The 55,165-nt window shown below is 64.3% G+C and carries 53 protein-coding genes and 1 pseudogene (2 of these 54 running past the window's edge); 30 read left to right on the top strand and 24 right to left on the bottom strand.

The features are described 5' to 3' along the window. Together SLT36_RS04065 and SLT36_RS04060 are read right to left on the bottom strand one after the other, a co-directional pair. Positions 1–790: the 5' portion of a serine hydrolase domain-containing protein gene (locus tag SLT36_RS04065; protein WP_432285955.1), read on the bottom strand. 443 nt of this gene lie to the left of the window's left edge; only the first 790 of its 1,233 coding nucleotides appear in the window; it begins with the start codon at positions 788–790; its stop codon lies off the left edge, out of view. 103 nt (positions 791–893) lie between these two features. Continuing rightward, positions 894–2,333 carry an alginate export family protein gene (locus SLT36_RS04060; protein ID WP_432285954.1) on the bottom strand — a complete coding sequence of 480 codons (1,440 nt, stop codon included), beginning with the start codon at positions 2,331–2,333 and terminating at the stop codon, positions 894–896. Positions 2,334–2,662: 329 nt separating this feature from the next. Between SLT36_RS04060 and SLT36_RS04055 the strand changes: the two genes are divergently transcribed. The 3 genes from SLT36_RS04055 to SLT36_RS04045 all read left to right on the top strand — a co-directional run bounded on the left by SLT36_RS04055 (position 2,663) and on the right by SLT36_RS04045 (position 5,143). Next, the gene (locus tag SLT36_RS04055; protein ID WP_432285953.1) at positions 2,663–4,102 is read left to right on the top strand and encodes an FAD-binding oxidoreductase; all 1,440 of its coding nucleotides are present in this window, start codon (positions 2,663–2,665) and stop codon (positions 4,100–4,102) included. Between the two features lie 184 nt (positions 4,103–4,286). Continuing rightward, complete coding sequence (locus tag SLT36_RS04050; protein ID WP_432285952.1) at positions 4,287–4,628, top strand: ArsR/SmtB family transcription factor; 342 nt, start codon at positions 4,287–4,289, stop codon at positions 4,626–4,628. 26 nt (positions 4,629–4,654) lie between these two features. Beyond that, complete coding sequence (locus SLT36_RS04045) at positions 4,655–5,143, top strand: SRPBCC family protein (protein WP_432285951.1); 489 nt, start codon at positions 4,655–4,657, stop codon at positions 5,141–5,143. A gap of 18 nt (positions 5,144–5,161) precedes the next feature. On the opposite strand, the gene SLT36_RS04040 is transcribed toward SLT36_RS04045, so the two are convergent. Together SLT36_RS04040 and SLT36_RS04035 are read right to left on the bottom strand one after the other, a co-directional pair. Then, the gene (locus SLT36_RS04040) at positions 5,162–5,467 is read right to left on the bottom strand and encodes a hypothetical protein (protein WP_432285949.1); all 306 of its coding nucleotides are present in this window, start codon (positions 5,465–5,467) and stop codon (positions 5,162–5,164) included. Positions 5,468–5,545: 78 nt separating this feature from the next. Next, on the bottom strand, positions 5,546–6,448 hold the full coding sequence (locus tag SLT36_RS04035) for a LysR family transcriptional regulator (RefSeq protein WP_432285948.1): 903 nt from the start codon (positions 6,446–6,448) through the stop codon (positions 5,546–5,548). Between the two features lie 136 nt (positions 6,449–6,584). On the opposite strand from SLT36_RS04035, the gene SLT36_RS04030 reads away from it, so the two are divergent. The 7 genes from SLT36_RS04030 (at position 6,585) to SLT36_RS04000 (ending at position 12,968) form a co-directional block, all read left to right on the top strand. After that, positions 6,585–7,766 (top strand): MFS transporter, encoded by a 1,182-nt coding sequence (locus SLT36_RS04030; RefSeq protein WP_432285947.1) that lies wholly within the window; start codon positions 6,585–6,587, stop codon positions 7,764–7,766. 108 nt (positions 7,767–7,874) lie between these two features. Next, a complete protein-coding gene (locus SLT36_RS04025; protein ID WP_432285946.1) occupies positions 7,875–8,708 on the top strand; it encodes an aldo/keto reductase in 834 nt (277 codons plus the stop codon). Between the two features lie 240 nt (positions 8,709–8,948). Further along, a complete protein-coding gene (locus tag SLT36_RS04020) occupies positions 8,949–9,389 on the top strand; it encodes a glyoxalase superfamily protein (protein WP_432285945.1) in 441 nt (146 codons plus the stop codon). Positions 9,390–9,861: 472 nt separating this feature from the next. Continuing rightward, positions 9,862–10,629, top strand: coding sequence for an ABC transporter substrate-binding protein (locus SLT36_RS04015; protein WP_432285944.1), 768 nt, complete (start codon positions 9,862–9,864; stop codon positions 10,627–10,629). A gap of 78 nt (positions 10,630–10,707) precedes the next feature. After that, on the top strand, positions 10,708–11,385 hold the full coding sequence (locus SLT36_RS04010; RefSeq protein ID WP_067955897.1) for an amino acid ABC transporter permease: 678 nt from the start codon (positions 10,708–10,710) through the stop codon (positions 11,383–11,385). A 30-nt stretch (positions 11,386–11,415) separates the two neighbouring features. Then, positions 11,416–12,546: an aminotransferase class V-fold PLP-dependent enzyme gene (locus SLT36_RS04005; RefSeq protein ID WP_432285943.1), complete on the top strand. Its 1,131-nt coding sequence runs from the start codon at positions 11,416–11,418 to the stop codon at positions 12,544–12,546. 65 nt (positions 12,547–12,611) lie between these two features. Then, positions 12,612–12,968, top strand: a complete 357-nt coding sequence (locus tag SLT36_RS04000; RefSeq protein WP_432285942.1) for a potassium channel family protein — start codon at positions 12,612–12,614, stop codon at positions 12,966–12,968. Positions 12,969–12,980: 12 nt separating this feature from the next. Here SLT36_RS04000 and SLT36_RS03995 read toward each other — a convergent pair whose 3' ends face one another. From SLT36_RS03995 to SLT36_RS03975, 5 genes are all read right to left on the bottom strand, one after another. Further along, on the bottom strand, positions 12,981–14,168 hold the full coding sequence (locus tag SLT36_RS03995) for a chloride channel protein (RefSeq protein WP_432285941.1): 1,188 nt from the start codon (positions 14,166–14,168) through the stop codon (positions 12,981–12,983). A 37-nt stretch (positions 14,169–14,205) separates the two neighbouring features. Beyond that, positions 14,206–15,753 carry a phospholipase D family protein gene (locus SLT36_RS03990; RefSeq protein ID WP_432285940.1) on the bottom strand — a complete coding sequence of 516 codons (1,548 nt, stop codon included), beginning with the start codon at positions 15,751–15,753 and terminating at the stop codon, positions 14,206–14,208. A 178-nt stretch (positions 15,754–15,931) separates the two neighbouring features. After that, complete coding sequence (locus tag SLT36_RS03985) at positions 15,932–16,747, bottom strand: ABC transporter ATP-binding protein (RefSeq protein WP_432285939.1); 816 nt, start codon at positions 16,745–16,747, stop codon at positions 15,932–15,934. After that, entirely contained in the window at positions 16,740–17,792 is a 1,053-nt protein-coding gene (locus SLT36_RS03980) for a FecCD family ABC transporter permease (protein ID WP_432285938.1), read from the bottom strand. The genes SLT36_RS03985 and SLT36_RS03980 overlap by 8 nt, the downstream gene beginning before the upstream one ends. Continuing rightward, positions 17,789–18,778, bottom strand: coding sequence for a FecCD family ABC transporter permease (locus SLT36_RS03975; RefSeq protein ID WP_432285936.1), 990 nt, complete (start codon positions 18,776–18,778; stop codon positions 17,789–17,791). Before SLT36_RS03975 ends, SLT36_RS03980 begins: the two co-directional genes overlap by 4 nt. A gap of 122 nt (positions 18,779–18,900) precedes the next feature. On the opposite strand from SLT36_RS03975, the gene SLT36_RS03970 reads away from it, so the two are divergent. Next, on the top strand, positions 18,901–19,815 hold the full coding sequence (locus tag SLT36_RS03970; RefSeq protein ID WP_432285935.1) for an ABC transporter substrate-binding protein: 915 nt from the start codon (positions 18,901–18,903) through the stop codon (positions 19,813–19,815). Here the strand turns inward: SLT36_RS03970 and SLT36_RS03965 are convergent. Beyond that, positions 19,791–19,952 carry a hypothetical protein gene (locus SLT36_RS03965; protein WP_154386260.1) on the bottom strand — a complete coding sequence of 54 codons (162 nt, stop codon included), beginning with the start codon at positions 19,950–19,952 and terminating at the stop codon, positions 19,791–19,793. The genes SLT36_RS03970 and SLT36_RS03965 overlap by 25 nt on opposite strands. Between SLT36_RS03965 and leuD the strand changes: the two genes are divergently transcribed. Further along, a complete protein-coding gene (leuD, locus tag SLT36_RS03960; protein ID WP_154386259.1) occupies positions 19,951–20,556 on the top strand; it encodes a 3-isopropylmalate dehydratase small subunit in 606 nt (201 codons plus the stop codon). The genes SLT36_RS03965 and leuD overlap by 2 nt on opposite strands. A 75-nt stretch (positions 20,557–20,631) precedes the next feature. Here leuD and SLT36_RS03955 read toward each other — a convergent pair whose 3' ends face one another. Beyond that, positions 20,632–21,258, bottom strand: coding sequence for a LysE family translocator (locus tag SLT36_RS03955; RefSeq protein WP_432285934.1), 627 nt, complete (start codon positions 21,256–21,258; stop codon positions 20,632–20,634). 243 nt (positions 21,259–21,501) lie between these two features. Between SLT36_RS03955 and SLT36_RS03950 the strand changes: the two genes are divergently transcribed. From SLT36_RS03950 to leuB, 4 genes are all read left to right on the top strand, one after another. Further along, positions 21,502–22,329, top strand: coding sequence for a hypothetical protein (locus tag SLT36_RS03950; protein ID WP_432285933.1), 828 nt, complete (start codon positions 21,502–21,504; stop codon positions 22,327–22,329). Between the two features lie 13 nt (positions 22,330–22,342). Next, entirely contained in the window at positions 22,343–22,723 is a 381-nt protein-coding gene (locus SLT36_RS03945) for a RidA family protein (protein ID WP_432285932.1), read from the top strand. 16 nt (positions 22,724–22,739) lie between these two features. Next, the gene (locus tag SLT36_RS03940) at positions 22,740–23,543 is read left to right on the top strand and encodes an endonuclease/exonuclease/phosphatase family protein (RefSeq protein ID WP_432285931.1); all 804 of its coding nucleotides are present in this window, start codon (positions 22,740–22,742) and stop codon (positions 23,541–23,543) included. A gap of 149 nt (positions 23,544–23,692) precedes the next feature. Further along, positions 23,693–24,796 (top strand): 3-isopropylmalate dehydrogenase, encoded by a 1,104-nt coding sequence (leuB, locus tag SLT36_RS03935; protein ID WP_432285930.1) that lies wholly within the window; start codon positions 23,693–23,695, stop codon positions 24,794–24,796. Positions 24,797–24,863: 67 nt separating this feature from the next. On the opposite strand, the gene SLT36_RS03930 is transcribed toward leuB, so the two are convergent. Further along, complete coding sequence (locus SLT36_RS03930) at positions 24,864–25,601, bottom strand: DUF805 domain-containing protein (RefSeq protein ID WP_432285929.1); 738 nt, start codon at positions 25,599–25,601, stop codon at positions 24,864–24,866. 302 nt (positions 25,602–25,903) lie between these two features. Between SLT36_RS03930 and SLT36_RS03925 the strand changes: the two genes are divergently transcribed. Continuing rightward, positions 25,904–27,808, top strand: a complete 1,905-nt coding sequence (locus tag SLT36_RS03925) for an ABC transporter ATP-binding protein/permease (protein WP_432285928.1) — start codon at positions 25,904–25,906, stop codon at positions 27,806–27,808. A gap of 10 nt (positions 27,809–27,818) precedes the next feature. Here the strand turns inward: SLT36_RS03925 and SLT36_RS03920 are convergent, their stop codons facing one another. Then, complete coding sequence (locus tag SLT36_RS03920) at positions 27,819–28,277, bottom strand: hypothetical protein (protein ID WP_432285927.1); 459 nt, start codon at positions 28,275–28,277, stop codon at positions 27,819–27,821. 14 nt (positions 28,278–28,291) lie between these two features. Next, on the bottom strand, positions 28,292–28,678 hold the full coding sequence (locus SLT36_RS03915) for a DUF6152 family protein (RefSeq protein ID WP_432285926.1): 387 nt from the start codon (positions 28,676–28,678) through the stop codon (positions 28,292–28,294). Between the two features lie 143 nt (positions 28,679–28,821). On the opposite strand from SLT36_RS03915, the gene SLT36_RS03910 reads away from it, so the two are divergent. The 5 genes from SLT36_RS03910 (at position 28,822) to SLT36_RS03890 (ending at position 32,932) form a co-directional block, all read left to right on the top strand. After that, positions 28,822–28,953 carry a hypothetical protein gene (locus tag SLT36_RS03910; protein WP_256438667.1) on the top strand — a complete coding sequence of 44 codons (132 nt, stop codon included), beginning with the start codon at positions 28,822–28,824 and terminating at the stop codon, positions 28,951–28,953. A 109-nt stretch (positions 28,954–29,062) separates the two neighbouring features. Continuing rightward, positions 29,063–30,097 carry an aspartate-semialdehyde dehydrogenase gene (locus SLT36_RS03905; protein ID WP_432285925.1) on the top strand — a complete coding sequence of 345 codons (1,035 nt, stop codon included), beginning with the start codon at positions 29,063–29,065 and terminating at the stop codon, positions 30,095–30,097. 5 nt (positions 30,098–30,102) lie between these two features. Beyond that, a complete protein-coding gene (locus SLT36_RS03900) occupies positions 30,103–30,579 on the top strand; it encodes a GNAT family N-acetyltransferase (protein WP_432288234.1) in 477 nt (158 codons plus the stop codon). A 141-nt stretch (positions 30,580–30,720) separates the two neighbouring features. Continuing rightward, positions 30,721–31,884 carry a glycosyltransferase gene (locus tag SLT36_RS03895; protein ID WP_432285924.1) on the top strand — a complete coding sequence of 388 codons (1,164 nt, stop codon included), beginning with the start codon at positions 30,721–30,723 and terminating at the stop codon, positions 31,882–31,884. Between the two features lie 142 nt (positions 31,885–32,026). Beyond that, a complete protein-coding gene (locus SLT36_RS03890; protein WP_432285923.1) occupies positions 32,027–32,932 on the top strand; it encodes a bestrophin family protein in 906 nt (301 codons plus the stop codon). Here the strand turns inward: SLT36_RS03890 and SLT36_RS03885 are convergent. Further along, positions 32,923–33,459, bottom strand: coding sequence for a cupin domain-containing protein (locus tag SLT36_RS03885; RefSeq protein ID WP_432285922.1), 537 nt, complete (start codon positions 33,457–33,459; stop codon positions 32,923–32,925). The genes SLT36_RS03890 and SLT36_RS03885 overlap by 10 nt on opposite strands. A 159-nt stretch (positions 33,460–33,618) precedes the next feature. On the opposite strand from SLT36_RS03885, the gene SLT36_RS03880 reads away from it, so the two are divergent. Next, positions 33,619–34,557: an IS481 family transposase gene (locus SLT36_RS03880; protein ID WP_432285367.1), complete on the top strand. Its 939-nt coding sequence runs from the start codon at positions 33,619–33,621 to the stop codon at positions 34,555–34,557. Here the strand turns inward: SLT36_RS03880 and SLT36_RS03875 are convergent. The 4 genes from SLT36_RS03875 to ffh form a co-directional block, all read right to left on the bottom strand. Further along, complete coding sequence (locus tag SLT36_RS03875; protein WP_432285921.1) at positions 34,554–37,073, bottom strand: putative bifunctional diguanylate cyclase/phosphodiesterase; 2,520 nt, start codon at positions 37,071–37,073, stop codon at positions 34,554–34,556. The genes SLT36_RS03880 and SLT36_RS03875 overlap by 4 nt on opposite strands. A 343-nt stretch (positions 37,074–37,416) precedes the next feature. Next, entirely contained in the window at positions 37,417–37,809 is a 393-nt protein-coding gene (rpsP, locus tag SLT36_RS03870) for a 30S ribosomal protein S16 (RefSeq protein ID WP_154386255.1), read from the bottom strand. Between the two features lie 59 nt (positions 37,810–37,868). Further along, on the bottom strand, positions 37,869–38,195 hold the full coding sequence (locus tag SLT36_RS03865; RefSeq protein WP_067955860.1) for a chorismate mutase: 327 nt from the start codon (positions 38,193–38,195) through the stop codon (positions 37,869–37,871). 8 nt (positions 38,196–38,203) lie between these two features. Beyond that, complete coding sequence (ffh, locus tag SLT36_RS03860) at positions 38,204–39,787, bottom strand: signal recognition particle protein (protein WP_432285920.1); 1,584 nt, start codon at positions 39,785–39,787, stop codon at positions 38,204–38,206. 393 nt (positions 39,788–40,180) lie between these two features. Between ffh and SLT36_RS03855 the strand changes: the two genes are divergently transcribed. Continuing rightward, complete coding sequence (locus SLT36_RS03855; protein ID WP_432285919.1) at positions 40,181–41,884, top strand: putative bifunctional diguanylate cyclase/phosphodiesterase; 1,704 nt, start codon at positions 40,181–40,183, stop codon at positions 41,882–41,884. Between the two features lie 42 nt (positions 41,885–41,926). Here SLT36_RS03855 and SLT36_RS03850 read toward each other — a convergent pair. Beyond that, positions 41,927–42,531 (bottom strand): annotated as a pseudogene (locus tag SLT36_RS03850) (DUF1236 domain-containing protein). Between the two features lie 123 nt (positions 42,532–42,654). After that, positions 42,655–43,893 carry a flavin monoamine oxidase family protein gene (locus tag SLT36_RS03845; protein ID WP_432285918.1) on the bottom strand — a complete coding sequence of 413 codons (1,239 nt, stop codon included), beginning with the start codon at positions 43,891–43,893 and terminating at the stop codon, positions 42,655–42,657. Between the two features lie 167 nt (positions 43,894–44,060). On the opposite strand from SLT36_RS03845, the gene SLT36_RS03840 reads away from it, so the two are divergent. Both SLT36_RS03840 and SLT36_RS03835 read left to right on the top strand, forming a co-directional pair. Then, the gene (locus SLT36_RS03840; RefSeq protein WP_432285917.1) at positions 44,061–44,879 is read left to right on the top strand and encodes a lytic murein transglycosylase; all 819 of its coding nucleotides are present in this window, start codon (positions 44,061–44,063) and stop codon (positions 44,877–44,879) included. A 130-nt stretch (positions 44,880–45,009) separates the two neighbouring features. Next, positions 45,010–45,408: a hypothetical protein gene (locus SLT36_RS03835; protein WP_432285916.1), complete on the top strand. Its 399-nt coding sequence runs from the start codon at positions 45,010–45,012 to the stop codon at positions 45,406–45,408. 243 nt (positions 45,409–45,651) lie between these two features. Here the strand turns inward: SLT36_RS03835 and SLT36_RS03830 are convergent, their stop codons facing one another. Together SLT36_RS03830 and SLT36_RS03825 are read right to left on the bottom strand one after the other, a co-directional pair. Then, the gene (locus SLT36_RS03830) at positions 45,652–46,869 is read right to left on the bottom strand and encodes an argininosuccinate synthase (RefSeq protein ID WP_432285915.1); all 1,218 of its coding nucleotides are present in this window, start codon (positions 46,867–46,869) and stop codon (positions 45,652–45,654) included. Positions 46,870–46,994: 125 nt separating this feature from the next. After that, positions 46,995–49,298: a Tex family protein gene (locus tag SLT36_RS03825; protein WP_432285913.1), complete on the bottom strand. Its 2,304-nt coding sequence runs from the start codon at positions 49,296–49,298 to the stop codon at positions 46,995–46,997. A gap of 204 nt (positions 49,299–49,502) precedes the next feature. Here SLT36_RS03825 and SLT36_RS03820 point away from each other — a divergent pair, with 204 nt between their 5' ends. Next, positions 49,503–49,859 (top strand): DUF423 domain-containing protein, encoded by a 357-nt coding sequence (locus tag SLT36_RS03820; RefSeq protein WP_432285912.1) that lies wholly within the window; start codon positions 49,503–49,505, stop codon positions 49,857–49,859. A gap of 3 nt (positions 49,860–49,862) precedes the next feature. On the opposite strand, the gene SLT36_RS03815 is transcribed toward SLT36_RS03820, so the two are convergent. Then, positions 49,863–51,275 (bottom strand): helix-turn-helix domain-containing protein, encoded by a 1,413-nt coding sequence (locus tag SLT36_RS03815; RefSeq protein ID WP_432285911.1) that lies wholly within the window; start codon positions 51,273–51,275, stop codon positions 49,863–49,865. Between the two features lie 166 nt (positions 51,276–51,441). On the opposite strand from SLT36_RS03815, the gene SLT36_RS03810 reads away from it, so the two are divergent. The 3 genes in view from SLT36_RS03810 to SLT36_RS03800 are tightly spaced (at most 11 nt apart) and all read left to right on the top strand, a layout consistent with a single transcriptional unit that may run on beyond the window. Next, positions 51,442–52,023: a biotin transporter BioY gene (locus SLT36_RS03810; RefSeq protein ID WP_432285910.1), complete on the top strand. Its 582-nt coding sequence runs from the start codon at positions 51,442–51,444 to the stop codon at positions 52,021–52,023. Beyond that, positions 52,023–53,555 carry an acyl-CoA carboxylase subunit beta gene (locus tag SLT36_RS03805; protein WP_432285909.1) on the top strand — a complete coding sequence of 511 codons (1,533 nt, stop codon included), beginning with the start codon at positions 52,023–52,025 and terminating at the stop codon, positions 53,553–53,555. The genes SLT36_RS03810 and SLT36_RS03805 overlap by 1 nt, the downstream gene beginning before the upstream one ends. A gap of 11 nt (positions 53,556–53,566) precedes the next feature. Next, positions 53,567–55,165: the 5' portion of an acetyl-CoA carboxylase biotin carboxylase subunit gene (locus SLT36_RS03800; RefSeq protein ID WP_432285908.1), read on the top strand. It continues 405 nt past the right edge of the window; 1,599 of the gene's 2,004 nt are visible here — the first part of the coding sequence; its start codon is at positions 53,567–53,569; its stop codon lies off the right edge, out of view.

Below are 55,165 nucleotides of genomic sequence, written 5' to 3'. Positions count from 1 at the left end.
TCCAGATCCGCTCCGACATGAACTGGGCGACGGATTTGCCGGTGACACGCGCGACGATCCAGCCAAGCGCGTCGGTGTTGATGGTCTTGTATCCGAAGGCCGAGCCGTGCTCGCCTTCCTTGCGCACCGTCTGCAGATATTCGAAGTAGCTGCGCGGCCCGGTATAGCCCTCTGGCTTGGGCAACGGACTGCCGGCCGCCGAATAGGTCCAGACGTCGGCGTCGGGGTCGGCGTAGTCCTCGCTGTAGCGCAGGCCGGTGGTCATCTCCAGCACCTGCTTGACGGTGGCGTCGCCGAATGCGCTGTTGGCGAGCTCGGGCACGACCGATGCCACCTTGGCGTTCTCGTCGAGCTTGCCTTCAGCGACCAGAACCTCGCCGAGCAGGCCGGTAAGCGACTTGGTGACCGACATCGCGCCGTGCTGGCCGGCATCGCCGAGGCAGCCGAAATAGCGCTCGTAGACGATCTTGCCCTCATGCAGGACAACGATGCCGTCGGTGTAGTTGGCGGCGAGCGACTGCTCCCAGGTCATCTCGGGGCCGCCGCCGAGCGGGGTGAACGTCACCGCGTCGATGGTCTCATCCGGCTTGCGTTCAAGCAGAACCGGCGCGCCAAGCCCGCGGCTGACATTGACTGTCGGCATCAGCTGGCGAAAGTTGCAGACGGTCCAGCGCATCTTGGGGAAGCTGAAATAGTCCGGATCGGTGAATCGGATGATCTTGTCGGCCGGTGGCGGCGAACCGACCATCCAGCCGAGCCTGACGGGATCGGACTCGGCGGCTGACGGCACTTTTGCCTCCTGTGCATGGGAGATCGACGGTGTCGCCCCGGCAAGCACTGCCGCAACGAGCGCGACAAACGCGAAGCAGGCCGGTCTTGTACACGTCCCGGGCTCAGAAATTGACGACCACATTGACGAAGCCTCCTGTCCAGACTGGTGCATCGAAACTGACGACGGAGTCGGCTCCGGGACCCGGAAATGAAACGCTGAACCCGGCGGTCAGATAGGTGTTGGGGTTCAGCACGCGGTTGTATTCGAGGAAGATGTCGTCCGAGAGGTGCTTGGCAGAGACGCCCGCAACCGGATTGGGAACGCCGTTGATGATCTCGAGATGCGTGCCCTGACCGAACTGGATCGGGCTGCGCAGCTCGTTGGCGCTGATATGGGCATAGCGCAAGGTCAGCGTGTCGCGCTCGGTCGGCGTGACGCGCAGGCTGAGCTGATGGGCGTTGACGTTCGAATTGATGAACACCATCGACGACTTCGACCCGGTCGACCAGGAACTCGGACTGCCCTCGTAATAGAGCGGGTCGAAGCGTTCGAGCCGCGACGTCGACGGATCATCGCCCGAGAAGGTCTGGTACGAATAGGAGATCGTCGGCGCCCAGGAGTATTCGGCGAAGGTGTAGCCGACCTGGATGCGACCGCCCCACGCCCGCATGTCGATGTCTTCGTTCCATTGATAGGCGAAATCACCGGCGACGAAGAAATTTTCGAAGCTGTCGCCGAACGGAATGGCCCGGCCATAGACATTGACGAAGTTCAGGCCCTCACGACCATTGGCAACAAGCGTCGGTGCGCCAACGCCGCCGGGGGCTGCCTGGGGGTAAGGCGAGTCGGACTTGAGCACATGGCCAAAGGTCAGGCCGGCAAAGCTGTTGTTTTCGCCGTCATAGCGAAAATCACCGCCGGCGATTCTGGTGTGGCTGTCGCTCTCGTTCTGCTCATTGGCATCGAGATAGAAGGCCGTGCCCGTGAAATTATCAAAACCGAAGCGGCCGATCGATGCCATTTCCCAGGCCTTGCGAGGGCCAAGCTTGAGCGCGCCGCGATCAAAACCGCTGGATCCGCCATTGGCGAGCAGCATGCCGGTACCAGCCTTGAACGCGCGCGGCCCGACCGACAGATCGAAGGACGGATCGCTCTTTTCGTCCGACCGCAGGCCGAGATAGCCTTCTTCGAGTGTGATGCGGCCGGTGTTGCCGGTTGCGTAGGCATCGATGCCGAGCGTGCCCGAGGCGACGGCCGAGACCTTGCCATAGGCCACTACCCCACCGAGCTCCTGGGTGAAGCTGAGCCCTGGCAGGATGTAGCCTTCGAGCCAGGTCTTGTTTGAATCGAAACCGGCCGACGGCGCGAATGAATCGGCGTAGTTCCAGAACACATTGTGCTCGGCGACTACGTTCAGACCAGCCTGCAGATGCATGCGAATGGCCAGCCCGTCATGGTCGAGGAGCATCATGCGGTCGTCGGCCGCGAGCGCCTGATGGCAGGTGAGAAGGCTTGCAAGCAGCGGTGTTCCCGCCCCTGCCCAGCCAACAAGCCTGGGCATCCGCAGCCTGGAATTCAGCTTTTGTCTACCAGCACCAACTTGCAGCGCCCTCTTGTCGATGTCGCTGCCCCTGCACCCCATCGTTTGATTGGTCTCCGATTTCGCCGGGTTCGAAGCACTCAGTTAGCTGAGCTGTTTGACACTATGGCGACTGGGATTCGTTACGGCAAGACGCGAAGCCGACCGGCACGGTTCGGGCGGCGACGCCGCATGCCAATCACTTTTCCGCAACAGGCCCGCCCTTGTTCTTGTCCATCGAACGGCTCAGGCGCACAATCGATGGCTTGCGGTGCAAGAGGAGGCCTTTTCTCTGAGCGGAGGAAAGCTCCATGAACGACCTGAACCTCACGACCCTTGACGGCGGGCTGGCGACGGTGAGCGCGCCTGTCCTCGATGCTTTCGCAGCAAGCCTGCGTGGCCAAGTGCTGAATGCCGGCGATGCCGGCTATGACGACGCGCGTACCGTCTGGAACGCCATGATCGACCGTCGCCCCGGCCTTGTGGTGCGCTGTATCGGCGCCAGCGACGTCATCGCCGCGGTCAAGTTTGCGCATGACAACAAGCTGCTGGTCTCGGTGCGCGGCGGCGGCCACAACATCGCCGGCAGTGCCGTGTGCGACGGCGGCCTCATGATCGATCTCTCCCAGATGAAATCGGTACGTGTCGACAGGGTCGCGCGGCGAGCCTGGGTCGAGCCGGGCGCTATCCTCGCCGATGTCGACAAGGAGACGCAGGCATTCGGCCTTATCGTGCCGACCGGCATCAACTCGACGACAGGCATTTCGGGGCTGACGCTGGGCGGCGGCTTCGGCTGGACAACACGCAAGCTCGGCCTGACCATCGACAATCTGCTGTCGGCCGACGTGGTGACGGCGGATGGCGAACTGGTGCGGGCAAGCACGGCCGAGCATCCCGACCTGTTCTGGGCGATACGCGGCGGCGGCGGCAATTTCGGCGTCGTCACCGCCTTCGAGTTCAAGCTGCACAAGCTGGGTCCGCAGGTGCTGTCCGGGTTGGTCGTGCATCCTTTCGAGGAGGCCAAATCGGTGCTTCGGCAATATCGCGAGGCGCTCGAGGACGCGCCCGACGAGCTGACCTGCTGGACCGTCATGCGTCAGGCGCCGCCGCTGCCGTTCCTGCCGGCGCAATGGCACGGCAAGGAGGTGCTGGTGCTGGCGATGTGCTGGTGCGGCGAGCTCGAGGCCGGCGAGAAGGCGACCGCTGCCTTGCGCGGCATCGGCCAGCCAATCGTCGACGTCGTCGGGCCGAACCCGTTCGCCGGATGGCAGATGGCGTTCGATCCGCTGCTTGCGCCCGGCGCGCGCAACTACTGGAAGAGCCACGACTTCATCGATCTGGAAGATACCACCATCGACATGCTCGACAGCGCGATCCGTGCCTTGCCGGGGCCGGAATGCGAAATTTTCGTCGGCCATGTCGGCGGCGCTGCCGGGCGGGTGGCGACCGATGCGACGGCTTTTCCGCAGCGCAATTCGCACTTCGTCATGAACGTGCATGCGCGCTGGCGCGAAGCGTCGATGGACAAGGCCTGCATCGGCTGGGCCCGCAACATCTATGAAGCGACGCGGCCGCAGGCTGTCGGCACCGCCTACATCAACTTCATGCCGGCTGATGAGGCCGATCGTGTCGAGGCGGCTTATGGCGCCAACTACAGCAGGCTGCTCGAAGTGAAGCGCAAATACGACCCCGACAACATGTTCCGCATGAACCAGAACGTTCACGCCAAGAAGACGCGCAAGGCGGCGTGACGCGTTTCTGCCGCCTGTGCTGAGAGCCCACGGGCACGGACGTGCTCGACGAGGCTCCCACCCTGGATCCTTCCCCAAAAAAGGGGAGGGATAGGTCGGCGTTGCGCCTGCCTTTTCTCGGCCAAGCTTGACGGGCTCTCTCATTCTATATAACCTTTTAGTTATAGAATGAGAGAGCAGCACCATGACCCCGTCCGAACGCCTTGACGCGACCTTTACCGCACTGGCCGATCCGACACGGCGGGCGATCCTGGCGCGACTGATGACCGGCGAGGTTTCGGTGATGGAGCTGGCCGAACCCTTTGCCATGAGCCAGCCGGCGATTTCAAAACATCTCAAGGTGCTGGAGCGCGCCGGGCTGATCTCGCGCGGCCGCGACGCCCAGCGCAGGCCTTGCCGCATCAAGGGCGAGGCGCTGGCAGAAGTGACCGGCTGGCTCGACGAGTACCGAAAGGTCTGGGAGGGCAACTACAAGCGTCTCGACGCGCTGCTCGCCGATCTGCAGGCGAACCAGGGCAAAGCCTGAAGCGGAAGCGAGGAGAAGAAACGACGATGAGCCACAGACTGGAAGTGACGACGCCGAGCGACCGTGAGATCGCCATGACGCGTGTGTTCGACGCGCCGCGCGAGCTGGTGTTCGACTGCTGGACAATTCCCGCTTTGCTGAAACGCTGGATGACCGGGCCCGACGGCTGGTCGTTTGCCGTCTGCGAGATCGACCTCAGCGTCGGCGGCAGGTACCGCTTTGTCTGGCGCCACGACGACGGCCGAGACATGGGCATGACCGGAACCTATCGCGAGATCGCCCGGCCGGAAAGGATCGTCAGCGTCGAGCTGTTCGACATGGACTGGACCGACGGTGAGGCGCGCTCGACCCTGGTGCTGACCGAAAGGGACCGCCGCACCATTTCTGTCAACACCGTGCTCTACAGCTCCCGCGAGGCCAGGGACGGCGCGATCGCCATCGGCATGGCCAAGGGCGTCGAGGCCGGATACGACAGGCTCGACGGGGTGCTGGCCGAGCAGGTGGCAGCGCGGTAGCTGACGGGCGACTGTCGCTCAGCGGCAGACGCGGCGATAGATGTTTCCGTAGAGCTCGATCTGGCAGTTCGACTTCATCACCGGAATTTCGGGCCGCTGCATCTGCGGTATCACGATCTGGCGGTCCTGCTCACGCAGCCGCTGCTGCTCGGCCTGGAAATCGGCGCGGCCTTGCCGGCTTTGCAGGATCTGCAGCTCGTTGATGCGGCCTTCGCGGGCAAGCTGGTTTTGGTCGGGCTGGCCGGGCAGGTCGATGGCATGCGCCTGCATTACGCCGGCAAGCAGAATGCCCGCCACCATCAGAGCCCGTTTCGATCTCGCCATCTTCGCCACCAGCACATTTTCCGCGCGAAACAACCGCGCCTCACGAAGGTAGTGCGCCTATCCGCCGAAACAATGGCGTTAGCCTGTGCGCGACTTATCGGCGAGGAAATCGATGAAAGCGCGGATGCGCGCGGCAAGGTGACCATGGCCGGCGAAAACGGCGTGGATCATCTCTATGTCCTCGGGGTTGTAGGCTTCGAGCACCGGCACTAGCGTGCCGGCGTCGATGTCGGCCTGGACCTGGAAGCGGCCGCTGCGGATCAGGCCGACGCCGTCGAGGCAGAGCCGGCGCAGGCTTGGGCCGTTGTTGGCAAGCAGGTTGCCGCCGATGCGCTGTGCGAAGGTCTCACCGGTTGCCGGGTCGCAAAACATCCATTCGTCGCGGTTGCGCAGGAAGTTGAAGCGCAGGCAGTTGTGGCCAACCAGATCGGCCGGTCTTTCCGGCACGCCACGCCTTTCCAGATAGGCAGGCGAGGCAACGACGACGCGGCGGATTTCCAGAATCTTGCGCGCCTTCAGCGATGAATCGCGCAGCTTGCCGGACCGGATGGCGATGTCGGCGCGCTCTTCGTAGAGGTCGATGACGCTGTCGGTCAGCGACAGGTCGAGTTCGACCTCGGGATAAAGCGCCAGAAACTCGGCGATGTGGGGCACGACATGGCTGGCGCCGAAAGCGACCGAGGCGCTGACCCTGAGCAGGCCGCGCGGCACCGCGTTCGCGCCGCCGGCGACGATACGTTCGGCCTCCTCGATCTCGCCGAGGATGCGGGCGGCGCGATCGAGATAGACTTCACCTTCCGGGGTGAGCTGCAGGCTCCGCGTCGAACGCACGACGAGGCGGGTGCCCAGCCTGTCCTCGATGCGCGTGATCAGCTTGCTGACCGCCGACGGCGACAGGCCGAGCTGCCGGCCGGCGGCGGAGAAGCTCTTCAGCGAGACGGCCCGGACGAAGACCTCCATCTCACCGGCGCGATTGTCCATGACTGGCCTCTTATGAATCAAATTCACAAGTATTCGTCCATCATCGCGCATTATTGCGCAAGTGCCCTTGCCCCATATGCAGCCACGGATCAACCGCGGCGCAGGCCGCCCATTCAACTCGGGAACGGTGCACGACATGCCCCTAGCCATCTTCGCGCTCACCATCGCCGCCTATGCGATCGGCACGACCGAATTCGTCATCGTCGGGCTGTTGCCGACGGTGGCCCAGGATCTTCACATCACTCTGCCGCTCGCCGGCCTGATCGTCAGCGTCTACGCGCTGGGCGTCACTTTCGGCGCGCCGGTGCTGACGGCACTTACCGGCCGGATCGAACGCAAGCCGCTGCTGCTCGGGCTGATGGCGCTGTTCGTCGTCGGCAACACGGCGGCAGCGCTGAGCCCCAGCTACGAGCTGCTGCTGGTCGCGCGCGTGCTGTCGGCCTTTGCCCATGGCGTGTTCTTCTCGGTCGGCGCCACCATTGCCGCCGATCTGGTGCCGGAAAACCGCCGCGCCTCGGCGATCGCCATGATGTTCATGGGCCTGACGGTGGCGATCGTCACGGGTGTGCCGCTCGGCACTTTCATCGGCCAGACCTTCGGCTGGCGCGCCACCTTCTGGGGCGTCTCGCTGCTCGGCGTCATCGCCTTCGTCGGTATCGCTGCCCTGCTGCCCTCGACCCTCAACAAGGCCGCACCGTCCAGCCTGCTCGACCAGGTCCGCGTGCTCGGTTCCGGCCGGCTGCTGCTGGTGTTTGCAATGACCGCGCTCGGTTATGGCGGCACCTTCGTCACCTTCACCTATCTCGCCTCGATCCTAGAACAGGTCACCGGCTTCCAGGCTTCGAGCGTCAGCCTGATCCTGGTGCTCTACGGTCTCGCCATCGCCATCGGCAACATTGCCGGTGGACGCATCGCCGACCGCAACCCGGTCAAGGCGCTGATCGTGCTGTTTGCGTTGCAGACCATGGTGCTGGTGCTGTTTTCCTTCACCGCGCTTTCGCCCGTGTGGACGCTGGCAACGCTGGCAGCACTCGGCTTCCTGTCTTTTGCCAATGTGCCGGGCCTGCAGCTCTACGTCGTGCAACTGGCCAAGGAGCATCGCCCGGGCGCCGTCGACGTCGCCTCGGCGCTCAACATCGCCTCTTTCAATCTCGGCATCGCACTGGGCGCCTGGATCGGCGGCTTGGTTGTCGCCTCGCCGCTCGGCCTTGGCGCCACGCCATGGGTGGGTGCTGTGCTGGTGGCCGGTGCCTTCGTGCTGACGGTATGGAGTGGCGCGCTCGACCGGCGCCAGGAACCGCTGTGCCAACCGGCTTAAGTTGATTGACCGGTTTCACTGCCGACCTACCTAAGGGGCGGAGCCATCCGTCCGAATTTCCCACCGCCCCCAATTTCCTCTCCCCTAACGTCCCTCAAGGAGAACATCATGAAATTCGTTACCGCCAATGGCGCGACAATTCCTGCCCTGGGCTTCGGCACCTTCCGCATGCCCGGCGCAGAAGTCCTCGAAGTGGTGCCTGAAGCGATCCGCAAGGGCTTTCGCCACATCGACACCGCCCAGATCTATGGCAACGAGGCCGAAGTCGGCCAGGCTATCGCCGCCTCGGGCGTGGCACGTTCGGACATCTTCCTGACCACCAAGGTCTGGGTCGACAAGTACCAGCGCGATGCCTTCGTGAAGTCGGTCGACGACAGCCTGAAGAAGCTCCGCACCGACAATGTCGACCTGCTGCTGCTGCATTGGCCGAACGACGCGGTGCCGCTGGCCGAGCAGATCGGCGTGCTGAACGAGGTGAAAAAGGCGGGCAAGGTACGCCATATCGGCGTCAGCAACTTCAACACCACACTGATGGCCGAGGCAATGAAGCTGAGTGACGCCAAGCTGGTGACCAACCAGGTCGAATACCACCCCTACCTCGACCAGACCGCGGTGCTCCAAGCCGCGCGCAAGGCCGGCATGTCGGTCACCGCCTACTACGCCATGGCCGACGGCAAGGTGATCTCCGATCCCGTTCTGAAAGCGATCGGCGCCAGCCACGGCAAGACGGCAGCTCAGGTGGTGCTACACTGGCTGGTGCAGCAGGACGGCGTCGTGACACTGACCAAGACGTCGACGCTGTCGCGCCTGCCCGAGAATTTCGCCATCTTCGATTTCGACCTGTCGGCGGACGAGATGGCGGCGATCCATGCCCTGGCCACACCTGGCGGGCGCATCGTCAGTCCCGGCGGGCTGGCCCCGGTGTGGGACAAAGCCGCCTGACCAGGGGCCGCCTGAACAGGGGCCGCCGACCCGGCCTCCAGCGCGCCCTCATTGACGGCGCGCCCTGTACTTCCTATCTGAGGGCGGTCAAGGGCGGGGAGCCCCTGCCGCCCGCAGCCGCAAGGCCCCGGTGAAGCTTCCCTTCGTAAATTTCGTTTCCCTGTCGATGCGACGGCCGAAGCGGCAATGCGGGCTCCCGACTTTCACCACGCCGTTCGCGCATCGCGAAGGAGCGAAACCATGACCACAGGTCACGACTACAAAACCAATGCCCGCAGGCTGCGCGACGCGCTGGCCAGCGAAGGCATCGCCATCAGCCACGCCAAGGCGCTTGAACTCGTCGCCCGTCAGGAAGGCGTGCGCGACTGGAACACGCTGGCCGCGCGTCCCAACGACACCAGGGCCGAAGTGACCACGGGCGGCGTCCCCTTCGCCGTCGGCGAGGCGGTGTCGGGCACCTTTAACGGCAACCCGGCCAAGGGACGCGTCATCGGCCTCGAGGAGACGATCAAGCCGGATCTCTGGCGTGTCACCGTCGCCTTCAATCCGCCGGTGGACGTGTCGACGTCGAAGCTGTTTTCGTCGGAGCGACGCCGCATCCAGATGGTCGTCGGCGCCGACGGTCGTTCGCGTCGGTTGACCGGCACCGAAACAGGCGTGATGGCGCTCAGCCGCGCCTGACCCCATTACCCTCTCCGCATTCAAGCCGCCGTGGATCGTCAACGCGATCCGCGGCCGTTTTCGTTTGCGCCGGCGCGCCGATGGCCGACCAGCGCCAACGCTGGCTCATCGCAGGGTCGCCCGCCAACACCCTCTGGACAAATTTAAATGCAAATGCAAATATCTTGTGGAGGAGGACGGAGGAGGCATCCGGGCAGGATTTGATCGCGCGCTCGCGCATCGGCAACGATTGCGACGCATTGACGCCCGCCAGGGAAGAACAGGTACATCCGGCCACATTCGGCAGCCGCCGACACGGCGAGCCGCATAAGTCGCGGCGGTGGCCGTGACGGACAAGGAGCCGTCGTTAGCCATATGCCTATGCATACTTAAAGGCTTGATGCAGTGGCTTGCGACCGGCAATCGCGTCGCCTGCCGCATCAATCGATCCAAGGGAGGAAGAAAATTGGCATTCTCTAAACTAGCGGCCGGCATGGCCGTTGCATTTGCGCTCGCACTGGCGGCACCGGCCGTCGCCCAGGAAAAGCTCGTCGTCGGCGCCTACCCCGCCAATCCGCCATGGGAGTTCAAGACCGAAAGCGGCAGCTTCGAGGGTTTCGAGATCGATGTCGCGACAGAGGTCGCCAAGCGCCTGGGGCGTCCGGTCGAATTCCAGGACATGGGCTTCCAGGCGCTCTTCGCCGCCTCAAGCTCGGGCCGCATCGACTTCGCCGTGTCGTCGATCTCGGTCAATAACGAGCGCCTGCAGAACCAGTCCTTCACCCAGCCCTATTATGACGGCGACGGCACGGTCATCGGCCGCGAAGCGTCCGACATCACCGGCCTAGACGGGCTGAAGGGCAAGGTCATCGGCGTCGTCGCCGGCACGACGGGCGAAGCCTGGGCCAAGGAAAACACCGAGAAACTCGGCCTCGCCGAAGTACGCAGCTACAACGCCCAGCAGGACCTTCTGCTCGACATCCAGGCCCAGCGCGTCGATGGCGGTGCCGGTGAACTCGCCGGCTTCCAGTATGCCATGACCAAGACGCCGGGCTTCAAGGTGCTGGTGCGCATTCCCACCGGCGAGCGCTTCGCCATGATGGCGCGCAAGGACCATCCTGCCATCGTCGCCGCCAACGACGCCGTCTCGGCGATGAAGGCTGACGGCACGATGGCCGCGATCCACAAGAAGTGGTTCGGCGTCGAACCGGACGCGGGCACCAGCACGACAACCTCGATGCCGCTGCCCAAGGCCGAGTGAGCCAACGGCTCGACCGGCAAACAGTTGAAACGACGCTGCGGCCCCCAAGGCCGCGGCGTCCCGCGCCCGGACCTCGCCATGGACCTGATCACCACCTTCTTCAACTGGGACATACTGGTCCGCAGTTTTCCGATGCTCATGCGGGGTGTCGGCAACACCATTCTTCTCGGCGTCGCCAGCATCGTCTTCGGCGGCGCGGCCGGGCTGCTCGTCTGCCTGATGCGGCTCTACGGGCCGAAGCCGGTGCGCTACGTCGCCATCGCTTATGTCGATTTCCTCAGGGCGATGCCCATCCTGGTGCTGCTGATCCTGATCTATTACGCGCTGCCCTTCGTCGGCATCCGCTTCTCGTCTTTCACCGCAGCGACGCTGGCACTGTCGCTGGTGCTCTCGGCGTTTACCGCGGAGGTCTGCCGCGCCGGCATCGAAAACGTGCCAAAGGGACAGTTCGAGGCGGCCTCTGCGCTGGGCATCGGCTTCTGGACGACGATGCGCACGGTGATCCTGCCACAGGCGCTGCGTGTCATCATCCCGCCGCTGACCAGCAACTGCGTCTCGATCTTCAAGGACACGGCGCTCGCCTCGGTTGTCGCCATGCCCGACCTGTTGAAGCAGGCGACGGACGCACAGGCGCTGATGGCCAACCCGACCCCGCTGATCGGTGCTGCCGCACTCTATCTCGTCTTCCTGCTGCCGCTGGTCAGGCTGGTGAGCTTCCTCGAGGAACGCGGCAAGCGCCAGATGACGGCGCGCTGAGCCCGCGAAAGCAATACGGAAATCCGCACCATGACAACGCCAGACGGCTCCGCCTACTTCCTCTACCATTCGATCGGTATGTATCCCGGCAAGGCCGAAGCCATGACGGCTGGGTTGTCCGAATTCGCCGCCAGCTGGGGCGCCTTCGACGACGGTCAGTGGATGCGGGCGCTCGGCAAGCGCCAGCGCTTCATCGACCTCTGGAGCGATCTGATCGGAGCGCCGAAGGGAACGCTGACCTCGGCTGAGAACGTCACCACCGCGCTCTACAGCCTGATCGGAGCGCTTTCAGCCCATCATCTTGCCGGTCGCCGCGTGCTGGTGACGGCAGACTGCTTTCCGAGCCTGCATTTCTTGCTCGCCGGTCTTGCGCCGCGCTTCGGCTTCACGCTCGACACCGTGCCAATGCGGGACGGCGAAAGCTGGGTGCAGGACGACGACGTCATCGCATCATGGGGCGCGGACGTCGGCCTGGCGCTCCTGACGCAGGTGACCTCGACTTCTTCGCACCGCTGCGACCTCAACCGGTTTGTGGCCCATGGCCGAGAGATGGGCAGCCTCGTCGGCGTCGACATCACCCAGGGCGTCGGGCTGATCCCGTTCAACGTCGACGCACCGGTGGTCGATTTCACCCTGTCGACGAGCCTCAAATGGCTCTGCGGCACGCCGGGCGCCGGCATCATCCATGTCGCAGAGCCCTTGCTCAGGGAATGCCGGCCCGAACTGCGCGGCTGGTTCAGCCAGGACAACATCTTCTCCTGGGATCTCGACGCCTTCGCCTATGCGCCGGATGCCCGCCGCTTCGACCACGGTACGCCGTCGGCACTGGCCTGCATCGGCTCGGTGCCGGCGCTGGAATGGCACGCAGCGCAGGACAAGACAGCACTGCTCGCCCACAACCGCAAGCTCGGCGCCGCGATCATCGCCAGGGCCGACGAGATGGGCCTGGCGCTTGCCAGCCCGCGCGACGAAAAGCGGCGCGGCGGCAGCATCATGCTGCGCCTGCCCGAGCAAACCGACACGGCGACAATCGTCAACGGCCTGCGCGAACATGGTGTTTTCACCGATTGCCGTGGCCGCATCCTGCGCCTGTCGCCCGGCACCGTCACGACGGAAGCTGGTATCGCGCGGCTGTTCGCCGGGCTGGAGGCGCTGTTGTAATCGGCCGCCGCGCTGGACGGGAGCCGACCGGCTTGCTTTGATGCCCGTCTGGGCGGAGGCAAGCGATGGACCGGCATCCCAAGAAGCACCATGCAATATGGCATCTGACCTCGCTTGCACGCGGCATGCGCGATGCGTTCGCCGATCCGCAGGTCCGCATCCTGCTGGTCGTCACCTCGACGCTCGTCGCCGTGGCGTCCGTCTTCTACGTCTGGATTGAAGGCTGGAGCTATCTGGACGCGATCTACTTCTCGGTCATGACCCTCGCCACCGTCGGCTATGGCGATCTTGCGCCGCACACGGCACTCGGCAAGCTCTTCACCATCTTCTTCGCTCTGGTCGGTATCGGCCTGTTTGTCGTGCTGTGCTCATCGGTCGCCAAGCAGATCATCTTTCGCGTCACGGACGACGAAAACGAATAGAACGCGGCAGCGTCAGTGAGTCACCGGTTTCGGCGCCAGCATGCCGCCGGCATAGCCGAACAGCGCGCCGACGCAGAGCGGCCCGAACAGCGCCGGGTCGACGATGAACAGCATGATCAGCACCGCCGCGATCGGTCGGCCGAGGCCCGCTGCGGTGGCGGCTCCCATGCCCGCCGCGATCGCCACCGACACCTCCATGCCGGGTATCACGGCAAGCGCTGCCGCCCCTGCGGCGGCACCGGCGAAAATGAGCGGGAACATCGCTCCGCCGAGCCAGCCGGTGGACAGGCAGATGCTCAGCGCCAGCACTTTGAGCAGGCCAAGCAGGAGCAACACCGCCATGCCGACGCCGCCTGCCCATGCCAGCATCGGCTCGATTTCGTGGTGTCCTGAAAACCTGAGGATAGGAAACGCCATGGCGAGCAGGCCGAACACGGCCCCACCGATGACCGGCTGCCAGAAGGGCCAGGGCGCGCGGGTCTCGATCGCTTGCTTGAGCATCGGATGCAGGAACAGGAAGGCCATGCCAACGGCAGCGCCGAGGATCGCCGGAACGATCGCCATCATCAGGTCGGTCCCGTCGCCTGCAGGCGCATAGGCCGGCAGCGCGAGGCGGTGCAGACCGCCGTCGAACAGCAGCCGGCCGGCAAGCAGGAAGCCGAGCAGGCCGCAAAGGGCGGCGAGCAGGAGCAGGGCGCGCGGTGCCTGTGGCTTGTCGTCGGCGTAGGCAGCCCCGCCGAGAGGCGAGCCGAACAGGCCAGACAGCGCGCCGGAGACACCTGCCTCGCCGATCACACGCCGTTCGGCATGGCTGCGGCCAAGCACGATGGCAATTGCCGAGGTCATTTCGGCAACCACGGCCAGCAGCCCGGCCTCCGGCCCGATGGCGCCACCGAAGCCGACCGCGACGATTGCCGCAAGCGCGATGAACAGTGCCTTGCGCCTGTGCAGATGGACCGGATCCTGCGCTTCGGCGATCTGCTGGTCGAGGTCGGGGCTGGGGCCGTGCAGCCGGGTCAGGCCGATCAGCACACCGCCGGCGACGGTCACCAGCGGAATATACCAGATGGCATCGCTGATCGACCAGACCGCATGACTGACCTGCTGCATCAGCCACAGCGTCAGCGCCGCTGATATGCCGGCAAGAAGCCCGACACCGGCGGCCAGCAGCACCAACCTGATCACCTGCCGATTGCTCATGCCTGGCCCCTCTCCGTCATACGCGGTCCCTAGCTTGCTAAAGAAGCCATTCGATCGGCAGCCAGCCGAACACCGTCACCATAAGCCGTTTGAGCGCCGAGGCGTTCGGTTCGTCGTCGACGGTGACAACGGGCTTGCCGGGTTCGTTCTCCGACCATTGCATGCCGTCATCCGAGCCAAGCGAGACCCTGTAGGATCCCTCGGCGACTTTGGTATCAAAACCTTGCGACATCGCCTTGGCGATGGTCGGGCTGCCGATCAGGAAGCCCATCTCGCAATTGAGCAGGGCTGAGCGCGGATCGAAATTGAACGAGCCGATGAAGACCCGGTCGCCATCGGCGGCGAAGGTCTTGGCGTGCAGGCTGGAGCCGGAGGAACCGGTGAGGTTAAGTTCCTCTTCGCCCCGGACGGCATCGGCCATCGGCTTGAGCTCGAACAGCTCGATGCCATCTTCCAGCATCTCGCGGCGATATTTCGAATAGCCGGCATGGACCATCGCAACATCCGTGGTCTCGAGCGCATTGGTCAGGATCCGCACCTTGGCACCGCCCTTCACCAGATTGGCGAAGTAGTCGACGCCAGGTTTGCCCGGCACGAAATAGGCGGAAACCAAGTCGAGGCCCTGCCGCACCGGCCCGACCACCTGGGCGAGCCGGCTGATCATCAGCTGGTCCTTGCTTGCCTTGCCTTCTCCCTTGATCGGGTCGTCGACCACCAGCTTGACGTCGACCCATTCGAGGCCAAGCCCACCGCTGCGCAACCTGTTGTAGGCCGGCGCATCCGGCCGGACGAAATCGGCTGCGGCAGGGCGCTTCGCAGCCTCGTCGGTGCCCTGCACGAACGCCTCCAGCGTGCCGGCGGACGGATCGATGATCTTGTCGGCGGCAAACACAGACGCGCTGTTCCAGTAGAGGTCGAAAGCCGTCGACGTGTCCTGGACCACGGCACCGGCGCCCAGCACGTCAAGGTCGAGATAGTAGGTGCCGTCGCCGACCTTGAAATACTCGTCGCCGATGTTGCGCCCACCGACGATGGCGGCGAGGCCGTCGACGATGAACGACTTGTTGTGCATGCGCCGGTTCATGCGGAAGAAGTCGAAGGAATAGCCGAGCAGCTTGGGCGAGCGGATCATCGAGGGATTGAACAGGCGGATGTCGAAATTGGGCTGCGCGTCGAGGGCTGCCACTGTCGGGTCGAGGCCAGGAATGCCGTTGTCGTCGAGCAGCAACCTGATGCGGACGCCGCGCTTTGACGCCTCATAGAGCGCCCGGAGCAGCAGCCGGCCGGAGGTGTCGTCGTGCCAGATGTAGTACTGCACGTCGATCGAACGCTGAGCGATGCCGGCGAGGAACAGCCGGCTGGCAATGGCGTCGTGACCGGCGGCGATCGGCACGACGCCGCTCTTGCCGGGATTTTCGGCGCTGCCTTGCGCGACCATCGTGGCTAGTGCGCCCTCGGTGACCGGCGGCAGGGCCGTCTCGACGGGCCTGTCCTTGATCGACGGCAACGGGAAGATCATACGGGCAACAAGGATGGCTACGGCTGCAGCCAGGAGCAGGACAAGGACTGCCTTGATCATTCTCATTCGGCCAGTCCCTCGCCTGGTAGCAGGATCATGCGCGCATCACACAGACATCCCCGCCAGTTAAAGCGCGCGCATGCACCCGATGACAAGCCGCGGTTGCAATGAAGCATGACCGGCCGAGCAAACGGGATTCGTCACAAGGAGGAGATTGTTGCCCGGACATGTGCGGAGTTTCGGCTCAGACTTGCGGAGCCGTCCCGAAGCGCGGCGACGAATTGCGGATCGGGATGCACAGCGGACGCTGATGCACCGGATCCTCGATGACGCGGCAGCTGATACCGAACACGTTCTCGATCAGCGCTTCCTGCATCAACTCTGCCGGCGCGCCATCGGCGACCAGACCGCCTTCTTTCATGAACACCAGACGGTCGGCGTAGCGCGCTGCGAGATTGAGGTCGTGCAGCACCAGGACCACGGTGCGGCCATGCTCGCGGTTGAGGCGGCTGACGAGATCGAGGCAGTCGATCTGATGGGCCATGTCGAGATGGTTGACCGGCTCGTCGAGGCAGATGATGTCGGTTTCCTGCGCCAGCACCATGGCGATCCAGACACGCTGCAACTGACCGCCCGACAGCGAGCCCAGCCGGCGCTCGGCAAGATGCGAAACGCCGGTGCCGAACATCGCCGCCTGGATGGCGTCGGCATCGGCAGCACTCCACGGCTGAAGCATGGTCTGGTGCGGGTAGCGGCCGAGCCGGACGAGTTCCTCGACACTCATGTCGTCGGGGGCCGACGGGCTCTGCGCCAGAAGGCCGATATGGCGCGCAAGCTCCTTTTCCTTGAGGCCTGATATTGGCAGGTCGCCGAGCCGGATCTCACCCGATTTCGGCTGGTGCAGCCGGCGGATGGCGCGCAGCAAGGTCGACTTGCCGCAGCCGTTGGGCCCGGCGAGCACGGTGACCTTGCCCCTGGCAATGTCGAGGTCGACGGCGCTGACCGCCGTTGCCGCCCCATAGGCGATGGTGAGCGCCTGGACGCTGATGGCCTTATCCATTGGTGCTTCCCCTGCGCAGCACGAGGTAGAGGAAATAGGGCGTGCCGATCACCGCCGTCACGGTGCCGGCGGGCACCTCGGTCGGCGCGAACAGCACGCGTACGATGAGATCGGCGCCGATCAGCATGATGGCGCCCAACAGGAAGCTGGCAGCGATGCCGGCAAGCACCGGGCGGCCGACGATCAGCCGCGCCAGGTGCGGCGCCATCAGGCCGATGAAGCCGACGCCGCCGGCGAAGGCGACGGCAAGCGCAGTCAAGGCGGAGGCCAGTGCGAAGACCAGGATACGGAACACCGGCAGGTTGAGGCCGAGTCCGCGCGCCGAGACCTCGTCGAGATCGGTCGGCGGCAGGCGACGCGCCACCGCCATGACGCCGACCGTGGCGACGGCGAGACCGATGGCCACGACCTGAACCTCGCCCCAGTTGATCTCGTTGACCGCACCGGCGAGCCAGCGGCTGGCCTGGGTGGTGCGGTAGATCGGCCCGACGAGCATCAGGATCAAAGTCGCGGCCTTGCAGACAGCGCCGACGGCGATACCGAACAGGAGCAGGCGCACCGCCGACGAGGCCTGCTGGCCGGAGAGCAAGAAGACGGCAGCGATGGCCAGGCTTGCGCCGATCATCGCCGCAACCGGCTGCCAGACGATCGAGGTGACGAGCGAATTGCTCTCGTCCGAGAGCAGCGCGAGGAAGATGACCACGCCCAGTCCGGCACCGCCGATGACGCCGAGCACGCCTGGTGAAGCCAGTTCGTTGCGCGTCACCTTCTGCAGCAGATAGCCTGATACCGCCATGGCGCCGCCGGCGAGTGCGGCAATGGCGACGCGCGGCGCGCGCAGCTGCAACACCACGACACGCTCGCCGCGCGTACCCTCGCCCATCAGGATCTCGACGATGCGACGCGGGTCGATCCAGGTCGAACCGAAGCCGATGCCGCACAACGCAAGCACGACTGTGACGACCGCAATGATTGTGACCAATATCCAGGCGCGGCGATTGATGCGGGCCAATGCCGGCGACAGGCGTGGAGCGACAACACTCATGCCGCGCGCCTCCTGAGCAGGATAAGAAGCAGGCAGCCGCCGACGATCGCGGTGACCGCGCCAACGGGTGCCTCGCGCGGAAAGATGACGAAACGGGCGACGATGTCGGCAAGCGTCGTGTAGACCGCGCCGACAAGAGCTGCTGCCACGATCTGCAGACGATGCTCGAGGCCGACAAGCGCGCGCGCCGCATGCGGCACGACGAGGCCGACAAACAGCACCGGCCCGGCCATGGCCACCGAGGCGCCGCTGAGCAAGGCAACCGCAACGAAGCTCAGCCCGCGCACGGCGCCAAGCGGCACGCCGAGCCCGCGCGCCGTGGAATCGTCGGTCTGCAGGATGTCGAGCGAACGGGTGAGGTAGAAGGCGATGCCGCCGCCGATCAGCACGAAGGGCAGGCCGTTGAGCGCCAGGCTGAGCTTGCGGTCGGCGAATGAGCCGGCGAGCCAGAACAACAGCTGGTCGAGCATCGTCTCGTTGACTGTCAGCACGACGTTGACGAAGCTGTCGAACAGGCCGGCGAAGGTGACGCCGACGAGCACGATCCTGAGCGGCGAGATGCCGCCGGCGGCGGCAGCGAGACCGAAGACCAGCAGGCTGGTGGCCAGCGCACCCACGGCGGCGGCCATCGACAAGCCAGGCAAGGATGCGACGCCGAACAGCCCGCTTGCCATGACCACGGCGAAAGCGGCACCGGCATTGAGACCGAGCGTGTCGGGCGAAGCGATGCGGTTGCGCGACAGGGTCTGGACCAGCACGCCTGATATGCCGAGGGCTGCGCCGACAAGCGGCGCCATCAGCGCACGCGGCAGACGGAGGTCACGGATCACGACATGCGCCTCGCTGCTGTCGAAGGCGGTCACTGCGCGCCAGATCTCGCCGGGCGAATAGAGGCGATAGCCGATCGCCAGGCTGAGATACATCAGGATCAGCAGCATCGCCGCAAGCCCTGAGAACAGCGCGCGCCGACCGATGCGCTGATGCACTCGGATGCTCGTGTTCGACGAAGCGAGGGGCACGCGGCAGCCTTAATATGAGCTTGACAGTCAGGGTTTGTTCTGACCCTTTGCCAAACCTTCTTGCCCCCGTCAAGTTTGGAGCCATGACCATGAAGCTCATCGCCAAAGCCGCACGCGGCCTCGCACTGGCCGCTTTCGCCGCCAGTTCGGCCTTCGCCCACGAGGTGAAACACGCCATGGGCGTGACCGACGTGCCCGAGAATCCTCAGCGCATCGTGGTGCTGACCAACGAAGGCACCGAAGCCGTGCTGTCGCTGGGCTTCAAGCCTGTCGGCGCCGTCCGCTCCTGGACCGGCTCGCCCTGGTACAAGCACATCGGCGAAAAGATGGACGGCGTCGAGGTTGTCGGCGAGGAATCAGCGGTCAATCTTGAGCTCATCGCCGGCCTTCAGCCGGACCTGATCCTCGGCAACAAGACGCGCCAGGAAAAGATCTACGATCAGCTATCGGCGATCGCGCCCACCGTCATGTCCGAACGCCTGCGCGGCGACTGGAAGGTGAACTTCGCCCTTTATGCCGACGCGCTCGGCAAGAAGGCCGAAGGCGAGGCACAACTCAAGGCCTTCGACGACAAGGCGACCAAGCTCGGCGAGGCGCTCGGCGACAAAAAGGCCGAGAAGGTGTCGTTGATCCGCTTCATGCCGGGCCTGACCCGCATCTACTACAAGGACACCTTCCCCGGCATGATCTTCAGCCAGATCGGCATCCAGCGCCCGGCGGTACAGGACAAGCCGGGCTTCGCCGACGACGTCACCAAGGAACGCATCCCCGAATTCGACGGCGACCACCTGTTCTACTTCGTCTACGAAACCGGCAACGGCAAGGCAAGCAAACAGTCGGAAGAGTGGCTGTCCGAGCCGCTGTGGCAGAACCTGCCGGTGGTCAAGGCCGGCAAGGCCGTCGCGGTGGACGATGCGGTGTGGAACACCGCGGGCGGCGCGATCGCCGCCAATCTCCTGCTCAACGACATCGCCCGCGTCTACGGCGTGACGCCGACGAAGTAACCGGCACCGGGCTTCGCGCCGCCGCGCATGATGCCCACGGCTTCTTCCCCAACGTCGAAACGCTTTGATTCCCGGCCAAGCTTGTGTAAAGCGGGGCAAGCCAAAATCCCCGCAACAGCCAGACGGGCAAAAGCCATGGAAAAATTCACCAAGCTCACGGGCGTCGCCGCCCCCCTGCCAATCGTCAATGTCGACACCGACATGATCATCCCCAAGGATTATCTCAAGACGATCAAGCGCACTGGCCTTGGCACCGGGCTTTTCGCCGAGATGCGCTACAATGAGGACGGCTCGGAGAACCCCGACTTCGTGCTCAACAAGCCGGCCTATCGCAAGGCCGAGATCCTCGTCGCCGGCGACAATTTCGGCTGCGGCTCGAGCCGCGAGCATGCGCCCTGGGCGCTGCTCGACTTCGGCATTCGCTGCGTGATTTCGACGTCGTTCGCCGACATTTTCTACAACAACTGCTTCAAGAACGGCATCCTGCCGATCACCGTCAGCCAGGAAGATCTCGACAAGCTGATGGACGACGCTTCGCGCGGCGCCAACGCTACTGTCTCGGTCGATCTCGAAGCCAAGGAAATCCGCGGCCCCGATGGCGGCGTCGTCACCTTCGACCTCGACGACTTCCGTCGTCACTGCCTGCTCAACGGCCTCGACGACATCGGCCTGACAATGGAGAAGGCCGCGTCGATCGACAGCTACGAAAAGAAGGTCGCCGAGAGCCGCCCCTGGGCCTGATCGCGCCGTTTCACGTCTGAGAATGCCGAAAGCCCCGTTCCACCGAACGGGGCTTTTCTTCTTGAGCCCCTGCCCTCACCAGAGCGCGCGCAGCGAAGACAGGGTCGTCGCGACAAGTGCTACGGCGAAGATCAGATTGACGATGCGCGATATCAGCGGCCGCCGCAGCAGGCCTGCAAAGGCAGCGCCGGCGCCGAACCATGCCAGGTGGATGACCACGATCAGCGCCAAGAGGATCGCCGTCTTGACCGAGGTCTCGGCCAAGTCCGGTCGCAATCCGAGCTGGGTACCTGCGAAGACCGCACCGATGGCGACATAGGCCTTCGGATTGGCAAGCGCGAGCAGCAGGCCGCCGGCAAAGCCGGGTGCCGACGCCTGAGCAGGCGTCTCGGCAAGCGGCGGTGCAGTCGCGATCGCGAATGCCAGATAAAGGATGTAGAGCGCCGACAGGCCGAGCAGCAGCGGCGACAGCCGTGGCTGGGACAGGACCACCGAGGCAAGCCCGGCCGCAACCGCGACGAGCACAGCGCACGTACCCGCGATCACGCCAGCGAGATAAGGCAGGGCGCGACGCAATCCGAACGCACTGCCAAGCGCCGTAACGCTGATCGTCGAAAGACCGGGGCTGCCCATGACGATGAGGGCGGTGGCGACGAACGCGAGAACCGGCTCGATGGCCGGTACTGCGAAAAGCTGCTGCACGATCTACCTCCTGGCACTGCTGCTCTTCCGGCCAGACTGGAACCAGAGGTCCTGTCTCGTCTTGAAGGTTTGTGCGAGCGAGCCCCGGGGCGATCCACGCCATCACCACCCTGGCGCAAAGCTTTGGCGGCCGCCGACGGCTGACAGTGTCCCCATGCCATGCCATTGTCGCGCCTCGGGATTCGGGAAATGCGCACGACTGCGCCTCGGCACATAGCTCATGCCCAGACAATGGAACGCTGCATGAAACCATCCACCCTCTTCGCCGTCGCATCGATCGCGCTTTTGCCGAGCCTCGCCATCGCCCAGGACAGCGAGCCGCAGACCATTCCGTTCGAAGGCGGCAATTTCACCATCGTCGAGAACGCCGAGGGCGAGAAGGTGCTTGCCTATGAGGGCAAGGAACTGGCCAAGAACTATGTCGCCTTCCACGACCGCACGGTCGAGGTGAGCGATACCAAAGTGGCCATCTTTGCGGTCGGCGACGGCGGCAACGCCTGCAGTCCCGAAACCGTGCTTGCCTGGAAGACCGAGGCGGGCATCCAGTCGACGACCATCGGCGCGGGCAAATGCGACACGCCGTCGCCGGCGGTGACGGCGTACAACATCTTCTTCATCCCCTATCCGCTCCCCGGCGAGACGCTGCCGGTCACGACATGGGATCCGGAAAACGGCCTGACAATGCACGGCAATCTCGCTTACGCGCCGCAGCCGGGCACCGACTGGTCCGATCTGACGCCGAAGAAATACGAGGACGGCATTGTCGCAGCCTTCAAGAACGAGGCGGTCTACAAGGCTGCTCAACAACTGCTTGGCGACGACCTGCCTGGCTTCGCCACCAGCCTGCTGGTCAATGGCGGCACGGAACCGTTGCCGTCAGGGGCCTTCTACGCCAGCGGCTGTGTCCCGCATGCCTGCGGTGTCAGCGACGGTTTCATAGCGATCGATGCCAAGGCCAGGAAGCTTTATCTGGCGCAGCAGACGGAGGCGGAGCCCAGGGCCTGGCCGGCACTGGAGACTTGGCCGGCCGAGTTCAGGGACGCCTTGACCAAGGCGCTGGCAGACGAATGAGGGAGAGGTGACGATGCGCAAGCTGATTTCGACAGGATCGCCCTTCGAGAAGACCGCGGGCTATTCGCGCGCCGTGGTCCAGGGTGACTGGTGCTTCGTCTCGGGTACGACGGGTTACGACTACGCCACCATGACCATGCCCGAGAGCGTCGAGGTGCAAACGCGCAATTGCCTGGCGACCATCGCCAAGGCGCTTGACGACGGCGGCTTTGCAATGGCCGACGTGGTGCGCGCGCATTACTACATCACCGACCAGTCCCATGTGGAGGCGGTGTTCCCGATCCTCGGCGAGACCTTCGGCGACATCCGCCCGGCGGCGACGATGATCGTCTGCCAGCTCAACAAGCCAGAGATGAAGATCGAGATCGAAGTCACTGCGCTGAAGCGCACCTGACCGCAAGGGGGACCGGTTGCGCATCCTATCGCTGAACGGGTGGGGCGGCAGGCTGGGCGAAGAGCTTGTCGCTTACGTCAAGGACGCCGACCCCGACGTTTTCTGTCTGCAGGAAGCGACAAGCACGCCAGCGGCGACGTCGCCATGGCTGGTCTATCGCGACGGCGGCGGCGAGCTTTTGCAACGGGCAAACCTGTTCGCCGAGATGGCCGACGGCCTGCCCGGCCACCAGGCCTTTTTCTGCCCAGCCGCGCGCGGCCCGCTCTATGACGGCGACCGCACGCTGCCGTCGGAATGGGGACTGGCAACCTTCGTCCGGCGCTCGCTTCCAATCATCGGACAGGTGCAAGGCTTCATCCACGGCGCCTTTTCGACAGACGGCTTCGGCAACCACCCGCGCTCGCGCAACGCCCATGCAGTGCGGCTGCATGACTATGCCACCGGCAAGACCGGCGTCGTCGTCCATCTCCACGGCCTGCGCGAACTCGACGGCAAGGGCGACACGCCTGCCCGCCAAGCGCAGGCGGCAAGACTGATCGAACTGATCGGCAGGATCCGCCATCGGGACGACGGGCTCGTCGTCTGCGGTGACTTCAACGTGCTGCCGGGGAGCCGGATGCTCGCCGAATTGCGCGGCATCGGGCTGGCGGAGCTGGTGACACAGCGTGGCTTCACCGACACCCGCACCTCCTTCTACCGCAAGACACCCCGCTTCGCCGACTACATGCTGGTAAGCAACAACGTCGATGTGCGTAGCTTCGAGGTCGTAGCCCAGCCTGAAGTCTCCGACCACCGCGCCTTGCTGCTGGAGATCGGGTAGGCCAGCCCGGGCCTACCCGAGCAAAAAAACCAGTCAAACAGGCGCTGGCGAAGCCATTTGCGCACTCTGGAACCCCCTTTCCCGCTTGCACCGACGCCCAGCCAAGGCTAGCAAGACCGCGGTTCACGCATCTTTCGGAAAGGCTTTCCATGGCGACGCGCAATCTTCTTCTCCTGCCCGGCGACGGCATCGGCCCCGAGGCCATGGCCGAGGTCCGCAAGCTGATTTCAGCAATGAACGAGAAGCTCGGCTGCGGCTTCACTACCGAGGAAGGTCTCGTCGGTGGCTCGGCCTATGACGCGCACGGCCAGGCGATCTCGGATGCCGACATGGCCAAGGCGCTGGCTGCGGATGCGGTGCTGTTCGGCGCCGTCGGCGGCCCGAAGTGGGATGCCGTGCCCTACGAGGTGCGTCCCGAAGCCGGCCTTTTGCGTCTGCGCAAGGACATGGAGCTGTTCGCCAACCTGCGTCCGGCGATCTGCTATCCGGCACTCGCCTCGTCGTCCTCACTCCGCCAGGAAGTGGTCGAGGGCCTCGACATCCTGATCGTGCGCGAGCTGACCGGCGGCGTCTATTTCGGCGAACCTAAGCAGATCATCGACCTCGGCAACGGCCAGAAGCGTGGCATCGACACCCAGGTCTACGACACCTTCGAGATCGAGCGCATCTCGGGCGTCGCCTTCGAACTCGCACGCACGCGCCAGAACCGCGTGACATCGATGGAAAAGCGCAACGTCATGAAGTCGGGCGTCTTGTGGAACGAGGTGGTGACAGCCACCCACAAGGCGAAGTACGCGGACGTCAAGCTCGACCACATGCTGGCCGACGCCGGTGGCATGCAGCTGGTCCGTTGGCCCAAGCAGTTCGACGTCATCGTCACCGACAATCTGTTCGGTGACATGCTGTCGGACGTCGCAGCCATGCTGACCGGCTCGCTCGGCATGCTGCCTTCGGCCTCGCTCGGCGCGCCGGACGCACTGACCGGCAAGCGCAAGGCGCTCTACGAGCCGGTGCACGGCTCGGCCCCCGACATCGCCGGCAAGGGCATCGCCAACCCGATTGCCATGATCGCGTCGTTTGCCATGTGCCTGCGCTATTCGTTCAACATGGTGGCCGAGGCAGACCGGCTCGAGGCTGCGATCGCTTCCGTGCTCGACGACGGCCTGCGCACCAAGGACATCATGTCGGACGGCAAGACCGAGGTCGGCACGACCCAGATGGGCGACGCCATCATCACGAAGTTCTTCGCTTGATACCAGGTCGAAGAAACCAAAACGGCGCCCACGCGGCGCCGTTTTCTTTTGCACTTCTGAAGTTGCCCTATCCGACAGGGACGTAAGGCGGCGGAACGTTCACCCCAACCGGCACCGGGCCCCATTTGTTGTCGTGCTTCTGGGACGGAATCAAAGTGAAGACGAAGATGATCAGGCTGCCGACATAAGGCAGCAGGATCAGCAGATAGAACCATCCCGACAGGCCGAGGTCATGAATACGGCGGATGGTGACGGCGATGCTGGGCAACAGCGTTGCCAGGATGAACAAGCCTGGCAGTGCGAAACCGACAATCGGTTCCGCATCGAGATTGCCAAGTGCGCCATCGATACCGAAGCCAATCGCTGCCAGCGCGACAGCGGAAAGCGTCCAGAACAGATAGTAGCCCCAACATTCCTTACGCCGGGCGCGGGCGCGGAAGTTCACATAGTCGGTGGTCAGCGCGCGCCGGAAATACGACCACAGCCCGGTCGAGGCCAGCCCGGTCGTTGCGACCACGCCGCTGTAGGCGGCTCCCTCCTGATCGGATCCGCGGCGGCCGAACTGGGGTACCGATGTTGCGGCAGCGGGCGCCGCAACAGCCATTTGCGCGCCGCCGACCTGGGCGTGGATTACAAACACGTCACGGGCCTGACTGCCGCTCGGTTGAAACTCGATCTCGGTGCCCTTGCCCGGAATCGCCGTGCCCCTCAAATCCTCGCGGGCAAAGGTGTAGCGGTTGCCGTCGACCGCGGCGGCGAAGCCGAAACCCTGAGCCTGATCGTAATGCAGTACTTCGCCGCGCATCTGTCGCCTCGTGAATTGCCAACCAGACAGTGTTCCAACTTGCCTTGGGCCGCAAGCTCCAGGGGTAGCCGGCGCAGGTCATTGAGCGCGCCGCGAGCGTTGCCCTCACGCAACGCTCGCGGCGCGTTGATTAGCCGGTAACCATATGTTGACTGTGAAATGTTCAACTCGTGTTACCCTTTCGATAGGCAAAGGGCATGGGGTAAGGAACTGTGATTCGGGTCGATAGACCTCGAGATCCATCGTCGAACAGATGGCGTCGCGGCGCCGCCAGGCCGCCTCCCCTGACGCCGGTCTCCACGATGCGAAGCTTCTGGGGCCTGATGCGGGCCTACTGGTTCTCGGATCGCTGGAAGGAAGCCTGGGGGCTGACGCTGGTGATCGCCCTCCTCACCGCACTTTCCAGCAAGGCCAGCGTCTGGATGGCCGAAGCTTCAGGCGAACTGGTCAATTCGATCGCCTTCTTCCACGACCCGGCCAACATGGCGCCCCTGGCGTCGCTGCTGACCAGTGCCGGAACGTTGCTTGTCCTCGTCGTCGTCAAGGATGCTGGCTTCATCGGCATCCGCCACCTCTTCTCCACCACCCTGCATCGCAAATGGCGCGGCTGGCTGAACAACCGCTTCAACGCCGCCTTGCTCGACGCCAACCACACCCATTTCCACGTCCAGCACAATGCCGGCACCGGCGACGGCCCGGGCACGGCGCCCGACAACATCGACCAACGCGTCCAGGATTCGATCAAGGGCATGACCGGCGGTGCTATCGGCCTCGCCATGGGTGTGATGGGCGTCACCACGTCATTGTTCTTCGTCGGGCAGAAGCTGCTCGAAACCTCGACCATCGTTCCTGGCCTTGAATTTCTCGGCCCCTATGGCAGCGTCATCCTGGCCTTTGCCGCCGTTGCCGCCTACGTGCCGCTCAACACCTATATTGCCATGAAGCTCGGCGGCTTGATGGAGCGTCTCAGCATCCGCATGCAGCAGGCCGAGGGCAGCTATCGCGGCGAGCTGACAGTACTTTTGCGGCGCAGCTTCCATGTCGCGGCATCGCACGGCGAAAACGTGCAGCGCTCGATGCATGACCGCCTCTACGTCGACATCGACAAGACCTGGTCGCGCCTCAACATCGTCAATGCCGGCTACATGTCGTTCGAGTCGATCTATGGCTTCATCGCCGCGCGCATCGTCGCCTATGGGCCGGGGCTGGTGCCCTACATGCACGGCCACATCAACCTGAAGGGCTACATAACAGGCGCCGAACTGGTGAACTCGCTGATCAGCCAGTGCTCGTGGTTCATCCAGGTGATGCCGGCGATCGCCACGCTCAGAGCCAACAGCGAACGTGTCACCGATCTCGCCAAGGCGATTGAGAACGTGCAGCGGCCGCCGTCATTCTATGCCGCGACTGGAAAGTCCGAGTTCAGCTATGGCAGCCAGAACGCGCTGTTCGGCCTGACCGTCCGCAATCTCGAACTGATGCACCAGGGTGTTGAAGCCAGCCCCTTCCTGACCGTCACCAACCTGCGCTTCCGCCGCGGCGAATGGACCTTCGTCTCGGGCCAGTCCGGCTGCGGCAAGACCTCGCTGGTCAAGGCGATCAACGGACTGTGGCCATATGGCCGCGGCGCCATCGACTTTCCCGACGGCATCAGGTCGTTCTATGCCACCCAGGACGTCAAGCTGCCACAGGTTTCGCTCAAGCAGCTGGTCTGCCTACCCGACCACCCGGGCAACCATTCCGAGGCGAAGGTGGCGGTGGCCATGCACAAGGCCGGCTTGGGCGACCTGATCGATCATCTCGATGACGAAACCCGCCAGGGCAAGAGCTGGGATCAGCTGCTGTCGGGCGGCCAGAAGCAGAAACTGGTCGCGGCCCGCATCCTGCTGTTGCAGCCGGGTCTTTTGTTCCTCGACGAGGCGACCGCTGCCCTCGATCTCGAGGCCAAGATCGCCTTTCATCAGGTGATCAAGGACAATTGCCCCGATGTCACCGTCATCAGCGTCATGCATGAGGCCGTGCCGCCAAAATCGGCGCAAGGCGTCGAGTTCTACGACAGCATCCTCAGCATTTCAGACGGCATCGGATCGAAGAAGGCACTGGCCATCCTGCCGGCCGAACTCACCACGCTTTTGGCCCAGCCGCAGCAGCCGGAGGAAGAATGGCCGCCGCTCAGGTTCCCGCGCGTCAAGCTGAAGGAGAAGTAGGACGCGCTCGTTACAGGAAGCCGATGAAGCGGCCGCACAACAGGACCGTGCACCAGATCACCACCGACATCACAGCAAGCGGGCGCCGCAACGAAGACCATCGACGCTGCTTGTCGCTTTCGATCGCAGCGAACAGGGCAAAGTTTGCCCCTGCCAAGGCGATAAGCCCCATCTTGCCGAGGAAGACCGGCATTCCGGCATAATACGACGCCCGCACGGAAAACAGGGCGAGGCCGCTCAGCACGGCGAGGCAGAAGGCCATCAATGCCAGCCGCCGCAGCAACATGACAAAGGGGCGTTCCGGCAGGCTGCCGAAGGCGCCGAGGATGCGCAGATCGAGAAGCGCGACCGACGTCAGCAAAGCGCCTATCGCGGCAATGTGCACTGCGTTGACGACCGGATAGGCGACAAACGAGGTCTTCAGTTGCCTGACCAAATCCCATTGTTCGACTGCCTGCAGGGGATCCACCCGTACAATCCCGGTCAACTCGGCGGCACGCGGTCTGCATAGACGTCATAGGTCTTGCCATTGATGGTGATCCGGACGGCTTTCATGCGCTTTTCGGTTTCGTCGCGCGAGCGGTTGCCGATGGCGACGACCTCGTCACCCTTCTTGGCGACCTCATCGGTGAGACCGGCGGCAATGGTCCGCGCCGGCGGCGCCAGTTCCACGCGCCACAGCTCGCCTTCGACGTCTACGTCGAGCGTCGCATGCGGGTTGCCGATGTAGATGTCGGCGATCACGCCCTTGAGCTCGAAGAAGCCGTCCTGGGTCCAGGACCAGCCGTGATGAGCAAGCGCCGGCAGCGCAAACAACGCAGCCACGGCAAGGGTCGCGGCAAGGGAGATGCTTTTCGGCAGGACTTCCATCTGGGGTTCCTCCGCCAATCGATCCGCTGAGAAGCCTAGGTGGCAAGCGACAAAGGTCAAATCACATCAGCCGGAGCCCACCGGTCCCCGATTGACTCTCCATACAAACCGGATAAAAGCGGCGGCGAACAGGGATCCCTCCGATGCGCGGCCTCTTGATGGCGCTTTTCGCATTCGACTTTCCCGGCCACGACAGAGATCGTGCCGGGCGCGGAGCCGTTTCCCTGCTTTCGACCAAAACCATGGCCAAAACCACCACCACCAAAATGGTGTGATTTCCCTTGGCCTGCTCACCCTCTCCCGGGTCCGGCCCGGGGGATGAAGCCCGCAACGGCCAGCGGGTTTTCTCCAAAAGCGAGCGGAGAGGGACAGGAGATTTTCGATATGGGATTCAAGGTTGCAGTCGTCGGCGCCACGGGCAATGTCGGCCGGGAAATGCTCAACATCCTCGAGGAACGCGGCTTTCCGGTCGATGAGGTCGTGGCGCTTGCCTCGCGCCGTTCGCTCGGCACCGAGGTTTCGTTTGGCGACAAGACGCTGAAGGTCAAGGTCCTCGACACCTACGACTTTTCCGACACCGACATCTGCATCATGTCGGCCGGCGGCAACATCTCCAAGGAATGGTCGCCGAAGATCGGCAAGCAGGGCTGTGTCGTCATCGATAACTCGTCGGCCTTCCGCTACGACCAGGACGTGCCGCTGATCGTTCCGGAAGTGAACCCCGACGCGATCGCCGGCTTCACCAAGAAGAACATCATCGCCAACCCGAACTGCTCGACTGCCCAGCTGGTTGTGGCGCTGAAGCCACTGCATGACGCCGCGACCATCAAGCGCATTGTCGTTGCCACCTACCAGTCCGTTTCCGGCGCCGGCAAGGAAGGCATGGACGAGCTGTTCACCCAGACGCGCGCCGTCTTCGTCGCCGACCCGGTCGAAGCCAAGAAGTTCACCAAGCGCATCGCCTTCAACGTCATTCCGCACATCGACGTCTTCATGGAAGACGGCTCGACCAAGGAAGAGTGGAAGATGGTCGCCGAGACCAAGAAGATGCTCGATCCCAAGATCAAGCTGAGCGCAACCTGCGTGCGCGTGCCGGTGTTCATCGGCCACTCGGAAGCCGTCAACATCGAATTCGACAAGCCGATCACCGCCGATGAAGCACGCGATATCCTGCGCGAGGCGCCAGGTTGCCTGGTCATCGACAAGCGCGAGGACGGCGGCTACGCCACCCCGCTCGACTCGGCCGGCGAAGACGCGACCTACATCTCGCGCATCCGCGAGGACCAGACCGTCGACAACGGCCTGTCGATGTGGATCGTCTCCGACAATCTGCGCAAGGGTGCTGCCCTCAACGCCGTCCAGATCGCCGAGCTTCTTGTCGAGCGCGGCCTGATCTCGCCGAAGAAGAAGGCGGCGTGACACCAATGCCCGATGTCGTGCTGCGTCCGGCCGAGGCCGAAGACGCACACGACATCGCCCGCATCCTGAGGGCGGCACTCGCCGCCTTCAACTGGATGCCCCAGCTGCATACACCAGACGAAGACCTGTATTTTGTCAGGCACATCCTCCTCGCCGAGCAGACCGTCACCGTCGCCACGATCGAGGACAGGATTGTCGGCTTTGCCGCCACCAAGAATGAGTGGATCGAACAGCTCTATCTCGATCCCGTCTGGACCGCTCGCGGCATTGGCGCCCGGCTTTTGAACCATGTGACGGCCGCAATGACTCACGTGAAACTTTTCTGCTTCGAAGCCAACGCAGGCGCGTGCCGTTTCTACGAGCGCCACGGCTTTGTTGCCGACGCCTTCGGTGACGGCTCGTCCAACGAAGAAGGCTTGCCCGACATCCTCTACGTCCGTCACGGCATGCCGGCGGTTCGGCCTCAATCCCCTCAAAGTTGATTCCGGATGTTGCTTCGATAGACTGGGCCCGTCGCAGGGAGGCAGCGGGACTGAGGTACCGGAGGCAGGACGATAGCACGCGATAGTCTAGCCAGCGACAGCGCCCGCCAGGCCGGCGTGGACCGGCCGCTGCGGATTCTGATGACAAATGCCGTGCTGACCGGCCGCAGCGGCACCGAAACGCTCGTCCGCGACACGGTGCTGGCGCTACGGCGGCGTGGCCATTCGGTAACCGCGTTTGCGCCGATTACAGGCCCCGCAGTAGCGGAAATTCGTGCCACGGGTTCGCCGGTGGCGACATCGCTGGCGTCGCTCGAAGCGCCCGATATCATCCATGGCCATCACACCGGGCCGACCATCGCCGCCCTAACGCGCTTTCCCGGAACGCCCGCAATCTTCGTCTGCCACGACTTCAGCAGCGAGATCGACGCGCCCCCCATTCATCCCAGGATCAGCCGCTATCTCCATGTGCGGGCCGCATTGCGCGGCAGGCTGGTGGACGAATGCGGGATCGCTGCGTCGAAGGTAAGGTTCTGGCCGAACACCATCGACCTGCAGCGCGTCGGACCTGCTGCCCCGGCTCCCGCGAGGCTGGCAACTGCTGCAATCTTCGCCCACCCCGGGACTATTCGCTTTACCGGCATGATCGCCGAAGCCTGCCAGCGCCATGGCATTGCCTTTCGCGGTGAGCTGGTCGGCAAGGCAGCGGACGACGTGGTCAAGCGGCTGGGCGGCACGGACCTGGCTTTCGCCAGCGGCCGAATGGCGCTCGAAGCCATGGCGCGGGGCTGCGCCGTGATCAATGTCGACCGCTTCGGCGTTGGTGGCTTGGTGACGACGGACAGGTTTGACGGTTTTGCCGCCGTGAACTTCGCCTATGGCGCATTGTCCGACGCAGCATCGCCCGAACTGCTCGACCGCGAAATTGCCGCCTACAGGGCGGAAGATGCCATTGCGGTCACCCAACGCGTGCGGCGTGACTTCGCCAGCGAAAAGGGCGCCGAGCAGATCGAGGCGATCTACCGCGACGTGCTGGCGGAAAAGCCCTGGCCGAGGCGGGAGCCGAACGAGGACGAACGCGCCATGGCCGCGATCATCGAACGATTTCTGCAGCAGAAGCAGATCTACGACCGCAGCTTCGTTAGATTGCGCGAGGGCCTTGGCCCAAGCGAGGAACTGCAGTTCCAGCTCGGCGAGCTGTCGAGCAAGACAGCCGAGCTTGCGGACGAGGTCCGCCGGCTGAGGCGGGGCGGCGTTCTTCGCAGGCTGGTCGACAAGCTGACCGGGCGAACCTACGAGAACTGACCAAGTTTTGCGCCTCCCCATTGGGCGGCGGGGCCGGCTGCCTTATCGGACAAATCAACGCAATCGCTATTCATGTCGCGATTGGAGATGACACCGGCAGGCCCGGCGGCGCACTATCTTTTGGAAACAGGTACCACGCCGCATGATCGTTCGCCCGCGCACAAACCTTTTGAAGCTGTTCTTCGTCATGCGCGGCTCCGTGGTGCCGCGCATCCTGCCGCAGATTCTCGGCTTCGCGCTCTATGGCGCCGCGGTGGTCGCCGCCGTCAAGCTGCTCAAGCTCGATCTCGGCGACGCCGGCGTCGCACCCTTCGCGCTGCTGGGCGTCGCGCTCTCCGTCTATCTCGGCTTCCGCAACAACGCCGCCTATGACCGCTGGTGGGAAGCCCGCAAGTTATGGGGCCAGCTCGTCTTCGAAATCCGTAACCTGTCGCGCGCTGCAACAGCGATGATCTCCGACCGCGACGAACTCAGGCCGCTCCTGATGGATTCGCTCGCCTTCTGCCATTTCCTGCGCGGCGAACTGCGCCGGGTCGACACCAGGGAAGCGGCTCGCCCATTCATCGGCGATGCCATCGACAAAATCCATGCCGCGACCAACAGGCCTGACGCAGCGATGCGGCGGATGGGCGAGAAGATCGGTGCGCTCAAGCGCGCGAAAGTGCTGGAGGCGATGGACTATCGCATCCTCGACGAGCGTCTGGCGGCGATCTCGGCGCTGCAGGCCGGCTGCGAGCGCATCATGGGCACGCCCCTGCCCTTCGCCTACACGTTGCTGCTGCAGCGCACCGCCTACATCTTCTGCCTGCTGCTGCCGTTCGGGCTGGCGGGTTCGGCCGGCTGGGTGACGCCGCTGTTCACGGCGCTGATCGCCTACACATTCTTCGGCCTCGATGCGCTCTCCGAAGAACTCGAAGACCCCTTCGGCATGGAAGCCAACGACCTTGCCCTCGACGGCTTGTGCCGGGTCTGCGAGATCTCGGTGTTCGAGGCGCTGGGCGAAACCCCGCCACCAATGCTGCCGGCGGAGAATTTTTATTATTCCTGAGCTAGCCCGATCCGGGCCTTGGCATCGGGGGCGCTGGCATCGATGCCCTCCCAATAGTCCATCGTCGCCGCCTTGCTGTAGCCTTCGCCGGTCAGGCGGACGCTGACGCGGCCTGATTCCGGGTAGACGATGACATCGTTTGGATTGCGCTCGCCGATGATGAGATAGCGGCACGGCGCATCGGTGTGGTTGAAAAACGAGTGCCCGACCTTCTGGCCGGCGGGAAAGCAGACATAGTCGCCTGTCTTCATGACATAATTGCGCGCACCGAGCTTCAGTGTCAGCGCGCCCTCGAGGATGTAGGCATGCTCCTCCTCGAGCATGTGATAGTGCGACGGGTTCGTCTCCTTGCCCGGCGCAAGTTCCTCCAGCGCCACGCCGACATGGTCGCCGCCGCCAAAGCTGGACAAATGGCGGAAGCTCGATCCGAAGCGCTCGCCATGCGAGAAGACCTCGAGTGGCGCCGCTTCGGCGGCAAAGGGCTCGGAGATGCCGTCAGCGTTGAGTGCGGATATCTTCTCGGGCATTGCATTTCCTCCGGCCACCTCGCTGCAGCTTAGGTGGCGCGGTCATCCGGTTCGGTCAAGCAGTCGCCCTAAGTGTCGAAGCTATGAAGGTTGTTCATTCGAGGATGGACTGAGAAGCTGGGGTTGCGAAGCCAACCAACCTTCAGTGGAGCTCCCCGAATGAACGTTCATAAGAATGCGCTTTTGACGCCTTCAGGTCGAGTGCTTTTGGTTCAACGCATTGAACAGGGCTGGAGCGTGCGGCGTGCTGCCGGTTCGGCCGGGGTTTCGGAACGGACGGCCTATCGCTGGCTCGGCCGCTACCGGGCCGGCGACCGGGTTCTGCACGATCGCAGTTCAGCGCCGCACCGCTGCCGGCATCGGCTGGCAGCCATGCAGGTGTCTCGGATCGAGCAGTTGCGCCGCCAGCGTATGACGGGGCCGGCGATTGCCCGGTCCTTGGGCCTGGCGCGCTCGACGGTGGGCCTGGTGCTGCGCCGGCTGGGACTGAACCGGCTGGCCTGGCTTGATCCCCGGCCGCCGGTGCTGCGCTACGAGCGGCAGCGACCGGGCGAACTGATCCACATCGACATCAAGACCCTGGGCCGCATCGACGGCGTTGGCCACCGGATCACGGGCCAGCACCAGGGCCATCATCGCGCCCGAGGTATCGGCTACGAACACCTGCATGTCGCCATCGACGATGCCTCGCGCCTCGCCTATGTCGAACTGCTGCCAAGCCTGGGCCGGGAAGATGCCACCGGTTTCCTCAACCGGGCACTGGCCTGGTATGCCAGGCTGGGCGCCAGGGTTGAGCGGGTGATGACCGACAACGGCTCGGCTTATCGCTCCAAACTGTTCGCCCAGGCGCTCCAAGGTGCCGGTGCCCGACACATCCGCACAAGACCCTACACCCCGCGCACCAACGGCAAGGCCGAGCGCTTCATCCAGACTTCGCTGCGCGAATGGGCCTATGCAAGGCCATACGCCTCATCGAACGAACGCGCCAAAGCCATCCACCACTGGGCAGCCAACTACAACCTGGAACGCCCACATTCCGCCCTTGGCGGCATCAGCCCGTTCCAAAGACTGAACAACCTTCTTGGAAACGACACCTAAGCCACCTGAACCTTGTTGCCACGATAGCTCGCGATGATGTCGGCCGCTCCTGCCCCGTCGACCGGCGGGCTGAACAGGAATCCCTGGATCTCGCCGCAGCGCTCCCGCCGGAGCAGCTCGAGCTGGGCGCCTGTTTCAACGCCTTCGGCCGTCGTGTCGATGCCGAGATTGGCGCCAAGGCCGATGATGGCGCGTACGATCGCCATCGATTCACGGCTGCTGCCGATATCGCGGACGAAGGAACGGTCGATCTTCAACCGGCTGAATGGAAAGCGCCGGAGGTAGCTCATCGATGAGTATCCGGTGCCGAAATCATCGAGCGCGATGCGCACGCCGATCTGCTTGAGCTGCTGCAGGACGGCGAGATTGGCGCCTGTATCGGCCAGAAGAACGGATTCGGTGATTTCGATCTCGAGCCGCGACGGGTCGAGCCCCGACCGCGCAATCGCCTGGCCGATGGTCTGCGCGAATTGACCCTGCCGGAACTGCACAGCCGACGCGTTGACAGCGATGACGAGGTCGTCCGGCCAGGTGGCGGCACGCCGGCAGGCCTCGTCGAGCACCCAACGCCCGATCGCCTCGATCATGCCGGTCTCTTCGGCGAGTGGAATGAATTCCGCAGGCGAGACCATGCCGCGCCTGGGATTGCGCCAACGTACAAGCGCTTCGAAGCCGCGCAGCGCACCCGTCTTCACCGAAATGATCGGCTGGTAGTGCAGCTCGAGTTCGCGATCGAGGTCGGCGCAGCGCAGCTCCAGTTCAAGCTCGCGGCGATCGCGCATTTCGGCGTCCATCTCCGGTTCGAAAAAATGGAACGCGCCTTTGCCGTCGCGCTTCGAGCGATAGAGCGCCAAGTCGGCGCATTTGAGCAGCGTGCCGGCGTCGCGCGCGTCGGCCGGCGCGATCGCAGCACCCAGGCTGGCGCCGATCGACAGCTTGTGGCCCTCATAGGCGTGCGGCTCGCTGATCGCCTGGATGATGCGTTTGGCCAGCGCCTGGACATCGGCGCGGCTAAGCGCGCCGCGCAGCAGGATGGCGAACTCGTCGCCACCGAGCCGGGCGACGAGGTCGCTGCGGCGCAGAAGCGTGCGGATGCGGGATGCCGTCTCGACCAGCAGGGAATCGCCGGCGGCATGGCCGAGCGTGTCGTTGACCGCCTTGAAGTCGTCGAGGTCGACAAGCAACAGCGCGAAAGGCTGGTGGCCGGCGACGGCAGCGCCGACGGCCTCCTCGATCTCCTGCGAGAAGGTGGTGCGGTTGCCGACGCCTGTCAGCGGATCGTGGTGGGCGAGGTAGGAAATGCGATCCTCGGCGCGCTTGCGCTCGGTGATGTCGACGATTGTCGACAACGTCGCCGGTGCGGTGCCGACCTGAATGTTCCTGGCATATTCGATGACATCGAGCTCGCTGCCCGCCGCCGTGCGGTGACGCACGAACCGCTCGCCCGTCGCCGGCAGATCGGCGACACCAGGCTCCAGATCGGCGATGCCGAGCGCCAGGAACTCGCCCCGGCCTCGGCCATAGAGATTGAGCGCTGCGGTGTTGACGTTCAGGAATGCGCCGCCATCGGCCTGGCGCACATACATCGGGACCGGGTTGTCGTCGAACAGCGAGCGAAACAGCGTTTCGCGGTTGCGGATCTCGCGTATGTCGGTCAGCGTCACCGCCAGCAGGCCGTCGGTTTCAGCGACGCCGACCTGCAGCGAGACGGTTTCGCCGCCAAGCTGGTATTCCAGTTCGAGCGACGGCGCAGCGACACCATGCGCGCGGGCAACGCCGCATTCGTCGAGCAGGCGCGACAGCCCGCAAGCGGCATTCGCCTGCGACAGCAGCCTGAATCGCATGTCTTCGGCCGAGACCCCGAGAAGGCGCGCTGCGGCGTTGTTGATGCTGAGGACCTGATAGTCCCGTGCCTCGCCACCGGCGGATTCGAGCGCGCTGAGCGCCAATATACCTTCGTCGGTCGAGTTGATGAGCAGCCGAGCCAGGTCGATCTGGCTCTTGCGCGGCCGCGCGAAGATCAGGAAATAGTCGCCCGGCCAGCGGCACGACAGCGGCAGCGCCAAAACCTCAACGGTGGAGACCATGCCGTCGACGATCGAGCGGCACAGCGCCAATTGCGGGCGCGCCGCCAGGCGGGCCAATTCGATCGCGCCCGATATGGCGCGCTGGAAAGCGAAAGGCAGCACCGACAGCACCGCCGCGGGCACGCTGAGGCCGGCAATCGCGCCGAAGCGCGGGCCGGCGCGCAGGATGAAACTGTCCGTGGCGGGCTGGAGACGAACAACCGCCATCTCGTCGGCGAATCGGCCGACGCTGCCGAGCGCCAGCTCTTCATAGGGCGGCAAGGCGCCGTCGATGCAGGCCGCCTGCCAGCGCCGCAGAACCAACCTGACGTCGTCGAACTCGGTGTCGACGCCAGCTGACAGGTCCGCGGCGCACCTTGCGATCGGCTGCTCCGCCGCCCCACCCGGCATTTCCGACGGAAGCGCCCGCCCCCTGTCCCAAGCTCGCATTGCCAAAAGCATCCGGTCACCTGTCAGCCTGCGACCGCCCGGACCAGATCAGCCCGGTCGCAGGCACGTCGCATCGATTGTCGGCATGCCGAAGCCCCCCTCGGCCGACAGCACGGCCTCATGCCTGCGCGGCGTGCCGCGCGCTGTCAGGGGCAAGCTATCCGCTGCCGCCTTACCGCCTGCTTAAGCCGAATGTCACATAAGTGTCATGTGCTTAGGGGCAGCGGCGGTGGCGCGGGCGGGGCCAGATCCATGTCGCCGAAACGGCTGAAACACGCCCCGAAAAAGCAAAACGGCGGACCTTTCGGCCCGCCGTTGCTTGTTTCGCCGATAAGGCGAAAAATTACTCGGCCGAAGCTTCAGCCGGGGCAGCAGCTGCAGCCGCGATGGCGGCAGCGGCGTCGTCCTGGGCCTTCTTCAGGGCAGCCAGACGCTCCTGGGCCTTCTTGCCCGGCTCACCCTTGGTCGGGTTTGAACGAGCGTCGCGCTTCACGATGCCTGCCTCGTCGAGGAAGCGGGCAACGCGGTCGGTCGCCGTGGCGCCGTTCGACAGCCAATGCTTGGCGCGGTCGGCGTCGAGCTTCACGCGGTCGCCGTCCTTGGGCAGCAGCGGGTTCCAGGCACCGATTGCCTCGATGAAGCGGCCATCGCGCGGGCTGCGAGCGTCGGCAACGACGATGTGGTAGTAGGGGCGCTTCTTCGAGCCGGCGCGGGCCAGGCGGATCTTAAGGGACATTGTCTTACTCCTGAATAGTTCTGTCTTGGGTTGTTCTTGGTCTGCTGTCTGTTCCGCCGTCAGGCGGAGGTAGTCTTGTCTGACGCGCCGTTGTGTTCGGCAGCCAGCATTTCGTGGTGACGGATCACCTCGCGGATGATGAAGTTCAGAAACTTCTCCGCGAAATCGGGATCGAGATGGGCGTCGTCGGCCAGGCGGCGCAGGCGCGCGATCTGGGTCTGCTCACGCGCCGGATCGGCCGGCGGCAGGCCGTGGGTGGCCTTGAGCACGCCAACTGACTTGGTGCAGCGGAAGCGCTCGGCCAGCATGTGGATCAAGGCCGCGTCGATGTTGTCGATCGAAGCGCGCAATTCCTGAAGCTGTGCCTGCGGGGTGATGTCGGTCATCGCGCTCCTCACTTCTTCTTGCCAAGGCCGGGCAGGCCGCCACCGAGACCGGGAAGCTTCATGCCGCCGGGCAGTCCGGGAAGGCCACCGCCGCCGAGACCAGGCATGCCGCCCGGAAGACCCTTGAGCCCGCCACCGAGGCCTGCGGCTTCGGCCTGCTTCTGCAGGGCTTCGAGCTGCTTGGGATCCATCTTGGACAGGTCGGGCATGCCGCCGCCAGGCATCATGCCACCGAGGCCCATCTTGGAAGCCAGGCCGCCCATCATGCCGCGCATGAGGCCGCCGCCTTTGCCCTTGCCGCCCATGGCCTTCATCATGTCGGCCATCTGGCGATGCATCTTGAGCAGCTTGTTGATCTCGGCGGCGTCGGTGCCGGAGCCGGCCGCAATGCGCTTCTTGCGCGAGTGCTTGAGGACGTCGGGATTGGCGCGCTCGGCCTTGGTCATCGACGAGATGATGGCGAGCTGGCGGCCGAACATCTTGTCGTCCAGGCCCGCCGCGGCCATCTGGTCCTTCATCTTGCCCATGCCCGGCATCATGCCCATGATGCCACCCATGCCGCCCATCTTCTGCATCTGGCCAAGCTGGTCGGCGAGGTCGTTCAGGTCGAACTTGCCCGACTGCATCTTCTTGGCCATCGCCGCGGCTTTTTCCGCGTCGATGGTTTCGGCAGCCTTCTCTACCAGCGAAACGATGTCGCCCATGCCGAGGATGCGGTCGGCGATACGCTTGGGATAGAACTCCTCCAGCGCATCCATCTTTTCGCCGACGCCGATCAGCTTGATCGGCTTGCCGGTGACGGCGCGCATCGATAGTGCAGCACCGCCGCGGCCGTCGCCGTCCATGCGGGTCAGCACCAGGCCGGTGATGCCGACGCGGTCATCGAAATTCTTGGCGAGGTTGACGGCATCCTGGCCGGTCAGCGAGTCGGCAACGAGCAGGATTTCGTGCGGGTCCGACACCTTGCGGATGTCGGCCATCTCAATCATCAGCGGCTCGTCGATATGGGTACGGCCGGCGGTGTCGAGGATCACGACGTCATGGCCGCCGAGCTTGGCCGCCTGAACGGCGCGCTTGGCGATGTCGACCGGCGACTGGCCGGCGATGACGGGAAGGGTGGCGACCTTGGTCTGCTCGCCGAGCTGGCGTAGCTGCTCCTGCGCCGCCGGGCGGCGCGTGTCGAGCGAGGCCATCAGGACCTTCTTGCCCTGACGTTCGGTGAGGCGCTTGGCGATCTTGGCCGAGGTGGTGGTCTTGCCCGAACCCTGCAGGCCGACCATCATGATGACGACCGGAGCGGGCGCGTTGAGGTCGACCGCGACGCCTTCGGCGCCAAGCATTTCGACAAGTTCGTCATGGACGATCTTGACGACCATCTGCCCGGGTTTGATCGACTTCAGGACGGCGGCGCCGACGGCCTTCTCGCGCACCTTGTCGGTGAACGAGCGGACGACTTCCAGCGCCACGTCGGCTTCGAGCAGGGCACGGCGAACCTCGCGCAGGGCTGCCGAGACATCGGCCTCCGACAGTGCGCCACGGCCGGTCAGGCCGTTAAGGATCGATCCAAGCCGCTCTTGCAGCGATTCAAACATTCGACTTCCCTTCTCTCAGCCAACCGGTGTCGAACCGAGAGGTAATGCCTCTGCGCGCCTGAACCAAACCAAAAAGCACCCGGGGGCGCATTGCGCTGCCGGGTGTTGGCCTCCGGGATCGTTTTGTACCTCTAAGGGTGTCCCGGTCGGCCGCTCGGAGTGGAACTCGTCGCGGAATTTGACGGCTGTAGACAGGAAAATGCCGGGCGAGTCAAGGCAAGGGCCCGAGAACGGCGATTGTTGGCGGATTCTCGGACGAAAATCAGCGGCTGTTAATACTTCCCTGCTATTATATGTGCCATCCGGGGGGATACATGTACTATTTTAGAGTCTTCTACCACCATGTGTGATCACCGGGTTGATCCGCATAAATGTATGGACGGTGGTGACTTCATGACCCCGACCGCAGATGCCTCGCCGCTTGCCGGCTTTGTCGAGAATATCGAATTCGCGCTGGTGGTCATCGATGCCAGCCGCAACATTTCCTTCGTCAACAAGTCGGCCGAGCGCATGTTCGGCTACGACAAGGCCGAACTCGTCGGCGAAACCCTCGATCTGATCATTCCCGCGAGACTACGCGGCGCCCACAACGCCGGCATCGCGCGCGTCGCCGCCGGCACTCCATCCAAGCTGAGCGGCAAGACCGTCGAGGTTTCGGCACTGCGTCGCGACGGCAGCGAATTCCCCATCGAACTGTCGCTGTCGGTCTGGCATGGGCCCAACGGCGTTTCCATGGGCGGCATCATCCGCGACATTTCCGAGCGCAGGCAGCGCGACATGCGCCTGTATCGTCTGGCGCATCAGGACACGCTGACTGGCCTGCCCAACCGCTTGCAGTTCGACATGCAGCTTGAGGATGCACTTGAGAGAGGCGAGGCGACCGGACTTTTGCTTGTCGACCTCGACGGCTTCAAGAAGGTCAACGACACGCTCGGCCACGCCACCGGCGACACGCTTTTGCAGGCGCTTGCCGTGCGCCTGCCCGCAGCGCTCGATGCCAATGCCATAGTGGCGCGGCTAGGCAGCGACGAGTTTGCGGTGCTGTTGCGCGGTATCGACAGGCCGGCGGCGGTCGCTGCCGCCGCCAACAGCCTGCTGCATTCGTTCGAACAGCCCTTCGAGATCGGCGACCACTTTCTCAAGCTCGGCGTCAGCATCGGCGGCGCGGTTGCGCCCCGCGATGGCGGTGACTCGGAAGAGCTGATGGCCAGCGCCGATCTGGCGCTTTACCGCGCACGGCAGCAGGGCAGCAGCTATCGCATATTTGAGCCGGGCATGCGCAACGCCGTGGCCGTACGGCGCGCGCTGCAGGACGAGTTGCTGCGCGCCATCAGGGCCCGGGAATTCGTGCTGCACTACCAGCCGCAGGTCTGTCTGGAGAGCGGCAGGGTGATGGGCGCCGAGGCGCTGCTGCGCTGGAACCACCCGTCGCGCGGGCTGCTCGCGCCCGCCGATTTCCTTGCCGTGCTCGAAACGCATTCCGGCGCGCTGACGGTGGGCAACTGGATCCTTGATGAGGCCTGCCGACAGTCGGCCGCATGGCGGGCCTCAGGCTTTGCGCCGATCACCATGGCGATCAATCTGTTCGCGGTACAGGTCAATGCCGGCAACCTCGCAGAAACGGTGACGTCGGCGCTGTCGCGCCACGGGCTGCCCGCCGACGCACTGGAACTCGAAGTTACCGAAACCATCGCGCTCGATTATGAAGAGCGTACGCTGGAGCCGTTCCGCAAACTCGGCAAGGCGGGCGTCGGCCTCGCCTTCGACGATTTCGGCACCGGCCACGCAGCACTCAGCACCATCAAGCGTTTTCCCCTCACGGTGCTCAAGGTCGACCGCAGTTTCATCCGCGACATGCTGCGCGATCCGCAGGACGCGGCGATCGTGCGCGCGGTGCTAGGTATGGCAAGGGATATGGGTCTGGCGGTTGTCGCCGAAGGCATCGAGACGAAGGCGCAGGAAGCGGCTCTCTACGCGATGGGCTGCCGTCTCGGCCAAGGTTACCTCTATTCCAAGGCGCGGCCGGCGGCAGAGTTCGAGGGCCTGTTGAGGCGGGTCGAACACGCGCCAGAGGGAATCCCGGCGATACGGCTCTAGCAGCGGCCGCCGGGCAGCTCGCCCAGCGGCCAGCCTCGATGGCTAGCGGACGACGTAGACCACGCGCCGCGTCGATGGTTCGACCAGCACCGGCTGGCCGTTCACATAGACATAGCGGTATTCCGAATCCGGAATTTCGGTCAATTCGACCGTGTCGGGCAATCCGGCGCCAACGACCACTTCGCCGTCAAGATAGACAGGCTCGATCCGGTGGTCCGATACATAGGTGCGAACCTCGACGGGCGGCTCGATGGCCGGCATCACTTCACCAGCGACGATCGCGCCCGTCGTGCCGTCGATTACGACCTCGCCTGCACCACCCGCGGCCGGCGGGTCGACGACCACCACCCCGGAATCGGCCGGACGAGCACGATCTGCTGGCCGCCAAAGTCGCCGACGAGATAATCGGAATAAACCCAGCCGTCGCCGCCGGAATCGGCGACGCTGCACCATTTGCTGCCTTCAAGGCAGCCGCGAAGCGTAGTGCCCTGTCCGGCACCGATGACGCCGACGACCGGATATTGCGGGCCGGGCCCGGCGCGGACGTTGAGATCGGTCGCCGCCTGCACGGCAACGTCGGCAAATGACGGGCCGGAGAAGGCGAGAAGCGCCCCCGCGATGGCGGGCAACAACAGTTTCGTTTTCATCTTTTCGCTCCGTTTTCTTGGTCCCTCAAGGTGCCGAAACGGAGCCGACAGTCATCGGTTCCTGACGAAATGGGCCGGAACGCTCACGAATTGTAGCAGATTGACGCTGGCCGGCGTGCGCTCTTAGTGCGCCGACAGCTGCGAAGCGACCGCTCGCGCTACCGCTTCGCCAGACAGCCGGGCACCGCCGCAGGTCTGGATCAGCGGCCCCGCAAGATGCTCGCCGGCAAAGAAGATGCGCTCGCCGAGCGGCTGCATCAGGACCGACCGCGCCTCGGAACGACCGGGACGCGCTGCGGCATAGGCGCCCCTGACATAGCGTTCGCCGCCCCAATTCGTCATCATCGCCCGGCCGACATGCTTGCGCGTGTCGTTGCCGAAAATCTCGCACAGCCGGTCGGTGGCGAAATCGACGCCGGCTGCCTCGCCGGCAGCCGACAGCTCCCAGGCGAAATCGCCGCCGACGAAGCCGACCATCAGGTCGAGATCGAAGGGAAAGCTGAGGAAGTAGATGTCGTGACGCGCGGACCGCTCGACGAGCAGGTCGTCGAAGAGTTTGAGACCAAGGCGGCTGCCTTTGATTTCGACGGGCAGCTTGGTCAACATGCCCATCGGCAGGTCGAAAAACGCCGTCATATAGTGTTCCGGCAGCGCGGGCGAAAAGGCGATCTCCTCGAAGGCCAGCACCGCCGGCGATGCCGTCACGATCGCAGCCCCGGCACGCAGCACGCCGCGATCGGTGTGGCAGCTGACGCCTGCGCCATCCCAGTCGATCCGTCGCACCGGCGTGGCAAGCTCGACCGGAACATCCGCGCCGAAACGGGCGACCAGTGCGCCATATCCTTCCCGGGTGAAGTAATTGGGATCGAGATCGGCGGCATTCCTGAAGTCGGCGATCGAAATCTCGTCTTCGTCGGCGCCGAAATCCATCGGTCCGCAGAAGGTGGCGGCGGCACGCGACGAGCGTCCCTTGGCCAAGAGCGCGCCAAGCCGGTCGTCGGGGTCGGCGTGACTTTCAAGCAAGGCCGCCATGGCGGCATCCGCCTGTTTGACCTCCGCTTCCTCGGCCTCACTCGCCTTACGGTTGCGATAGTAGAGGTGATCAATGTTCATGTCGTGATGATGCATGGTCCAGCCGGCGGCCTCGGCTTCCGGGAAATAGGGGTTGCGATCGGCGGCGTGCAACCAGGCGCAACCGATGTCGAAGGGCACACCGAAGTGTTTGTTGCTGGTCCAGGCGCGCCCCCCAATACGATCCATGGCTTCCAGCACTTTGAAGCTAAGTCCTGCGGCACGCAGGACTTTTGCCGCCGAAAGGCCGGCGGAGCCGGCGCCGACGATCACAACATCGACATCATCCATGTTTTTTCCCCGCTCTCGCCATATTCACCGCTTGATCCTATGCGAGAATTTTGCCACCTGCCATTGCAGGCAGACGGGGACGTAAACGCCTTCTTAATGCTAAAAAGCGAGCGTTGGGCTGGCAACACCCCTCCCAGGGATATTGATTCAGGCATCAGGAGAACGGCATGGCATTGACTGCCAAGGTGAAGACTTTTGCTGCGGCCTCCGCCATGCTGGCGGTTTCGGCGGGCAGCGCATTTGCGGCGGAATGCGGCAACAACGCGGGCGGCTTCGAAGCATGGAAGGCGGCATTTGCCGACCAGGCGGCGGCAAACGGCATCAAGGGGAGCGCCCTCAGCGCGCTTGCCAATACGACCTATGCCACCAAGACGATCTACGCCGACCGCAACCAGAAGAGCTTCAAGCTCTCGCTCGACCAGTTCATGGCCAAGCGCGGCGGCAAGGCGATTGCCTCCAAGGGCAAGACGATCAAGAAGCAGAACGCGGCGCTGTTCCAGAGCATCGAGGCGCGCTATGGCGTGCCGGCCGGCCCGCTGATCGCGATCTGGGGCATGGAGACCGGCTTCGGCGGCTTCATGGGCAACCAGCACACGCTGTCGGCCGTCGCCACGCTCGCTTATGACTGCCGCCGTTCGGAATATTTCACCGACCAGCTCTACGCGGCGCTCAAGCTCGTCCAGAGCGGCACGCTGGCGCCCAACGCCATCGGCGCTGCTCATGGCGAAATCGGCCAGACGCAGTTCCTGCCGGTCAACGTGCTGAAATACGGTGCTGACGGCGACGGCAACGGCAAGATCGACATGGTCCGCTCCAAGGCCGACGCGCTGGCCTCGACCGCCAACTTCCTGCGCGGCCACGGCTGGAGCGCAGGCGGCGGCTACCAGCCCGGCCAGGCCAATTTCGGCGCACTGCAGGGCTGGAACGCAGCCAGCGTCTACCAGCAGGCGATCGCCATCATCGGCGCCGAGATCGACGGCAACTGACGCCTGACGACCTGACACAACCCTGTCAGGAGACATTTCCGCGGCACTGGCAAAGCCAGGGCCTCGGACGCAAAATGACAAGAGCCCGGTGGCGACGCCGGGCTTTTTCAATGCGGACGAGGATCTTGTCATGAACAGCCAGAGCGGCCTGCCCGCCGATCTCTCGCGCTTCGGCAATGTCGAAGGCTACAGCCATTACCCAAAGACCGTGACACCGGGGTTGCCGGCACCCGCCGGCGGCGGCCTGCTGAAGTGGTACGACATCGCGGAAGCCGCGACGCCGGTGACACGCGACACCAGCGCGCTTGCACAGCGTTTCCTGGCGGCGGAGACGGCGACCGGGCGACTCAAGCTCAAGGGCGAGCTCGGCTTCGTCATCCTGCACCGCTGCGGCGGCGATTTTCATTTCCTGCTGGTGAGTTCGTGGCGCAATGCCAACGAGATATGGGAAACGGTCTCGATTTCTCGCTGTTTCCGCTGCCCGGCCCGCACCGCGCCACCTTCTGCGTCTGGGAGCTGGCCGCGGTGAACCACGAGCGGCTGGCCTTCAGCCGGTACCTCTATTCAGCGCGCGACGAGGCGGCCAAGCGGGCGTATCTTGAGGATTCTTACGAAGGTGGGGCGTGAGTCTTTCATTCTCCCCGCTTGCAGGGAGAATGTGGCCCAAAGGGCTGAATAAGGGGCAGCGCGTAATTCTGAGAGGCTTGCAGGGCCCCTCATCTGCCTGCCGGCATCTTCTCCCCGTAGAACGGGGAGAAGAAAAAGCTCGTCATTACCGGTTACGCGCGGCGAGCGTGCGCAGGCGCAAGGCGTTGAGCTTGATGAAGCCGGCGGCGTCCTTCTGGTCGTAGGCGCCCTGGTCGTCCTCGAAGGTGACCAGCTTGTCGGAATAGAGCGACTTCGCGCTCTCGCGGCCGATGACCATGACATTGCCCTTGTAGAGCTTGAGGGTGACTTCGCCCTCGACGTCCTTCTGGCTGAGGTCGATCGCCGCCTGCAGCATCTGGCGCTCGGGCGAGAACCAGAAGCCGTAATAGATCAGCTCGGCGTAACGCGGCATCAGCTCATCCTTGAGATGCGCGGCACCACGGTCGAGCGTGATCGATTCGATGGCGCGGTGCGCCTGAAGCAGGATCGTGCCGCCCGGGGTCTCGTAAACGCCGCGGCTCTTCATGCCGACGAAGCGGTTCTCGACCAGGTCGAGACGGCCGATGCCGTTGTCGCGGCCGTAGTCGTTGAGCTTGTCCAGCAGCGTCGCCGGTGACAGGCGCTCGCCATCGATCGAGACGGCATCACCCTTTTCGAAGCCGATCTTGATGATGGTTGCCTTGTCAGGCGCAGCCTCGGGCGAAATGGTGCGCATGTGCACATATTCGGGTGCCTCGACGGCCGGATCTTCCAGTACTTTGCCCTCGGAGGACGAGTGCAAAAGGTTGGCATCCACGGAGAAGGGGGCCTCACCCTTCTTGTCCTTGGCGACCGGGATCTGGTGCTTTTCGGCGAAGTCGAGCAGGTCGGTGCGGCTCTTGAACGACCAGTCGCGCCACGGTGCGATGATCTTGATGTCGGGGTTGAGCGCATAGGCCGACAGCTCGAAGCGGACCTGATCGTTGCCCTTGCCGGTGGCGCCGTGGGCGATTGCGTCTGCACCGGTCTTCCTGGCGATATCGACGAGGTGCTTGGAGATCAGCGGACGAGCAATCGAAGTGCCGAGCAGGTAAACGCCTTCATAGACGGCATTGGCGCGGAACATCGGGAAAACAAAGTCGCGGACGAATTCTTCGCGCACGTCCTCGATGAAGATCTCCTTGATGCCCAGCATCTCGGCCTTCTTGCGCGCCGGCTCGAGCTCCTCGCCCTGGCCGAGATCGGCAGTGAAGGTGACGACCTCGGCGTTGAGCTCGGTCTGCAGCCACTTCAGGATGATGGAGGTGTCGAGACCGCCGGAATAGGCGAGCACGACCTTCTTGACGTCTTTCCACTTGGACATTTGAGCACGGCACCTTTTGCAAGCGGCCGGCTGGGGCCGCGTTTCCCGGGCTTTCTAAGCAGGAACGGGCAAGCGGGCAAGGGCGATCATGCCGCTGCGATAGCAGCGTGGTCGCCCAGGCTTGCTCACTTGCGCTTCATCGCCTCGAGCAGGGCCGCGCCGAACGCACCTTGCTGGTCCGCCTTGTTTGGCTGCGGCTTCGATGACGCGAACTTCATGTCGCGGCTCTTGGCGGGAGCGGCCGAGCGGGGCGCCGGCTCGCCGCCATCCTTGCGCATGGTAAGCCCGATGCGCTTGCGCGCAATGTCGACCTCGACGACGCGGACTTTCACCACGTCGCCGGCCTTCACCACCTCATGTGGGTCCTTCACGAACTTGTCGGCCAGCTGCGAGACATGGACGAGGCCGTCCTGATGCACGCCAATGTCAACGAAGGCGCCGAAAGCGGCGACGTTGGTGACGGTACCTTCGAGCAGCATGCCGGGCTTGAGATCCTTGATGTCGTCGACGCCGTCGGCGAAGGTCGCGGTCTTGAAGCCCGGACGCGGGTCGCGACCCGGTTTTTCCAGCTCGGCGATGATGTCGCGCACCGTCGGCAAGCCGAAACGTTCGTCGACGAAGGCGCGCGGATCGATCGCCTTCAGCGCTGCACTGTCACCCATCAGCTGGCGCAGGTCACGGCCGCAGGACGCCACGATCTTCTTGGCGACGCCATAGGCTTCAGGATGGACGGACGAAGCATCGAGCGGCTCCTTGCCGTCACGGATGCGCAGGAAGCCGGCGCATTGTTCGAAGGCGCGCTGGCCAAGGCGGGGGACCGACAACAGGTCGCGACGTGTGGCGAAGGCGCCCGAGGCGTCACGGTAGGCGACGATCGACTCGGCCAGCGACGGCCCGAGACCGGAGACACGAGCGAGCAGGGGGGCAGAGGCGGTGTTGAGGTCGACACCGACGGCGTTCACCGCGTCCTCGACCACCGCTTCGAGCGAACGTCCGAGGCGATACTGGTCGACGTCGTGCTGGTACTGACCGACGCCGATCGACTTGGGCTCGATCTTGACCAGCTCGGCGAGCGGATCCTGCAGGCGGCGCGCAATCGACACGGCACCACGCAGCGACACGTCGAGATTGGGGAACTCGGCCGCGGCCGTAGCGGAGGCCGAATAGACCGAGGCGCCGGCCTCGCTGACAATGACCTTTGTCGGCTTGGGTGCCGGCATGTCAGTCAGCATGTCGGCGACGAGGCGCTCGGTTTCGCGGCTGCCGGTGCCGTTGCCGATGGCGATCAGCTCGACCTTGTGGCGGATGATAAGCCGGGCCAGTTCGGCCTGGGTTCCGCGCACGTCATTCTTCGGCGGGAAGGGGTAGACCGTGGTGGTGTCGAGCACCTTGCCGGTGGCGTCGATGACCGCAACCTTGACCCCGGTGCGGATGCCCGGATCGAGGCCCATGGTGGCGCGCGAGCCGGCAGGGGCGGCGAGCAACAGGTCCTTGAGGTTGCGCGAGAAGACGCGGATCGCCTCTTCCTCGGCCGCCTCGCGCAGGTCGCGCATCAGGTCGAGCGAAAGCGAAAGCGAGAGTTTCACGCGCCAGGTCCAGCCGGCGACTTGCATCAGCCACTGGTCGCCGGGCAGGGTCGATCCAATCTGGTAGGCCGCGGCGATCATGCGCTCGACCGGCTTGACCGGCGAGGTGTCGTCGGCATCGATCTCGAGGTCGAGCGACAGCACGTCCTCGTTGCGGCCGCGCAGCATGGCGAGCGCGCGGTGGCTCGGCACGGAAGCCCAGCGCTCGGAATGGTCGAAGTAGTCTGAAAACTTGGCGCCGGCCTCCTGCTTGCCGTCGACGACGCGGGCACGCATGACGGCGCGTTCCTTCATGTGGGTGCGCAGGCGGCCGAGGAGATCGGCATTTTCCGAAATGCCCTCGGCGACGATATCGCGCGCGCCTTCCAGCGCCGCCTTCACATCGGCCACGTCGCCGGCGACGTAAGGCACGGCGAGCTCAGCGGGCACTTTTGAACGGTCGGCGAGGATGGCTTCCGCCAGCGGTCCAAGCCCGCGCTCCCTGGCAATTTCCGCCTTGGTGCGGCGCTTGGGCTTGTAAGGCAGGTAGATGTCTTCGAGCTCGGCCTTGGTGGTGACGGTGGCGATGCGGATCGCCAGCTCGTCGGTCATCTTGCCCTGGCTGGTGATGGATTCGACGATGGCAGTGCGGCGCGCCTCGAGTTCGCGCAGATAGGCGAGGCGTTCGGAGAGATCGCGCAGCTGGGTGTCGTCGAGGCCGCCGGTGACTTCCTTGCGGTAGCGGGCGACGAAAGGAACGGTCGCACCCTCGTCGAGCAACCCGACGGCAGCTATGACCTGCTCGGCCTTCGCATTGATCTCGGCTGCAATGATCGCAGCGATTTTCCTGATGTCGCCAGCCATGGAATCCTGGTGCCTGTTGTACGGGTGCGCGAACATAGTGACTGCCGGGCGGAACGCCAAACGACCATTTTCCCGCGCCGTCTCAAGCTCCACAGAAAAGCGGCAGGGCTGCGGCAATCGGCGCGGCAAACGGATGGAATTTTGGCAGGCATCTTCGCAGCTTCCGCGTATCTTCCCCGGGAAAGCGCCCTCAGGAGCAAATCAATGAAATTCGACCGGTTTCTGTTTGTCGCAGCGGCGCTGTGCGGCGCAGCCGGCGTGGCGCTGTCGGCGGCGGCCAGCCATGGCGGCAGCGCAAATGTCGCCACTGCGGCCAATTTTCTGCTGTTTCATGCACCTGTACTGATCGCTCTGTCGCTGATGGCAGCTCACAGCCGTATCCTGCACCTCGGAGCAGCCATTCTACTCCTGTCAGTGTTGCTGTTCTCAGGCGATCTCCTGGCGCGCGACTATCTCGGCCAGCGCCTGTTTCCCTTCGCCGCCCCCTTGGGCGGCACCGGCATGATCCTGGGCTGGCTGACGCTGGCGGTTGGCGGGCTGACGGTCCGCCAAGACGGCTGATCCTCAGCCGATTCGATAGGGAAGGGGATGACGGACGTCCTTGTCGATCACCAGCCGGCGCTTGAGCGGCGGCACGGCGCGCTGGAGGCAGTTGGTGCGCTCGCAGATGCGGCATGAAATGCCGATCGGATCGAAGGCGGTCCTGCTACCCAGCTCCAACCCGTCGGCATAGACAAAATCCTGCGCGTAAGTGACCTCGCAGCCAAGCGCGATGGAATAGCGCCGGTGCGGCGCGTTGAAGCCGCCACCGCCCTTGGAGATTTCCGTGGCGATGCAGAGATATCGCGCGCCGTCGGGCGTCTCGGCCAGTTGGCGGATGATCCGGCCCGGCGTCTCGAAGGCCTGGTGCACGTTCCACAGCGGACAGGCCGCACCGAAACGAGCGAATTGCAGCTTGGCGGCACTATGGCGCTTGGTGATGTTGCCGGCGCGGTCGATGCGGGCAAAGAAGATCGGCACGCCCTTGTGCCCCGGCCGCTGCAGCGTGCTCAGCCTGTGCGCCACCTGCTCGATCGAAGCGCCGAAATGCGCAGCCATCAGCTCGAGGTCGTGGCGCAGCTCGGCGGCCGCGCGCATGAAGGCCTGGTAGGGGAGGGTCAGCGCGCCGGCGAAATAATTGCGCAGCCCCATCTTGCAGATTTCCTGCGCCTCGCTGGTACGGAATTCGGCCGAACGAGCGATCTGTGCCACTTCGGCCTCCATCTCCATCTCGGCGACCTGGAAGGCGATCTGGAAGCTGCGGGTGGCCAGCGGCGAGTAGGGGTTGAGGAACAGCACTCCCGACTTGGCGTCGAATCGCCTCAGCGCATCGTCATCGGCATCGGCGCGGGCGATGCGGACGCCATGCCGGCTGTCCAGATGCGCGGCCAGCGCCGCATAACTGTCTCGCTCGCCGATGCCGAGCTCCCCGGCCAGTCGCTCTGCCGCCACGTCGAGCGCGTGGATGTAGTTGTCGACGAAATGGAAGAAGTCGCGCACTTCCTCATAGGGCGTGGGCTCGGAGGCGGATGTGCCGCGCCCCAGTGTGTCGTCAAGGCTCGCCAGCTGCTCGGAATTGCGGCGATAGGCTTGATGGGCCGAGATCAGCGCCCGGGCGAAGCCCGGCGCGTTCTGCGTCACCAGCTTCAGTTCCTGCAGGTTGGGCGCGTAGTTCTCGAAGATCGGATCGGACAGTGCCTCCGTCAGCGCCGACAGCAGCCGGTCATTGTCGCCCTGCGAAATCTCCGAGATGTCGATCTGGAATTTTTCGGCGAGCGCGAGCAGCACCGAGGCGGAAACCGGACGCTGGTTGTTCTCGATCTGGTTGAGATAGCTGGTCGAGATGCCGATGCGCTCGGCGAAGCTCGCCTGCGTCGCCTTGTTGGCCTCGCGCAGCTCGCGCACCTTGCGGCCGATATAGAGTTTGCGGGTCGCCATGTTTGCAAATTCGCAATTTACATTTCTCGAATTTGTATATTACGCTTTTGCACACTTTCAACTGTTTTCCTGCGCGCGCCATGGGGCTATTGCGCCAACTTCGCTGCTTGCCGCTGACGCGGCGAGAGGCCATTGTTTTTCAACCTGTAGCGCGGGAGAAAGCCCCATGACGCTCTACCAGACCCTTGCCGACAGGCGGACCAGCCGGCTCAGCACAATGGACATCGTGGCCGTCGTCGCGGGCTCGTTGCTTCTGACCGCCTCCGCCAAGATTCAGGTGCCGTTCTACCCCGTTCCCATGACCATGCAGACGCTTGTCGTCATCGGCCTCGGCCTGGCGCTCGGCCCGGTACGTGGCACTGCTGCCGTTGCTCTCTATCTCGCGCAGGGCGCTCTTGGCCTGCCGGTCTTTGCCGGCACGCCCGAAAAGGGCATCGGCCTCGCCTACATGACGGGCCCGACCGGCGGTTATCTCGCCGGCTACCTGCCTGCCGCAGTGCTCGCCGGCTGGCTCGCCGAGCGCGGCTGGGACCGCAACGCTGTCACCGCCATGCTGGCCGCACTGCTTGCCGGAGCCGTCATCTATGTGCCCGGCCTGCTCTGGCTCGGCAATGTCGTCGGCTGGGACAAGCCTGTGCTGGCCTTCGGCCTCTACCCCTTCATATCAGGCGACGTCATGAAGGCCGTGCTTGCCGCGATCGCCTTCCCCGCCGCCTGGAAATGGCTTTCTCACAAGGGCATGAACTGATGCGCGCCGTACTCGAACAACTGGAAGCCCGCCGCGCCGAGGCCCGCCTCGGCGGCGGCCAGAAGCGCATCGATGCCCAGCATGCCAAGGGCAAGCTGACGGCGCGCGAACGCATCGACGTGCTGCTCGATGAAGGCTCCTTCGAAGAGTTCGACATGTATGTCACCCACCGCACCACCGATTTCGGCATGGCCGAGCAGAAGGTGGCGGGTGACGGCGTCGTTACCGGCTGGGGCACCATCAACGGTCGCCTGGTCTATGTCTTCAGCCAGGACTTCACCGTGCTCGGCGGCTCGCTGTCGGAGACGCACGCGCAGAAAATCTGCAAGATCATGGACATGGCGATGCGCAACGGCGCGCCCGTCATCGGCCTGAACGACTCCGGCGGCGCCCGCATCCAGGAAGGCGTCGCTTCGCTTGCCGGCTATGCCGACGTGTTCAAGCGCAATGTCGATGCCTCCGGCGTCGTGCCGCAGATCTCGGTCATCATGGGCCCGTGCGCTGGCGGCGCGGTGTATTCGCCCGCCATGACCGACTTCATCTTCATGGTGCGTGACTCGTCCTACATGTTCGTCACCGGTCCCGACGTGGTGAAGACGGTCACCAACGAGATCGTCACCGCCGAAGAGCTCGGCGGCGCCCGCACCCACACTTCGAAGTCCTCGGTCGCCGACGGCGCCTACGAAAACGACATCGAGGCCCTGGAGCAGGTTCGCCTGCTGTTCGACTTCCTGCCGCTCAACAACCGCGAGAAGCCGCCGGTGCGGCCGTTCCATGACGATCCGAGCCGGTTGGAGATGCGGCTCGACACGCTGATCCCCGACAGCGCGACCAAACCCTACGACATGAAGGAGCTGATCCTGGCGATCGCCGACGAGGGCGATTTCTTCGAAATCCAGGAAGCGTTCGCCAAGAATATCATCACCGGCTTCATGCGCATCGAAGGCCAGAGCGTCGGCATCGTCGCCAACCAGCCGATGGTGCTGGCCGGCTGTCTCGACATCGACTCGTCGCGAAAGGCGGCCCGTTTCGTCCGCTTCTGCGACGCGTTCTCGATCCCGATCCTGACCTTGGTCGACGTTCCGGGCTTCCTGCCTGGTACCGCGCAGGAATATGGCGGCGTCATCAAGCATGGCGCCAAGCTGCTCTTCGCCTATAGCCAGGCCACCGTTCCGATGGTCACGCTGATCACGCGCAAGGCTTATGGCGGCGCTTATGACGTCATGGCCTCCAAGCATATCGGCGCCGACATCAACTATGCCTGGCCGACGGCGGAGATCGCCGTCATGGGCGCCAAGGGCGCGACCGAAATTCTCTACCGCTCCGATCTTGGCGATCCGGAAAAGATCGCCGAGCGCACCAAGGAGTACGAAACCAACTTCGCCAACCCGTTCAAGTCAGCCGAGCGCGGTTTCATCGACGAGGTGATCATGCCGCATTCGTCGCGCCGTCGCATCGCCCGCGCCTTCGCCGCCCTGCGTGGCAAGAAGCTCGATGCACCGTGGAAGAAGCACGACACGATACCGCTGTGAGCAGGACAAAAATGTTCAAGAAAATCCTCATCGCCAATCGTGGCGAGATCGCCTGCCGGGTCATCAAGACGGCCCAGAAGCTTGGTATCGCAACGGTCGCGGTCTATTCCGACGCCGACCGTGAGGCGCTGCACGTGAAGATGGCCGACGAGGCCGTCCATATCGGGCCGGCACCGTCGAACCAGTCCTACATCGTCATCCAGAAAATCATCGACGCGATCCGGCAGACCGGCGCCGATGCGGTGCATCCGGGCTATGGCTTCCTGTCGGAGAACCCGAATTTCGCCGAGGCGCTAAAGGGCGAAGGCGTCGCCTTCATCGGCCCGCCGCCTGTTGCCATCGAGGCGATGGGCGACAAGATCACCTCGAAGAAGATCGCGGCCTCCGCCGGCGTCAACACCGTGCCCGGCCATATGGGGCTGATCGAAGACGCCGACGAGGCGGTCAAGATCGCCAATTCGATCGGTTATCCCGTCATGATCAAGGCCTCCGCCGGCGGCGGCGGCAAAGGCATGCGCATCGCCTGGAACGACACCGAGGCGCGCGAGGGCTTCCAGTCATCCAGGAACGAGGCAAAGTCCTCCTTCGGCGACGACCGCATTTTCATCGAAAAATTCGTCACCCAGCCGCGCCACATCGAGATCCAGGTGCTGGGCGACCAGCACGGCAACCTCGTCTATCTCGGCGAGCGCGAATGTTCGATCCAACGCCGCAACCAGAAGGTCATCGAGGAGGCGCCGTCGCCCTTCCTCGACGCCGACACCCGCAAGGCAATGGGCGAACAGGCCGTGGCGCTCGGCAACGCCGTCGGATACTTCTCGGCCGGCACGGTCGAGTTCATCGTCGACGGCAACAGGAACTTCTACTTCCTCGAGATGAACACCCGCTTGCAGGTCGAGCATCCGGTGACGGAATTGATCACCGGCATCGACCTGGTCGAGGAGATGATCCGCGTCGCCGCCGGCGAGAAGCTTCGCTTTACGCAAGCCGAGGTGAACCTTGACGGCTGGGCCGTCGAAAGCCGCCTCTACGCCGAGGATCCCTATCGCAACTTCCTGCCGTCGATCGGCCGGCTGACCCGCTACCGCCCGCCGGTCGAGGGCAAGCGCGACGACGGCACCGTCGTCCGCAACGATACCGGCGTCTTCGAGGGCGGCGAAATCTCGATGTACTACGATCCGATGATCGCCAAGCTCTGCACCTGGGCGCCGGATCGCCTGACGGCGGTCGAGGCGATGGGCCGGGCGCTGGACGATTTCGAAGTCGAAGGCATCGGCCACAATCTGCCCTTCCTCTCGGCGGTCATGGACCAGGAGCGGTTCCGCTCCGGCGCGCTGACCACCGCCTACATCGCCGAGGAGTTTCCCGACGGCTTTGCCGGCGTGGCACCCTCCGAGTCCGATGCCCGCAAGCTTGCCGCGGTGGCGGCACTTATCAACCAGTCCGTCCAGCGTCGCGGCACCCAGATCTCGGGCTCGCTCGCCAACCACCAGCGTCCCGTCGGCGCCGACTGGGTGGTCACCCTTGCCGGCTTCACCCTGCCGCTCCATGTCAGGGACGGAGCCGACGGCATGATGGTCGAATTCGACGACGGCACCACACTTGCGGTG

The organism is Aminobacter sp. BA135 (assembly GCF_050859125.1).
Taxonomy (GTDB): domain Bacteria; phylum Pseudomonadota; class Alphaproteobacteria; order Rhizobiales; family Rhizobiaceae; genus Aminobacter; species Aminobacter ciceronei.
This window is presented reverse-complemented; position numbering and strand designations above follow the sequence as displayed.

What these genes read in the sequence shown, in the direction of transcription:
- SLT36_RS04060 (WP_432285954.1), bottom strand. Translation starts at nt 2,333, where the DNA reads ATGCCCAGGCTTGTTGGCTGGGCAGGGGCGGGAACACCGCTGCTTGCA.
- SLT36_RS04055 (WP_432285953.1), top strand. Translation starts at nt 2,663, where the DNA reads ATGAACGACCTGAACCTCACGACCCTTGACGGCGGGCTGGCGACGGTG.
- SLT36_RS04050 (WP_432285952.1), top strand. Translation starts at nt 4,287, where the DNA reads ATGACCCCGTCCGAACGCCTTGACGCGACCTTTACCGCACTGGCCGAT.
- SLT36_RS04045 (WP_432285951.1), top strand. Translation starts at nt 4,655, where the DNA reads ATGAGCCACAGACTGGAAGTGACGACGCCGAGCGACCGTGAGATCGCC.
- SLT36_RS04040 (WP_432285949.1), bottom strand. Translation starts at nt 5,467, where the DNA reads ATGGCGAGATCGAAACGGGCTCTGATGGTGGCGGGCATTCTGCTTGCC.
- SLT36_RS04035 (WP_432285948.1), bottom strand. Translation starts at nt 6,448, where the DNA reads ATGGACAATCGCGCCGGTGAGATGGAGGTCTTCGTCCGGGCCGTCTCG.
- SLT36_RS04030 (WP_432285947.1), top strand. Translation starts at nt 6,585, where the DNA reads ATGCCCCTAGCCATCTTCGCGCTCACCATCGCCGCCTATGCGATCGGC.
- SLT36_RS04025 (WP_432285946.1), top strand. Translation starts at nt 7,875, where the DNA reads ATGAAATTCGTTACCGCCAATGGCGCGACAATTCCTGCCCTGGGCTTC.
- SLT36_RS04020 (WP_432285945.1), top strand. Translation starts at nt 8,949, where the DNA reads ATGACCACAGGTCACGACTACAAAACCAATGCCCGCAGGCTGCGCGAC.
- SLT36_RS04015 (WP_432285944.1), top strand. Translation starts at nt 9,862, where the DNA reads ATGGCCGTTGCATTTGCGCTCGCACTGGCGGCACCGGCCGTCGCCCAG.
- SLT36_RS04010 (WP_067955897.1), top strand. Translation starts at nt 10,708, where the DNA reads ATGGACCTGATCACCACCTTCTTCAACTGGGACATACTGGTCCGCAGT.
- SLT36_RS04005 (WP_432285943.1), top strand. Translation starts at nt 11,416, where the DNA reads ATGACAACGCCAGACGGCTCCGCCTACTTCCTCTACCATTCGATCGGT.
- SLT36_RS04000 (WP_432285942.1), top strand. Translation starts at nt 12,612, where the DNA reads ATGGACCGGCATCCCAAGAAGCACCATGCAATATGGCATCTGACCTCG.
- SLT36_RS03995 (WP_432285941.1), bottom strand. Translation starts at nt 14,168, where the DNA reads ATGAGCAATCGGCAGGTGATCAGGTTGGTGCTGCTGGCCGCCGGTGTC.
- SLT36_RS03990 (WP_432285940.1), bottom strand. Translation starts at nt 15,753, where the DNA reads ATGAGAATGATCAAGGCAGTCCTTGTCCTGCTCCTGGCTGCAGCCGTA.
- SLT36_RS03985 (WP_432285939.1), bottom strand. Translation starts at nt 16,747, where the DNA reads ATGGATAAGGCCATCAGCGTCCAGGCGCTCACCATCGCCTATGGGGCG.
- SLT36_RS03980 (WP_432285938.1), bottom strand. Translation starts at nt 17,792, where the DNA reads ATGAGTGTTGTCGCTCCACGCCTGTCGCCGGCATTGGCCCGCATCAAT.
- SLT36_RS03970 (WP_432285935.1), top strand. Translation starts at nt 18,901, where the DNA reads ATGAAGCTCATCGCCAAAGCCGCACGCGGCCTCGCACTGGCCGCTTTC.
- leuD (WP_154386259.1), top strand. Translation starts at nt 19,951, where the DNA reads ATGGAAAAATTCACCAAGCTCACGGGCGTCGCCGCCCCCCTGCCAATC.
- SLT36_RS03965 (WP_154386260.1), bottom strand. Translation starts at nt 19,952, where the DNA reads ATGGCTTTTGCCCGTCTGGCTGTTGCGGGGATTTTGGCTTGCCCCGCT.
- SLT36_RS03950 (WP_432285933.1), top strand. Translation starts at nt 21,502, where the DNA reads ATGAAACCATCCACCCTCTTCGCCGTCGCATCGATCGCGCTTTTGCCG.
- SLT36_RS03945 (WP_432285932.1), top strand. Translation starts at nt 22,343, where the DNA reads ATGCGCAAGCTGATTTCGACAGGATCGCCCTTCGAGAAGACCGCGGGC.
- leuB (WP_432285930.1), top strand. Translation starts at nt 23,693, where the DNA reads ATGGCGACGCGCAATCTTCTTCTCCTGCCCGGCGACGGCATCGGCCCC.
- SLT36_RS03930 (WP_432285929.1), bottom strand. Translation starts at nt 25,601, where the DNA reads ATGCGCGGCGAAGTACTGCATTACGATCAGGCTCAGGGTTTCGGCTTC.
- SLT36_RS03925 (WP_432285928.1), top strand. Translation starts at nt 25,904, where the DNA reads ATGCGAAGCTTCTGGGGCCTGATGCGGGCCTACTGGTTCTCGGATCGC.
- SLT36_RS03915 (WP_432285926.1), bottom strand. Translation starts at nt 28,678, where the DNA reads ATGGAAGTCCTGCCGAAAAGCATCTCCCTTGCCGCGACCCTTGCCGTG.
- SLT36_RS03910 (WP_256438667.1), top strand. Translation starts at nt 28,822, where the DNA reads ATGCGCGGCCTCTTGATGGCGCTTTTCGCATTCGACTTTCCCGGCCAC.
- SLT36_RS03905 (WP_432285925.1), top strand. Translation starts at nt 29,063, where the DNA reads ATGGGATTCAAGGTTGCAGTCGTCGGCGCCACGGGCAATGTCGGCCGG.
- SLT36_RS03900 (WP_432288234.1), top strand. Translation starts at nt 30,103, where the DNA reads ATGCCCGATGTCGTGCTGCGTCCGGCCGAGGCCGAAGACGCACACGAC.
- SLT36_RS03895 (WP_432285924.1), top strand. Translation starts at nt 30,721, where the DNA reads ATGACAAATGCCGTGCTGACCGGCCGCAGCGGCACCGAAACGCTCGTC.
- SLT36_RS03890 (WP_432285923.1), top strand. Translation starts at nt 32,027, where the DNA reads ATGATCGTTCGCCCGCGCACAAACCTTTTGAAGCTGTTCTTCGTCATG.
- SLT36_RS03885 (WP_432285922.1), bottom strand. Translation starts at nt 33,459, where the DNA reads ATGCCCGAGAAGATATCCGCACTCAACGCTGACGGCATCTCCGAGCCC.
- SLT36_RS03880 (WP_432285367.1), top strand. Translation starts at nt 33,619, where the DNA reads ATGAACGTTCATAAGAATGCGCTTTTGACGCCTTCAGGTCGAGTGCTT.
- SLT36_RS03875 (WP_432285921.1), bottom strand. Translation starts at nt 37,073, where the DNA reads ATGCGAGCTTGGGACAGGGGGCGGGCGCTTCCGTCGGAAATGCCGGGT.
- rpsP (WP_154386255.1), bottom strand. Translation starts at nt 37,809, where the DNA reads ATGTCCCTTAAGATCCGCCTGGCCCGCGCCGGCTCGAAGAAGCGCCCC.
- SLT36_RS03865 (WP_067955860.1), bottom strand. Translation starts at nt 38,195, where the DNA reads ATGACCGACATCACCCCGCAGGCACAGCTTCAGGAATTGCGCGCTTCG.
- ffh (WP_432285920.1), bottom strand. Translation starts at nt 39,787, where the DNA reads ATGTTTGAATCGCTGCAAGAGCGGCTTGGATCGATCCTTAACGGCCTG.
- SLT36_RS03855 (WP_432285919.1), top strand. Translation starts at nt 40,181, where the DNA reads ATGACCCCGACCGCAGATGCCTCGCCGCTTGCCGGCTTTGTCGAGAAT.
- SLT36_RS03845 (WP_432285918.1), bottom strand. Translation starts at nt 43,893, where the DNA reads ATGGATGATGTCGATGTTGTGATCGTCGGCGCCGGCTCCGCCGGCCTT.
- SLT36_RS03840 (WP_432285917.1), top strand. Translation starts at nt 44,061, where the DNA reads ATGGCATTGACTGCCAAGGTGAAGACTTTTGCTGCGGCCTCCGCCATG.
- SLT36_RS03835 (WP_432285916.1), top strand. Translation starts at nt 45,010, where the DNA reads ATGAACAGCCAGAGCGGCCTGCCCGCCGATCTCTCGCGCTTCGGCAAT.
- SLT36_RS03830 (WP_432285915.1), bottom strand. Translation starts at nt 46,869, where the DNA reads ATGTCCAAGTGGAAAGACGTCAAGAAGGTCGTGCTCGCCTATTCCGGC.
- SLT36_RS03825 (WP_432285913.1), bottom strand. Translation starts at nt 49,298, where the DNA reads ATGGCTGGCGACATCAGGAAAATCGCTGCGATCATTGCAGCCGAGATC.
- SLT36_RS03820 (WP_432285912.1), top strand. Translation starts at nt 49,503, where the DNA reads ATGAAATTCGACCGGTTTCTGTTTGTCGCAGCGGCGCTGTGCGGCGCA.
- SLT36_RS03815 (WP_432285911.1), bottom strand. Translation starts at nt 51,275, where the DNA reads ATGGCGACCCGCAAACTCTATATCGGCCGCAAGGTGCGCGAGCTGCGC.
- SLT36_RS03810 (WP_432285910.1), top strand. Translation starts at nt 51,442, where the DNA reads ATGACGCTCTACCAGACCCTTGCCGACAGGCGGACCAGCCGGCTCAGC.
- SLT36_RS03805 (WP_432285909.1), top strand. Translation starts at nt 52,023, where the DNA reads ATGCGCGCCGTACTCGAACAACTGGAAGCCCGCCGCGCCGAGGCCCGC.